Source organism: Brumicola pallidula DSM 14239 = ACAM 615 (assembly GCF_000428905.1).
In the GTDB taxonomy this organism is placed as follows: domain Bacteria; phylum Pseudomonadota; class Gammaproteobacteria; order Enterobacterales; family Alteromonadaceae; genus Glaciecola; species Glaciecola pallidula.
The window spans coordinates 57,672-115,342 of record NZ_AUAV01000012.1; the positions used below are offsets into that span (position 1 = coordinate 57,672).

Annotated in this window: 47 protein-coding genes and 1 pseudogene (2 of these 48 cut by a window edge); 24 read left to right on the forward strand and 24 right to left on the reverse strand. The window is 42.2% G+C overall.

What is annotated here, in order from left to right; genetic code table 11:
- Together G399_RS0104045 and G399_RS0104050 are read right to left on the reverse strand one after the other, a co-directional pair.
- Positions 1-1,904, reverse strand: the 5' portion of a protein-coding gene (locus G399_RS0104045) for a TonB-dependent receptor (RefSeq protein WP_006009033.1). It extends 193 nt beyond the left edge of the window; only the first 1,904 of its 2,097 coding nucleotides appear in the window; its start codon is at positions 1,902-1,904; its stop codon lies off the left edge, out of view.
- Between the two features lie 529 nt (positions 1,905-2,433).
- The gene (locus tag G399_RS0104050) at positions 2,434-3,729 is read right to left on the reverse strand and encodes a cystathionine gamma-synthase family protein (protein WP_006009035.1); all 1,296 of its coding nucleotides are present in this window, start codon (positions 3,727-3,729) and stop codon (positions 2,434-2,436) included.
- A 367-nt stretch (positions 3,730-4,096) separates the two neighbouring features.
- Here G399_RS0104050 and G399_RS0104055 point away from each other — a divergent pair, with 367 nt between their 5' ends.
- Positions 4,097-4,849: a hypothetical protein gene (locus G399_RS0104055; protein WP_006009039.1), complete on the forward strand. Its 753-nt coding sequence runs from the start codon at positions 4,097-4,099 to the stop codon at positions 4,847-4,849.
- 121 nt (positions 4,850-4,970) lie between these two features.
- On the opposite strand, the gene G399_RS0104060 is transcribed toward G399_RS0104055, so the two are convergent.
- Positions 4,971-5,300, reverse strand: coding sequence for a DMT family transporter (locus G399_RS0104060; RefSeq protein WP_006009041.1), 330 nt, complete (start codon positions 5,298-5,300; stop codon positions 4,971-4,973).
- Between the two features lie 364 nt (positions 5,301-5,664).
- Between G399_RS0104060 and G399_RS0104065 the strand changes: the two genes are divergently transcribed.
- From G399_RS0104065 to G399_RS0104075, 3 genes are all read left to right on the forward strand, one after another.
- On the forward strand, positions 5,665-6,759 hold the full coding sequence (locus G399_RS0104065) for a PTS sugar transporter subunit IIC (protein ID WP_006009044.1): 1,095 nt from the start codon (positions 5,665-5,667) through the stop codon (positions 6,757-6,759).
- Positions 6,760-6,922: 163 nt separating this feature from the next.
- The gene (locus G399_RS0104070) at positions 6,923-8,695 is read left to right on the forward strand and encodes a class I SAM-dependent methyltransferase (RefSeq protein WP_006009046.1); all 1,773 of its coding nucleotides are present in this window, start codon (positions 6,923-6,925) and stop codon (positions 8,693-8,695) included.
- Positions 8,696-9,384: 689 nt separating this feature from the next.
- Positions 9,385-12,678 (forward strand): S41 family peptidase, encoded by a 3,294-nt coding sequence (locus G399_RS0104075; protein ID WP_006009050.1) that lies wholly within the window; start codon positions 9,385-9,387, stop codon positions 12,676-12,678.
- Between the two features lie 166 nt (positions 12,679-12,844).
- Here G399_RS0104075 and G399_RS0104080 read toward each other — a convergent pair whose 3' ends face one another.
- The 6 genes from G399_RS0104080 to G399_RS0104105 all read right to left on the reverse strand — a co-directional run bounded on the left by G399_RS0104080 (position 12,845) and on the right by G399_RS0104105 (position 21,488).
- On the reverse strand, positions 12,845-13,780 hold the full coding sequence (locus G399_RS0104080) for an alpha/beta hydrolase (protein ID WP_006009052.1): 936 nt from the start codon (positions 13,778-13,780) through the stop codon (positions 12,845-12,847).
- A 63-nt stretch (positions 13,781-13,843) separates the two neighbouring features.
- A complete protein-coding gene (locus G399_RS0104085; RefSeq protein ID WP_006009054.1) occupies positions 13,844-14,866 on the reverse strand; it encodes an alpha/beta hydrolase in 1,023 nt (340 codons plus the stop codon).
- 112 nt (positions 14,867-14,978) lie between these two features.
- Positions 14,979-17,159: a TonB-dependent receptor gene (locus tag G399_RS0104090; protein WP_006009056.1), complete on the reverse strand. Its 2,181-nt coding sequence runs from the start codon at positions 17,157-17,159 to the stop codon at positions 14,979-14,981.
- 103 nt (positions 17,160-17,262) lie between these two features.
- Positions 17,263-17,691, reverse strand: coding sequence for a hypothetical protein (locus tag G399_RS0104095; RefSeq protein ID WP_006009058.1), 429 nt, complete (start codon positions 17,689-17,691; stop codon positions 17,263-17,265).
- A gap of 357 nt (positions 17,692-18,048) precedes the next feature.
- A complete protein-coding gene (locus tag G399_RS0104100) occupies positions 18,049-18,801 on the reverse strand; it encodes a hypothetical protein (protein ID WP_006009059.1) in 753 nt (250 codons plus the stop codon).
- 431 nt (positions 18,802-19,232) lie between these two features.
- A complete protein-coding gene (locus tag G399_RS0104105) occupies positions 19,233-21,488 on the reverse strand; it encodes a TonB-dependent hemoglobin/transferrin/lactoferrin family receptor (RefSeq protein ID WP_006009061.1) in 2,256 nt (751 codons plus the stop codon).
- 85 nt (positions 21,489-21,573) lie between these two features.
- Between G399_RS0104105 and G399_RS0104110 the strand changes: the two genes are divergently transcribed.
- The 5 genes from G399_RS0104110 (at position 21,574) to G399_RS0104130 (ending at position 25,674) form a co-directional block, all read left to right on the forward strand.
- Positions 21,574-22,437, forward strand: coding sequence for a heme/hemin ABC transporter substrate-binding protein (locus tag G399_RS0104110; RefSeq protein ID WP_006009063.1), 864 nt, complete (start codon positions 21,574-21,576; stop codon positions 22,435-22,437).
- Positions 22,438-22,542: 105 nt separating this feature from the next.
- On the forward strand, positions 22,543-23,604 hold the full coding sequence (locus tag G399_RS0104115; RefSeq protein WP_006009065.1) for a FecCD family ABC transporter permease: 1,062 nt from the start codon (positions 22,543-22,545) through the stop codon (positions 23,602-23,604).
- Entirely contained in the window at positions 23,597-24,376 is a 780-nt protein-coding gene (locus tag G399_RS0104120) for an ATP-binding cassette domain-containing protein (RefSeq protein WP_006009067.1), read from the forward strand. Before G399_RS0104115 ends, G399_RS0104120 begins: the two co-directional genes overlap by 8 nt.
- A gap of 74 nt (positions 24,377-24,450) precedes the next feature.
- The gene (locus G399_RS0104125) at positions 24,451-25,242 is read left to right on the forward strand and encodes a HugZ family pyridoxamine 5'-phosphate oxidase (RefSeq protein WP_006009069.1); all 792 of its coding nucleotides are present in this window, start codon (positions 24,451-24,453) and stop codon (positions 25,240-25,242) included.
- 36 nt (positions 25,243-25,278) lie between these two features.
- The gene (locus G399_RS0104130; protein ID WP_006009072.1) at positions 25,279-25,674 is read left to right on the forward strand and encodes a hypothetical protein; all 396 of its coding nucleotides are present in this window, start codon (positions 25,279-25,281) and stop codon (positions 25,672-25,674) included.
- A gap of 45 nt (positions 25,675-25,719) precedes the next feature.
- On the opposite strand, the gene G399_RS20155 is transcribed toward G399_RS0104130, so the two are convergent.
- From G399_RS20155 to azu, 3 genes are all read right to left on the reverse strand, one after another.
- Positions 25,720-25,974: a superoxide dismutase [Ni] gene (locus G399_RS20155; protein ID WP_006009074.1), complete on the reverse strand. Its 255-nt coding sequence runs from the start codon at positions 25,972-25,974 to the stop codon at positions 25,720-25,722.
- Between the two features lie 101 nt (positions 25,975-26,075).
- Positions 26,076-26,474 (reverse strand): hypothetical protein, encoded by a 399-nt coding sequence (locus G399_RS20160; RefSeq protein ID WP_006009075.1) that lies wholly within the window; start codon positions 26,472-26,474, stop codon positions 26,076-26,078.
- Between the two features lie 357 nt (positions 26,475-26,831).
- Positions 26,832-27,284, reverse strand: coding sequence for an azurin (gene azu, locus G399_RS0104145; protein WP_081585720.1), 453 nt, complete (start codon positions 27,282-27,284; stop codon positions 26,832-26,834).
- Between the two features lie 279 nt (positions 27,285-27,563).
- Between azu and G399_RS0104150 the strand changes: the two genes are divergently transcribed.
- From G399_RS0104150 to G399_RS0104165, 4 genes are all read left to right on the forward strand, one after another.
- Complete coding sequence (locus G399_RS0104150; protein ID WP_006009082.1) at positions 27,564-28,253, forward strand: RNA polymerase sigma factor; 690 nt, start codon at positions 27,564-27,566, stop codon at positions 28,251-28,253.
- Complete coding sequence (locus G399_RS0104155; RefSeq protein WP_026843443.1) at positions 28,250-29,329, forward strand: FecR family protein; 1,080 nt, start codon at positions 28,250-28,252, stop codon at positions 29,327-29,329. Before G399_RS0104150 ends, G399_RS0104155 begins: the two co-directional genes overlap by 4 nt.
- Positions 29,330-29,472: 143 nt before the next feature.
- Positions 29,473-31,959 carry a TonB-dependent receptor gene (locus G399_RS0104160; RefSeq protein WP_006009086.1) on the forward strand — a complete coding sequence of 829 codons (2,487 nt, stop codon included), beginning with the start codon at positions 29,473-29,475 and terminating at the stop codon, positions 31,957-31,959.
- Between the two features lie 143 nt (positions 31,960-32,102).
- On the forward strand, positions 32,103-33,596 hold the full coding sequence (locus G399_RS0104165) for a purple acid phosphatase family protein (protein WP_006009088.1): 1,494 nt from the start codon (positions 32,103-32,105) through the stop codon (positions 33,594-33,596).
- A gap of 108 nt (positions 33,597-33,704) precedes the next feature.
- Here the strand turns inward: G399_RS0104165 and G399_RS0104170 are convergent, their stop codons facing one another.
- Both G399_RS0104170 and G399_RS0104180 read right to left on the reverse strand, forming a co-directional pair.
- Positions 33,705-34,421, reverse strand: coding sequence for a hypothetical protein (locus G399_RS0104170; protein WP_006009091.1), 717 nt, complete (start codon positions 34,419-34,421; stop codon positions 33,705-33,707).
- 370 nt (positions 34,422-34,791) lie between these two features.
- Positions 34,792-35,145 carry a hypothetical protein gene (locus G399_RS0104180; protein ID WP_006009095.1) on the reverse strand — a complete coding sequence of 118 codons (354 nt, stop codon included), beginning with the start codon at positions 35,143-35,145 and terminating at the stop codon, positions 34,792-34,794.
- A gap of 203 nt (positions 35,146-35,348) precedes the next feature.
- Here G399_RS0104180 and G399_RS20165 point away from each other — a divergent pair, with 203 nt between their 5' ends.
- Complete coding sequence (locus G399_RS20165; protein WP_006009098.1) at positions 35,349-35,987, forward strand: 3'-5' exonuclease; 639 nt, start codon at positions 35,349-35,351, stop codon at positions 35,985-35,987.
- Between the two features lie 245 nt (positions 35,988-36,232).
- Here G399_RS20165 and G399_RS0104190 read toward each other — a convergent pair whose 3' ends face one another.
- Positions 36,233-36,961, reverse strand: a complete 729-nt coding sequence (locus G399_RS0104190) for a class II aldolase/adducin family protein (protein WP_006009100.1) — start codon at positions 36,959-36,961, stop codon at positions 36,233-36,235.
- Positions 36,962-36,990: 29 nt separating this feature from the next.
- Positions 36,991-38,139 carry a TauD/TfdA family dioxygenase gene (locus G399_RS0104195; RefSeq protein ID WP_051288478.1) on the reverse strand — a complete coding sequence of 383 codons (1,149 nt, stop codon included), beginning with the start codon at positions 38,137-38,139 and terminating at the stop codon, positions 36,991-36,993.
- 331 nt (positions 38,140-38,470) lie between these two features.
- Here G399_RS0104195 and G399_RS22250 point away from each other — a divergent pair, with 331 nt between their 5' ends.
- From G399_RS22250 to G399_RS0104230, 6 genes are all read left to right on the forward strand, one after another.
- Entirely contained in the window at positions 38,471-38,641 is a 171-nt protein-coding gene (locus G399_RS22250) for a hypothetical protein (protein WP_006009104.1), read from the forward strand.
- 219 nt (positions 38,642-38,860) lie between these two features.
- Positions 38,861-39,883 carry an adenosine deaminase gene (add, locus tag G399_RS0104205; protein WP_006009106.1) on the forward strand — a complete coding sequence of 341 codons (1,023 nt, stop codon included), beginning with the start codon at positions 38,861-38,863 and terminating at the stop codon, positions 39,881-39,883.
- Between the two features lie 95 nt (positions 39,884-39,978).
- Positions 39,979-40,989: a purine-nucleoside phosphorylase gene (locus G399_RS0104210; protein ID WP_006009108.1), complete on the forward strand. Its 1,011-nt coding sequence runs from the start codon at positions 39,979-39,981 to the stop codon at positions 40,987-40,989.
- Positions 40,990-41,239: 250 nt separating this feature from the next.
- On the forward strand, positions 41,240-41,713 hold the full coding sequence (locus G399_RS0104220; protein ID WP_226988914.1) for a DUF952 domain-containing protein: 474 nt from the start codon (positions 41,240-41,242) through the stop codon (positions 41,711-41,713).
- A gap of 35 nt (positions 41,714-41,748) precedes the next feature.
- Positions 41,749-41,961, forward strand: a complete 213-nt coding sequence (locus tag G399_RS20170) for a hypothetical protein (protein WP_006009113.1) — start codon at positions 41,749-41,751, stop codon at positions 41,959-41,961.
- The gene (locus G399_RS0104230) at positions 41,943-43,016 is read left to right on the forward strand and encodes an MBL fold metallo-hydrolase (protein ID WP_006009115.1); all 1,074 of its coding nucleotides are present in this window, start codon (positions 41,943-41,945) and stop codon (positions 43,014-43,016) included. Before G399_RS20170 ends, G399_RS0104230 begins: the two co-directional genes overlap by 19 nt.
- A 218-nt stretch (positions 43,017-43,234) precedes the next feature.
- On the opposite strand, the gene G399_RS0104235 is transcribed toward G399_RS0104230, so the two are convergent.
- Positions 43,235-44,251: an NADP-dependent oxidoreductase gene (locus tag G399_RS0104235; RefSeq protein ID WP_026843447.1), complete on the reverse strand. Its 1,017-nt coding sequence runs from the start codon at positions 44,249-44,251 to the stop codon at positions 43,235-43,237.
- Between the two features lie 274 nt (positions 44,252-44,525).
- Between G399_RS0104235 and G399_RS20175 the strand changes: the two genes are divergently transcribed.
- From G399_RS20175 to G399_RS0104255, 4 genes are all read left to right on the forward strand, one after another.
- The gene (locus tag G399_RS20175) at positions 44,526-44,861 is read left to right on the forward strand and encodes a nuclear transport factor 2 family protein (RefSeq protein WP_006009119.1); all 336 of its coding nucleotides are present in this window, start codon (positions 44,526-44,528) and stop codon (positions 44,859-44,861) included.
- 135 nt (positions 44,862-44,996) lie between these two features.
- Entirely contained in the window at positions 44,997-45,434 is a 438-nt protein-coding gene (locus G399_RS0104245; protein ID WP_006009121.1) for an SRPBCC family protein, read from the forward strand.
- Between the two features lie 75 nt (positions 45,435-45,509).
- Positions 45,510-45,824, forward strand: a complete 315-nt coding sequence (locus G399_RS0104250; RefSeq protein ID WP_006009124.1) for a putative quinol monooxygenase — start codon at positions 45,510-45,512, stop codon at positions 45,822-45,824.
- Between the two features lie 28 nt (positions 45,825-45,852).
- Positions 45,853-47,028, forward strand: a complete 1,176-nt coding sequence (locus G399_RS0104255) for an aromatic ring-hydroxylating oxygenase subunit alpha (RefSeq protein ID WP_006009126.1) — start codon at positions 45,853-45,855, stop codon at positions 47,026-47,028.
- 556 nt (positions 47,029-47,584) lie between these two features.
- Here the strand turns inward: G399_RS0104255 and G399_RS0104260 are convergent.
- From G399_RS0104260 to guaD, 7 genes and pseudogenes are all read right to left on the reverse strand, one after another.
- A complete protein-coding gene (locus G399_RS0104260; RefSeq protein WP_006009130.1) occupies positions 47,585-48,697 on the reverse strand; it encodes a nucleoside hydrolase in 1,113 nt (370 codons plus the stop codon).
- Between the two features lie 78 nt (positions 48,698-48,775).
- Positions 48,776-50,032 (reverse strand): annotated as a pseudogene (locus G399_RS0104265) (purine nucleoside permease); the annotation flags it as partial.
- A 69-nt stretch (positions 50,033-50,101) separates the two neighbouring features.
- Entirely contained in the window at positions 50,102-52,525 is a 2,424-nt protein-coding gene (locus G399_RS0104270) for a TonB-dependent siderophore receptor (RefSeq protein WP_006009133.1), read from the reverse strand.
- A gap of 399 nt (positions 52,526-52,924) precedes the next feature.
- A complete protein-coding gene (locus G399_RS0104280; protein ID WP_006009137.1) occupies positions 52,925-53,947 on the reverse strand; it encodes a 5'-methylthioadenosine/S-adenosylhomocysteine nucleosidase family protein in 1,023 nt (340 codons plus the stop codon).
- A gap of 287 nt (positions 53,948-54,234) precedes the next feature.
- The gene (locus G399_RS0104285) at positions 54,235-55,359 is read right to left on the reverse strand and encodes a hypothetical protein (RefSeq protein ID WP_006009139.1); all 1,125 of its coding nucleotides are present in this window, start codon (positions 55,357-55,359) and stop codon (positions 54,235-54,237) included.
- 1 nt (position 55,360) lies between these two features.
- Positions 55,361-56,587, reverse strand: coding sequence for a urate hydroxylase PuuD (locus G399_RS0104290; RefSeq protein WP_006009141.1), 1,227 nt, complete (start codon positions 56,585-56,587; stop codon positions 55,361-55,363).
- Positions 56,574-57,671: the 3' portion of a guanine deaminase gene (gene guaD / locus G399_RS0104295; protein WP_026843449.1), read on the reverse strand. Its footprint extends 216 nt past the window's final position; only the last 1,098 of its 1,314 coding nucleotides appear in the window; the start codon falls outside the window, past its right edge; its stop codon occupies positions 56,574-56,576. The genes G399_RS0104290 and guaD overlap by 14 nt, the downstream gene beginning before the upstream one ends.

A 57,671-nucleotide genomic window follows, 5' to 3' on the forward strand; every position in this document is an offset into this window, starting at 1 on the left:
GAATTGTCGATGAAACTCTCATCTTGATAAGTTGCGCCTAAGCCCAGACCCATAACATCATTAATTTGATAAGTATTCCAAATAGAGATATTACTCTCTGGTACTTCTCGAGGCGACCTTCCTGTGCCGCCGTTGCGGTCGACTATTTCTCCGTCTAGCGTACTGTAGTTAAACGAGACAGACCATGCATCGGTAACTTGCCCTGCGAGTTGCAGTTCAAAACCTGATATTTCAGAATCAATTATGTCTAAGGTTGCAGGGTCGTTATCTGCTACTTGAGGCGAGCTTTGTTCATTCTCAAATAACGCAGCCGTTAAACTGAGACCGTCGGCAAAGTCCCACTTTATTCCTATCTCTTGATTGGCGAAAGTGTCAGGATCAAGTTGATTATTATTACCATTAATATTTGCAAATTGCTCGCCACTGCGAGGTAAAAATGATTCGCTATAGCTAGCATAGATTGATACGTTTTCTTGAGGTTTATAAATAATACCTGCGCGCGGTGAAACTTGTTCATCTTTGCGTGAGCGTGTCTCAAGTGAGCTTGGAACGGCATTAAATACCTCTATGTCAAAGCTGTCGAAACGTGCGCCAATGATAATATCTAGGTGTTTAGAAATTTCAATTTCATCTTGAATATACAGTGAAAATACATCGAGGCCTACTCGGGTATCATCATTTAAGTCAGTAAAGTCGGTAGTGAAACTCTCACCACTGGCATTAACCCCAGCAAAACCTCTTAAAGAAATTGGCCTACTAGCAATAAAAAACTCACGATCATCAATTGTCGAGCTAAACACAGGGTTAAAGCGGTTTTGGTCTGAGTTTGTCTGAACGAAATCAGCACCCACGATCAATGTGTGTTCAAAATTCCCAGTTTGAAACTCGGCAATCATGTTGCTCGATAAAATTAGATTATCGCGCACAGTGTTATCAATATAGCCGTCTAACTCAACGATGTTAGTGTTTTGGTCATAGCCGCTAGCATAAAAATTCGCGTAAACCTTATCATAATCGCCATAAAACGCGCTGAAATTACCTTTGATGTTATCAGTAAACTGATGAGCTATATTGGCTCTAAAAATATGCGCCTCTAATTCATGATAGTTATTTTTAGGATCGGCAAATACGATATCTTTTAAGGCTTCTACAGGCATTCCATCGGTTCCTGTGGGAATTCCTCGATCTATAAATCGCTGATGATTAACATACTCATAAGATACATCCACCGTGGTATTGTCACTTAGTTCTAAGCGAGCAGTTGGATTAAACCCATATCGCTCGCCGTCAAAAAAATCACGGTTATTTTCTAGGCTCTCGTACATTGCGTTTATGCGGACTGAAGATGTGTTGCTCGTATCAATATTAGAGTCAAGTTCAAGGTTAAATCCGCCAAATGAGTTCAATGACGCTTTATAAGCATTAAAATTCTCGCCCACTTGTGCTTTTTTTGATACACGGTTTAGAATGCCGCCCGTGCCGCCGCGGCCAAACAACAGCGCATTTGGGCCGCGCAATATTTCAACTTGTTCTACGTTATAAAGCGCGCGATAGTATTGAACGTCATCTCGGTTGCCATCTATGTAAAAATCTGCTGTTGAACGGTTTCCACGAAAAACAATGGAATCACGATGGCCTTCACCTTGAGAATTATTTACGCCAGGTGTGTAGTCTATCATCTGCCCTATGCTGGTGATCCCGCGTTCACTTATTTGCTCTGCCGTAAAAATAGATAAGCTTTGCGGAACGTCAATAATTGGAGTGGGCGTCTTGATTGAGTTTGATTCGTTAATAGAAAGGTATTGTCCCTTTACGACGATCACTTCTATGTCTTTTTCACTCTGAGCATATGCAATATTGCTCATTAATACTGCCGTTGCAATAACTGTTAACTTCAATTTCAATTTTATTTCTCCAAGTCTTCTGACCAAACAATACGGATTATGTACATTATTTTGTGCATGATTGTACACAATAAATAATAAATAGAATACGACTCATTCGTATTCTGATTATTGTTTATTTAAAAAAGTGAATATCTGTCGCGAAAAGTTTACCTTCGTCAGAAAGTATTTTTTTAATTAGGCTATATATGGTTCGACAAGTTAAAGAAGGTAGGTATTTTCAGTTGTTACTCTAATGGCAGTTGACCTAAGAATGCAGGAGACATCACAAAAGTACTAATTTATCCTTTTTTTCGATGCAAAGCATGCTAATTGAGCTGAGAAAACCAGCATGTAAATATGGATTCAATTGTTGGCGACTCAGTTAATATTTTATTTACTATGGATGGGTGAACGATACAAATGGTCGGTATGCAGGAGTATTTAAGGCGCAACACGCTAGCTTACTGTCTTCTTCTTAGTAGTGCCATTGACTGACTTAATACTGTTATCAGTCGATGGCACTGTATCTTTATGTACGCGCCGCTTGTTAACCTTGAAATGTCATCTTAAATGCATTATCCAGATCGGCGATGAGATCGTCAGGATGCTCTAAGCCAATTGAGAGGCGAATAAGGCCGTCGGTCACACCGAATTTATCTCGTAATTCTGTAGATACGCCAGAATGAGTTGTACTACCTGGATGGCAAACGAGACTCTCGCTGCCACCGAGACTCACGGCAGATTTAAAAATAGATAGGTTGTTGATCAGTCGAAATGCGTCTGATTTAGACACATCCAGCACGAACGAGAATGTTGAACTAGGCCCTGAGCATTGTCGCATATAGACAGCTTGGTAAGTTTTATCTTGAATGAAGTCAGGATGCAGAATTTTTGCACTTATGTAGGCATTATCTGCGAGCCATTTTGCTACTTTCTGCCCGCTACTAGCGGCTCTTTCCATACGGATACTTAAGGTTTCAAGTGAGCGCGAAATCATCCAGCTTGTATGTGGGTCAAGGTTCAGACCAATAATACCGCGCGTAGCGCGAACCGGACGCAGCATTTCACGGCTTCCACACACGGCGCCTGCAACGAGATCGCTGTGACCGCCCACATACTTAGTTAGTGAGTACATCGCCATATCGAGCCCCTGGGGCACGACTTGCTGGAAAATCGGACCCATCAGCGTGTTGTCGCACACAGTGATAGGGCGATGATCTGTTTCTGTCTCTATGCTGTCTAACACGCGGTTTAGCGCTTCAAAATCAACCAGCGAATTCGTTGGGTTCGCTGGTGATTCAATGAAGACCATGGCAACACGGCCTTTTTTGCCAGCATCACGTAGGGCAGTGAGCATGCCTTCCTCATCTAGCCCATCATCGAACTCAGCCGTTTTTATGTTGAATTGAGGTAGAAATTTGCGGATAAGGGTTTCGGTGCCTCCGTATAGAGGCGCACTTTGAACAATCACATCGCCAGGGCGCAAGTAAGCAAGCATTATAGCGCTTATTGCACCCATGCCGCTGGAGCAGACTACAGAGCACTCTGAGCCTTCAAAAAGGGACAGTCGGTCTTCTATTATTTCGACGTTAGGGTGGTTGAAGCGGCTGTAGATTAGGCCGCCAACACTTCCCTCTGGAGCAGGCTTGCGGCCAGCCATAATGTGGAAAGATTCTTCGCCCTCTTCAGGTGTTTGGAACGTGAACGTAGAGGTCAAAAAAACAGGCGGTTTAACAGAGCCTTCAGAGAATTGTGGATCGTAACCGTAGGACATCATCATTGTCTCAGGTTTAAGCTGATGATCACCGATTTTGCTTTTCTTGTAGTTTCCGTCGTTAGCCATTGTGTGATTTCTCTCTTTGGTTTCGTTTTACGTATTGTTGAATATTACGCCAATATTTTCCTGCAATAAGCCAATTTCGCTTTTTAATCCTATGGTGCACCCTCAAAATTACACAGCCTTAAGATAATAAACCAGTTACTTAATCTATTGAACCGTCCGTTATTAAAAATTATAAATCTAGCGTCATTATTTTGAGCCATTTGATTGCATCTAAAAATGTCAGGTTTTTTTACAGCCCAATGATAAATATTAACGTCATATATTCAAGTGCCTGAATATGTTTAACTTAAAATTATGATGCGACTAATGCATGTCAAGTTAGGTGAGCTGTATATTGTTTAATTTAAAATTTTGAAAAGGAACCCTCATGACTACGTTTAAACTTTTTTCTGTAGTGATAAGCCTAATAGGTTTAGCCACTTTTTCTAACTTTGCTTCTGCTACAACGATTTCCGTCGGAAATTTTTCTTCCACCCTTACCGGAACATTGGTTAATGACGCAGGCCCCGGCTGTTCTACTGGCAACTCGTGCTTAAAGCAAACTTATGACACCACCAATAATTTAGCTTTTTTCGGTACGACCGGCATAGCAGCGATAGCAAGTAGTGTTTTAGGTAGTCATGATCCGTTCCATGACGAAACTAACATCAATGACGGCTCGTACGGGAATGGTTCATCATGGATTGGCAACACTATAAACTCTTGGGTTAAAATTGATTTAGGTTACTTTGCTAGAATTGATCAACTAGTGTTTGGTCGCTATCGCGTAGGTGCTTGTTGTAGTGATCGCCAAGCTGGGTTCTTTACAATAGAAACTGCGCTTACCGACGACATCTTTGCAAACGGCAACAGCGGAAATGACAATACGGAATATGCTGTCGTTGTAAACAATAACGCAGTGTTTTATACCGGCGGTCAGAGCGTTAAGGTTGATTTCAATACAGGCGCCTCACCACAAACAGTTACGGCTCGGTTTCTAAAGTTTACGTTCGCCAATCGTGACACAGCAATTGACGAAATCGAAGTGTATGGCACACGTGCTGTATCCAGTCCAACCACGCTTATGCTATTTTTCTTTGGTTTAGTCACAATGCTTTTTATTAGGCGCCGTGTGCGTTAAACGACTAAAAATAATGAAGGGGATAGGTCATTTATTGTTCGCTTTCATTTTGTTGACTAAAATGGTTAAGGACAAAAACAGCCAACTGTATTTTGTCCTGCCTTAACAGCTTGTTATATTTTTAATGACTCACGGTTTTTGAAAATACATTAATAACTACAACACCAGCTAAAATTAAGAACATACCTATAAATGCAGCTAAATCTGGTATTTGTTTATACATAACTGCACTAATTGAAGTAATTAAAAAAATGCCCATACCCGCCCAAATAGCATATGCGATACCGATCGGAACCGTTTTTAGTACTAAAGATAAAAAATAAAATGAGATTACATAACCAATGACGCAAATAGCACTAAAGGTTGCATTAGCAAAACCATCTGATGCTTTAAGTGCTAACGTTGCTATCACTTCAGCAGCAATCGCTATTGCCAAATACCAATAACCCATGCTCAACCCTCCGATAAAGATATGCCGGTATATTAACCCGAAGTCGGACTAGATGCATTGGATGCTGTCAAAATAGCTGAACGCTGAGGTAACTTTTACAGTATTTAGTAAACTTAACCGTTTGCGGAGGTACATCTGTACTTGATATTTTATGTTCAAGCGAAGCCATGTTGCGTGGAACAGGGTGGTGGTTTATTCTTCTTATACTGAATGCGGGAGCTGGCACAGCAAATGTACAAAGAACTCAGCCTGTGCGCACTGCAAAGTGCTGCTTGTGTCTTATTAATTATCAAATTTAAATGTCATAATACATAGGGAACTTTTTTTATATCTTTTTATCATCTTCTACCTCAAGAGCCTGCTCATGAGTGTATCTAGCACGGTGACAAAGCCGCCTAATAGGATTAAAGCATTCTTTCAAACGTATTTTATTGATGCTTTTACCGGTATGGCGTTAGGGCTGTTCGTTACATTGATCGCTGGGCTGATCATCTCGCAGATTGGCGGTTGGTTGCAGCTACCAGCCTTGGTATCAGTCGGCAAGTTGGCCTCTGTGCTGATGGGTGGGGGTATTGGTGTGGGTATTGCTTATTACCTAAAAGCGCCGACTTTGGTGGTCCTTAGCTGCTTGGTAGCAGGCATGCTTGGCGCGCATTCTGAAGCGCTGATGACGGGTACACTATTCATCCCACAACCAGCAGGCCCTGCGGCCTTTATTGCGCTGCCGGGTAATCCAATTGGGGCGTATTTAGCTGCTGTTTTTGCCTATCGCGCTGGGACTTGGGTGGCGGGCAAAACCAAACTTGATATCATACTCATTCCCTTAGTGGTATGCGTAGTCGCCTTAATAGTTTGTGCGCTGCTTAATCCGCCTGTCGTAGCCGCGGTAAATAGCATTGGTTTAGGTATTCAAGCAGCAACTGAGTTGCAACCCCTGTTGATGGGTATTGTCATCGCTGTAGTCGTCGGTATCCTGCTAACACTGCCAACGTCCAGCGCTGCTATATGTATTTCAATTGGACTTGGCGGTTTAGCGGGCGGGGCAGCAGTGGTCGGTTGCGCATCCCACATGATTGGCTTTGCGGTCGCTAGCTACAAGGATAATGGCATCAGCGGGGTGATATCCCAAGGGTTGGGCACTAGTATGTTGCAGATCCCAAATGTCCTAAAAAAGCCATTAATTTTATTACCTGCTGTAGTCGCCAGCGCTATCGTTGGTCCTATCGCTACTGTCGGTTTTCAGCTTGCCTGCACAGCAACGGGAGCTGGTATGGGTACCGCAGGTCTAGTCGGCGTATTTGGAGTCATTGAAGCCTCGCAAGATATAATGAGCAGTACGCAGTTATGGACAGCAATTATATTATTGATGTTCGTACTACCCGCTATTATCGCCTGGAGTGTCGCTTATATGATGCGCCGACTAGGTTGGATAGTAGCAGGTGATATGAAATTGCCTTAACCATCATCCCGTTCTATGTAACAGGAGTTGATTTTGCTTTAGTTTAAGAATGACTGCGTAAAGCGGCATAGTTAATTTGGCCACCTAACTAGAGGTATTATGAATATAGGAGTCTCTTAATCAACGGATTGCTTTTTGATGAAATAAGTTACGAGGTTTAAATTTGTCCGACAATTATTATAACGACAGAGTTGAAGAGTTAGCACAACAATATTTGTCGCTATCGTTCGATGATGTCCATCATAATTGGGCTCACCACTTACCCCCAATACTCAAAAAACCAAGTTCAACTATTTTGGATGTTGGGGCAGGTGCTGGAAGAGATGTGAGCCACATTGCAGAAATTTCTGCGCATTATGGCAACGAAGGTAATAATTGCAGAATCTATGCGGCAGAACCCGCCATCGAAATGATGAAAGTAGGGCAAGAAACCACGCGCAATCAAAACGTCCAATGGTTACAAGATCCCTTACCTGCTTTGGAGAAAACAACTCGGCTGGAAGTGAGTTTCGATTTAATTTTACTGAGTGCCGTTTGGATGCACGTTCCTCCAAGCCAGCGGGCTCGGTCTATGCGCAAACTCGCTAATTTGCTCAAGCCAGGTGGTAAGATCATTATTTCACTCAAATTTGGCACGACTGTTGAAGAGCAAAAAAAACGCCAGATGTATGATGTCAGTGTTGAAGAGCTTGAGCATATAGCGCAAAACCTTGGATTGTTCTCAAAGTTAGAGGCCCAGAACGAGAAAGACAAATTAGGTCGTGATGGCGTTCATTGGCAAACGCTGGTATTGCAAATGCCCGATGACGGCACTGGTGCGTTTCCATTTATACGCCATGTCGCCATCAACGATGGCAAAGCCGCAACTCACAAGCTTGCGTTGCTTAGAGTATTGTTGAGGATTGCTGACGGTCAACCCGGCGCAGTATTGAGACGGGAAACATCATTGCACGGCGACAGAGTCATTTTGCCGCTCGGATTAGTGGCTTTGTATTGGATACATCAATACAAAGATCTTATTGATCATTATAAGTTATTTCAAACGCCTAACAAAAGTCCAAATATGGGTTTTATGAAAGATGGCGGTTGGACCAAGTTAAACCATAGAACGAGCTCTGATTTTCGTATTGGTAATTTGTTTATAGGTGAAGATGCAAAGTCTTTGCACAAAACCTTATCGGCAAGTGCACAAAATATAAGAGACATGCCCAGTAAATACATCACACTTCCCAATAGTGATGCTCGTGTGTTTGAAGTTGCAGCAAAGACGGTAAGGCCGAAAGACAGTTTATTTCTTGATTTAGAAACGCTAGCGCAGTGGGGGGAGTTCTCGTTACCAGAATCAACATGGTTGGCGTTAAGTCGATATGCTTGTTGGATTGAGCCCGTATTGGTGAATGAATGGGTAAAAGCGATGGCTAGTTACAAAGGCAACCAAAATGATGTTGGGGCTGATAAACGAGCCTATATGCATAATGCACTTCAATGGTTAGAACCGAAGCGTACCACTGCCGAAGTGCGCAATAGATTTGAATCGTTAAAATTAAATCAAACAATGCAGTGCGTGTGGTCAGCCAAAACACTTAATCGCAAATATGATATAGATCACAGTATGCCATTTGCACGCTGGCCTAATAATGATTTGTGGAATTTAGTGCCTAGCAACTCGAAGATAAATAATGAAAAGCGAGATAGACTGCCAACAGAACGAAAACTAGTTGATGCTAGAGAGCGCATGTTGCAATGGTGGAATATGGCTTGGGCTGATGATATTGATTTAGGGAATGAATTAACCTGCAGGCGACGTTTCTTTGCTGAGGCTAATATTGCATTGCCAGGGCTGTCGATTGATAACATATCAATCGATGATTTGTTTGAAGCGTTGCTGTTACAACGGGCCCGTTTGAAAGAGATGCAGCAGTTGAACGAGTGGTAGCATAGCAGGAGCATGTAAGGTTTAGTTAGGTGGCCAAATTAACTATTCCACTTCATTTACCTCAGGACAAAAACAATATCTAGACTTTCACCGTGAATTCATTTTATTAGCGCATGACTGATACTATGAATTCAGATTAACAACGCAAACTCTTCATAGTTGAGTTTCATAAGCTTTATCTCATACTCGACAGTTTGTAACCGTAAATTATTCAATAATAAGAAATTTTTTCCTTGCTCTCGCGCGTCAGTAGTTTGGTTTGCGCCAACAAAAGTTCATTGCTGTCATGAATGTATATTCTGGCGAACATGACAGTACCGCCATTGCCAGTTATTCTTTCACGCACTGATGTAGTGAGTAAATAATTAGTTAACCGAATCCTGTTTAAGAAAATTCAACTAAGCGCCCGTTCCAAGATCTCATCTTTCGACATAGACACAACAAATCTACAAAAGAACAAGCTTCAACCACTGCTAATGCCAGCGAACTCATCGGCTAAATAAGGGGTCTCCTGCCTATAAACCGAACAACGTAGATGTCTATTGAATACACTAGTGACTTCGTTTATTCTTCTTCAGTCTAAAAATTTGTATTAAAAGCTCAAGTCAATGTTGCGCATTGCAGGCATTTAAATAATGCCTATTCGAATAATCGCTATTTAAAAACACGTAAATCAAAAGGATATTGAGATGAAGCTGCTAACGATCTTACTACTGGGAATGATTGCTCAATCTGTCCTCGCGCAATCCCTCATTTTACAAGCTAATATTAGTCCGGATGGCGACAAAATTGCCTTCTCGTATCAAGGAGATATTTGGACTGTTGCCACTTCTGGTGGACGTGCTGACAGATTAACTATCCATGAAGGTTATGAAAAAAATCCTGTTTGGAACGATAACAGTGAACTGATTGCGTTTAGCAGCGACAGGTTTGGCAACGACGATGTGTTTGTTATTCCTGCTTCTGGTGGTTCTGCTCAGCGCTTAACCTATCATTCGGCGAACGATAGTGTGATTGGGTTTACAGCTAATAATGAGGTGTTATTTAATAGCCGACGCTTGTATGCCCAAGTTGAGAGAGAACCTGAAGTGCTTAGTGTGAGCGTAGAAGGTAAGGGCACTGAATCGCGCTTTATGGATGCATTGGGGTTTGACGCGAGCATATCGCCAGACGGTAATAAAGTGGCTTTCGTGCGTGGAACTGCCCGCACTTCAAGAGAGGACTATCGTGGACCTGCCAATCGTAATATTTGGATTTACGACATAAAAGCCAATTCATATGAGCAGCTCACTGACCATGCTGGCGCTGATTTTATGCCGAAATGGATTGATAATGAAACGATTTATTTCGTTTCACCTCGCAGCGGCAAATACAATGTGCACAGCAGCACCCTAAAAGGGCGTACGCAGCAAATAACATCCGAAACTGAATTTGGTATAAACTCATTTAGCAGCACTGCAAAGGGTGACGTTATCGTTTATCAAGCCGGCGATAAGGTTGTTAGCTTAAATGTACAAACAGGCAACGCGAATACCATTAATATTGATGTAAAAAGCGATGTTCGATTTGATCCAATAGTCGCTAAAAAAGTCAGTAACGACATTGATCAATACGCGGTATCTCCTAACGCAAAATTATCCGCCTATGTGGTGCGCGGTGATATTTATGTAACTCGCAACGATAAAGAGGATAGTCGAAGTGTTCGCCTAACTCAGGGCGCTGCGCGCGATGAAGACGTAATTTGGTTAAACGACAACGCGTTGATATTTGTATCAGATCGCGCTGGCAACAAAGATCTGTATCTGCTTAGTTCAGACGATCCAGAGCAACCGAGCCTATTCGAAAGCTTAAAACATAACATCAGTCAAATTAGCCTGTCGACAGAAGATGAACTTAGTCCTAAAATTTCACACAACGGCAAACGCATTGTGTACCAACAAGGACGCGGAAAATTAATTAGCGCTGACATCGACAAGCAAGGCCAACTGAGCAATAGCAAGGTGCTGTTAGATGGCTGGGATTCGCCCTCCGGCGTCTCTTGGTCACCTGACGATCGTTGGTTAGCTTACTCGCTATCCGACCTTAACTTCAATGAAGAAATATACATCCACGCCGCTGACAATAGCCAAGCGCCGGTGAATGTCAGTATGCACCCGCGCGGCGATATTAACCCGGTATGGAGTCCTGATGGTAGTAAGTTGGGCTTTAGCTCAATGCGCAATAACGGTGACTACGATATTTGGTTTGCATGGTTAACTAAAAAGGATTGGCAGCGTTCAAAAGAAGAATGGCGACGCAGCGAAAAACGCGATAACAAGAAAGACACTCAAAAAGCGAAGGGTAAAAAGGACAACGACAAAGAAGAGTCTGACGACAACGACAACGACAACGACAACGACAACGACAACGAGAAGGAGGCCGAAACCGAAGTCGCTATTATGAAAATCGACTTTGAGGGCATGTATAAACGACTCCAACAAGTTACTCGATACACAGGCAACGAAGTTGGTCTGGTGTTTAATCAAGAAGGCGATCATGTTTATTACAGCATTGGTGGTTCGGGTAGGCAGAATTTTGAAATTGATCGCAATCTCTACAAAATAAAGTGGGACGGCGAGGACAAAGAAACGGTGCTTAAGGGTGACGTTGAGCCAAGCAATCTATTATTGGCTGATAAAGGTAAGTCTATTTTTGCGCTTACTAAAGGCGGCAAGATGGTAAGAATTTCTACTAAGGATGACAAATCGGAAAATTTAAGCGTGTCGTCACTCACTATTATCGATCATATTGGTGAACGCGAACAGATATTTGATGACGCTTGGCGGGCCCTTGGTGCTGGCTTTTACGATCCCAAATTTCATGGTAATGATTGGACTGCCTTACGTGAAAAATACAGACCTATAGCACTTAAGGCCTCAACCAAAGAAGATTTTCAATACATATTTAATTTGATGCTGGGTCAGCTTAATGCCAGTCACATGGGACTGTCGAGAGGGGAAGATCAGAAGCAAACACAATCTCAGCGCACCGGTTTACTTGGCGTTGAAGGAATTCACACGAAAAATGGTTTTGAAATAACCTCGGTCCTACAAGGCAGCCCTGCAAGCAGAGAAGAAAGCACACTCAATGTCGGAGACGTCATCACGCAGGTAAATCAGCAAGCGATTGGGGAGCAGAATTTTTATTCTCTTCTCATTGATCAAGCCGACAGTCCGGTGTTGTTAAGCGTGCACGCTTCTGCAGCAGGCAGTCAGGATAGCGGGTTGTCAACGTCAAGAGAAGTGGTCATATGGCCCACTTCAAGCCTCAGTGCTGAACTGTACGATGATTGGGTTGAAACACGACGTAGTCTAACGGATAAATACGCTAAAGGTCGCTTGGGGTATTTGCATATTCGCGGTATGAATTGGAGCAGTTTTGAACGCTTTGAGCGTGAGTTAATGGCCGCGGGTCATGGTAAAGAAGGCATTGTTATTGACGTTCGATACAACGGCGGTGGCTGGACAACGGACTATTTAATTGCCGTGCTTAGCGTCAAACAACATTCCTATACTATTCCGCGTGGTGCGGCAAATGATCTCGACAAAGAGCATAGTAAGTTCAAAAACAGCTACCCTTTTGCTGAACGTTTGCCCTTATCGGCATGGACAAAACCTTCTATTGCCATTAGTAACGAAAACAGTTACTCCAACGCAGAAATATTTTCCCATGCTTACAAGGCACTTAACTTAGGCAAATTGGTTGGTCGTCCAACGTTTGGTGCGGTTATTAGTACAGGCTCTTATCGTCTGGTGGACGGCTCAACAGTGCGCATGCCGTTTAGAGGTTGGTGGGAAAAAGAGTCGGGTGAAAACATGGAGTTGGTGCCGGCTAAACCCGACATCGAAGTATTCAATCCGCCTGCTTATAAAGCAAGCGGTATTGATCCCCAATTGAAAAGATCGGTGGAAGAATTGCTCAAGCAAGTTAAGCGGAGAGGGTAAATACTGACATGTAAATTGCCGCCTCTATCCGATGACGAATTTGGTTATGCAACTACACTTCATAGCCTACAAGGGCGTTATGCCTATCTTGACTTGCGTTACGACTTCTAGTTTTTAATTAACTGAGCAAAAGGGAGGGTTTCCTCCCTTTTCTAGTGGGTGCCCATTAACTCTTTCTACCAATAAACTCACCTATCAGTTGATACGTTTTTTCACATTCTTCTGTTATCAAGTTATGTAGCAACAAATAGGCGTGGATCATACCGTCAAATGAGTGCTGCTCTACTTTTACTCCAAACTTACTTAATGCTTGGCCATAGGCAAAACCTTCATCTCTTAGCGGATCACATCCTGCCGTAAATATAATGGTTTCTGGCATATTCGCATCCATTGGCATAAACAACGGTGAAACCAGTTGATAATGTTCATTATGTTGAAAGTAATTATCGAAATACCAAGCTATTTTCTCTTTTTCTAATAAAAAGCCACTGCCATTTTCTTCAATAGAATTACTGCTCATCGAATAATCAACGCTGGGATAAATAAGTACTTGTTTATCAATTTCGATATTGACGTTACTTATATTTTTACTTGCTAACGTAGCACAAATAGCACCGCCACAACTATCACCAGCAATAACCAGATGATCATTAAATTTTACTTCGGTTAATAATTCTTGGTAATGAGCTAGCACATACTGACAATCATCAATAGCGCTAGGGTAAGGAAATTCTGGTGCTAAACGATACTCCACCGCAATCACAATACAATGACCAGACTTGGCAATTCTGCGACTAACGGCGTCATATAAATGAATATTTCCACACATATGCCCACCACCATGGTAGAAAAGCACAACAGGTAATGCTTGCTCTGGATTTGGACTGTAAATTCTAAGCCCAATACGGTGAGTTAAGGTCTCAAAGGCACTATCTTTTACATAAGTGATTGGAGGCCCTTCACCAATAAAAACAGATAATTTTGCAATGTTTTTACGCACTAGTGATGGTGTCAATTGCACACCGTCGGTTTTCGCTAGTTGACCCGCTATATTTGCTTGCTTAATGAAGTCATGAAGTTTCTCTGAAATTATGCCTCGCATTTTTTCTCCATTTTCTTTAAATTATTTGCTGCGCTAATTCAGGTTAACAGAAACTACTAATAACTAGAGGCGTTGTTTAATTTCGCTACAAATTAGCTTCAAGCCTGTGTTCGCAATATCTAAACTGGCCGAAAACGACAAAAATCCATGTATTGTAGAGGTAAAGCGAAGAAGTAAGCTATTATTTCCAAAACTTAGCAGTCTATGATGGTACGCCCCAGCTTCATCTTGTAAGGGGTCAAAACCCGCTGCCACAATAATGCTTTCTGGTTGCTTTTGTAGATCGTTTGCTTTTATTGGAGAAACTAATAATTCCTCACAGAGGTTTGCATTGGCTAAATAGTTCTTACGTGACCAAGCTATATGCTCACGAGATATAAAAAACTCTCCGTTTCCGTATGTTTTTCTTGATACGTAGTCCGCATCTACGCTTAAATCTAATAGTGGATAAATTAAGCACTGTATTTTAATAGGCCAAGGTTCTAGTGATTTTTGATTCGATAGACACAATGCGGCGGCCAAATTCCCGCCAGCACTATCGCCAATAAGACCGATACGATTGGGGTCTACTTTTAGCATATCGTGTTCTTCATTTACCCAGTTTAGTGTGGCTATAATTTGTTCAAGTGCTTGTGGATATTTAGATTCCGGTGACAGTGCATAGTCTACAAAAATAATTTTTGCCTTGGTATAATAGCAGCAAGATTTTGCCAGTCCTTCATAGCTTGGATAGTCACCTAATATCCAACCGCCACCATGCAAAAATAATAGAGTCGGCCATCCATTGTCGGGCATATTCCCTACTGGAGTTAATTCAATTATTGGTATTGTACAGCCGTTAAACTTGACAGTTTTATGGTTTTCTTGGGCAACGTTTAAATGCGGTGCCGAGCTGGCCTCAAATATAGGATTAAAAATCGCTCTTGCTTCTTCAATACTAAAATCAAATATAGAGACGTCTTCTTCAGAGTTAAAGGCCATAAGCAAATCATGCGATTGTTTACCCATTCCTGCATACAAACTATGGCTCTTTTCAATGTTTACCGTTTTGTCTTCGGTGATATTTACTGTCGTATTGGTGTTCACATTAGTTTCCCATATCGATAAGTAAGACGGATGAACAGTACTCAATTACAGTAATATTTTTCAAACCGTCTTCTCATGCTGCCGATTTTAATTAATTTAGTAATACCGTTGATTAAAATGCGTAATTAGCGCTCAAAGATACGGTTCTAGGTGCACCGAAGTAGGCGAGTTGCGATAACCCTGAATCACTCAAGTCAAAACCGTGAGAAATATACTTTTTATCCGTTATGTTTTTTATTCCTAGGCGGACAATCCACTTTTCATTTGGACTAAAGTAGTTAATATTAAGATTTAATAAGGTACGTCCATCTTGAGCAAGAATTTCAGTGCTACTAACTGTCGGATAAGTTTTACTGCGGTAGCTTGCATCAGCAACAAATGTGAAACGCCCAACAGTCAGAGTGTCAATGTCGTATTGCATTGAAAGCTGAGCGCTTGTTTTAGGGGTGTTTACTAATTCTCTTTCGTTGGCAATGTTAAGCCCGCCAGCGCCAATATATTCCTCATATTTGGCATCCATTAAGCCCAAGTTTGCGGCAAGTATCAGATCCTCACTGGCTGCGAAAGTTAACTCAAACTCCAGCCCGTTTATTAGCGCTTTACCGGCGTTAGTAAATAACGCTGAAAATGAGCCTTGATCATCAGCAATAAAACTAGACAGTTGTAAATCTTCATAATCATTTCGAAAAATCGTGGCGTTTACACGAACTTGATCATCCATAAAATCAGATTTTAATCCCATTTCATAAGACCACATGTTTTCTGGTTTATATGACTCAGCTTCATTTAGCGTGTTTGAGCGGCCATTAAATCCGCCACTTTTAAAACCTTTACTCACAGAACCAAAAAACATCATTTTTTTATCAAATTGATAACTAACGGCAATTTTTGGTGATACTGACGACCAAGTATCCTGTGTAGTAAAATCAGTTACTGTTAAATCACCAGCACCTAATATTGGCTTATAGCTCATGTCAGTAAGATAAAATTGTTGTAGCCGAGAGAACTTTTTTTCTTCTTTGGTATAACGCAATCCAGCTGTTAATGTCAGCTTTTCATTAAAAAAATAGTCCACATTCGTATATGCTGCATAGCTGGTATTGTCTTGATCATTTTCTGAATTAGTCACTAAACTAATTACCGGACCAAAAAGTCCAGATTCTGTTACATCGTGTTCATTAAAATAGTACAAACCGGTAACAACAGAAAACGCATCGGATAGGTAATTAAACTGAAATTCTTGACTGAACTGATTTTGTTCTTGAAAAACGAAAACACCAAAAACATCATCAGGGCTTGCATCTAAATCTAGATTGGCATCGTAGTCCATGGCACGGTAAGCACTGATTGATTTCACTGTATAGTTATCTGATATATTCCATGTTGCCGTCAACGAAGTTCCTCGAGTAGACAAGTCATTGAGGTTATTAAAATTGGCACTTACTTTTTCAGGATCGATGGCGGTAATGACTTCACCCGTGAATAATGCTGTTTGTGCAACAGGCGTGACAGAATGTTCAGGATCGTTTTTTGAACTATCAACAGCGAATGTTAGTGAAAAATCATCATTAGCTTCGTAAAACCATGAACTACGCCAGGCAGTTAATTTTTTGTCACCGTCGTCATCTCCATTAAACGTGTTTTCTGTGTAGCCATCTCTAATGTTATGAACAGCTGTAAAACTGCCTGAAAGTTTATCAGTTAACGGTCCAGAAATTGACGCCTTAAGTTTTCTCTCAGCGTAAGTTCCAATACCTAATTCAAGATTGATTTCTAATTCATTGCTCGGTTTTGCAGTAACATATTTAATTGCTCCTCCCATAGTATTGCGGCCATATAGTGTTCCTTGTGGGCCACGTAAAACTTCTATTCTTTCCACATCAAAAACGTCTAAAAATGCGCCTTGAGCTCTGCCTAAATAAACATCATCTAAATAGATGCCAACACCAGGATCAGCAAATGCTAAAGAGTCAATTTGACCTACCCCGCGAATATAAACAACAGCATTTTGAGCATCCCCTTGATGCACTGTTAAATTTGGCACTGAAGATTGTAAGTCACCGATATCATTAACATGCATGTTTGCCAACTTGTCGCTAAAAAAAGCACTAACAGAAAGGGGTACTTCTTGAATACTTTGCTCTCGTTTTTGAGCAGTCACGGTAATAGTCTCTAGTCCTTTATTACCTTCGGGATCTTGCTCCATGCTAAATACGGAGGCACTGTATGCGAGTGAAGCAATCGCAAGTGCAAGAGGGCTGATGCCAATGAATTTATTTTTATTTTTACACATAGGGGTAAATCACTCTTGTTATTGAAATGTTAATAAGATTCATTTCAATATCACCTTTTAAGAAAATAAAAAAAAGAGCAATAATTAAGCGCAATAATTGCGCCTATTTTTGGGGTGGTAATGCTGACACATTTATTTCGGATAAAGCAATAATCGTGTTTTGTAGGGTTCTCAACAAATGCCCATGTATTTTTTGCTGTAACTTATTACTTGGTATCAAAAATGTCTCACGTCGATCGCAAGTGTGTTTATGTCTTTCCAATAAGCCATCTATTTCTGCTTTTTTTATCCGTTCGTCACGCGTTCGCTTCGAGCCTGCTTTCATCCTTTCACAAGCGTTACCAACGGTAAGTGGTTCACCGCGCCAATAGTGAATAGCGCAATCCACCAATAAATACCAAAACTCTTGAGTGTAATATGTGCCGCGGTAGTCGAACGTCTTATCCCAATCATGAGCATAAAAATCCAATGCATCATGCCATTTAGTTAAAGCAATTTTTTCATCAATAGAAAGCTCGAATGCGTCATTCATATTTAGCGGGTCTCATAATGTAGTTAATTAAGTCGCGAAAATCTGCAAACAGTTATAGGAATTTACGCTCTTTTATCCACCGTATTGGGCGCAGATCGTAATTATTATCGCTATAACTTCACAGAACCTGCACAAACAAGCGCTCTGCTGCTAATCATCTTTTTGCTCAAATAGCATGGTAGAAGCAATACCGGCCATCTTATTTGCTATCGCAATCACGGCTAAAGATTATCTCAATGCCATTCAATTTATTTAAAAATTAATAGCTTACTTACATATAAAATCATCGTTGGGCAAAGATTGGCATTGCGATGGAAAACCTGACCCAACACTAATACTAGAAAGCGTCGGCAAATTTCAATGCTGGGATCGACAACAAGGCAAATAATGCATGTCTGTGTCGGCATCAATTAATTGCGCCGTGATCCTGATCATATCACCTGGTTTACGTACGCTACCTTGTAGCACATTTCGTGCTTTTAATTTTTCGGCTATAAACGGTATACCCAGTGCGTCTTGACCTTTAAAAGCAAATGCAGATGTACGCGAGGCTACTTTTAGTCCATCAACCTTTGCCAACACATTTAACAATTCTTGGGCTATCCCATCGGAGAAATACCCTTGATCGCCGCTGGGAGAGAGGTCTGAAAATGGCAGCACAGCAATAGATGCGGGGTCTGTTCGTAGTTCAGGCTCGACCATGATCGCCGCCTGCTGAGGAGCGGTAAGTGCTGATTTAACGGTGCCTTCTTTGTCTTTATATACCACATCAGGCTTGGTCATTTGTTGCCACAAGCCAAGTGCTAACACGCCCAGCAGGCCGGCAACGATAACAATGTCTGTTTTGCGTCCTGAATGTGTAATCTCACCATCCGCGGTCTCTGCAGGTTTGATGCCGTCAGGGGTCATTTCGAAGGCCCATGTTAGCAATAATGCAATGGGAAAACACAATATCAGCGCAGCGGTTACGGTGCTGTCAAACCAAGCTGGCAAGTTCATGGTGTCTTCAAAAAGAACGGCAACCTGCATTATTAACCACGCTACGACAGCATAAAGGCCGGCAACTCGAAAAACATTTCTTCGTTTTAATTCAGCTAAAATAGTGATCACTACATTCCTTTCCATCCTAGACATGAGAGAATAAACCACAACCCTGATCTATTCAATAAGCACCTTTTTTGTTGCGTTCCAGAGTGACAGTGTAATAGTTGAAATTGGCTTAGTTAACGTAAAACGATATTTTTAGTTTCAAACATGACGAAATCTTGGATTTCTTTTTGCTTACAATAAAACGGATTTAGAGCCACATAGCCTTTCCATCGTAAATTCAAACGCACTCGTCTACACTAACTGTAATGTTCAGGTATAAAAGAATTGGAACTTGGCCTTAAAGTTGATGTAATACAGCGGCCATAATCCCGATGTGCGTCTGAAAAGAATCCGAAGTAGCGGACAGCAAGTGGTGCTCGTTCATCGCGTAAGTTACGAATACTTAAACACCAACGAATTCACATACACGAAGTCGCGCAGAGCTTATTACCCTAAAACTGCACCACCACATTAATCGAGTAATTACGCTCAGGCGAAGTAAAAGGCAGTAAATTACCCTCAGCAGATTGTCCTCTCACTTCAGACGCTAGCCAATATTGCTTGTTTGTGACATTGAATATACCTGCGTTAATTTTTATGTGAGGCGTTATCTTAAGGTGGCCAAGTATATCAATAGTGGTGTAACTGGGTGCTACAAAAAACGCGGTTTCACCAGTGCTGGCTAATGCTTGCGCTTCTTCTGTGTAGCTAGCAGCAACTTCGATGCGCCATGGGTCACTATAGTCTTTATATTGCACCCCAAATACGGCTTGATTTGGTGGAATAGATTCAAGCTCATTGCCGGTGGCTTTGTTTTCAGAACCTTGAATACTGTAACTGGCCCTTATTTGCCAATCTTGGGCGCCGCTAAAAGTGTCGCCTAGTGACCACACAACTTGTCCTTCAATACCTTTAATTTCAACATCGTCTACATTAGCAGATTGAAATTGAGTAAAGCCGTTATTCGGGTTAATTCCGACAAAAGTCAATGATTCAATAAAGTCCGTATATTTGTTTTGATAGGCACTTATGCTCCAAGTCAAGGCGTTGGTAAAGCCTCTAATGCCAAGTTCTAAACTGGTAACCGATTCAGGCTTTAAGTCGGGGTTTGAGAGCGAGGTGTAGCGTCCTGCAAAGTTGGTAAAGCCAACGTTAACATCGTCCATAGGCGGTATTCTAAAACCCTCAGCATATTGCAGCCAAATATTGTAGCTTTCGCTTAATGAATAAATGGCGCCTAGTTTCTTGGATAACTGACTGTCCTTAAAGCTCGATACTTCTACTCCAGGGTTAGCCGTCTCAAACAAGCGATCCGACTCAGGTGAAAGCTTAAAACGGTCGTAACGTAGCCCTGGGCTCAGTAATAAACGGCCATCTAAGAACTGGATCTCGTCTTGTATAAAGATGGATTGTTCAGACAATGTTGACAGTGGAAAATCACGTGCTGGGAATACGCTAAATTCAGGGATGGGGGAACTTGTCGCTTGGTCTTGAGTTTGACCTTCTCTTAATCCTTCTGATTCCGTGGTTTCGGTGCTGAGGCCATAGATTAAATAATGCTGACCTCCCCATTCAAACTGATGATCAAACTGAGCATGTAAACCAACCGTGCTTTGTTCAAACATGCTGTCGCGGGTTCTGAAAAACGGGGATGGCTCAGGTCCTAATGATTGCCTAACAAGTTCAGATGCTTGCTCAGTAGAAGAGTTTTGATAAAAAGCAAACATATTGACGCGCTTTAGATGATGAGCTCCAGAAGGTTGATACAAATACTCGGCTGAAAAACGTGAACGCTCCTGCTGGTCAAAGCCAAGACTCGATAAGGTGATTGTGCCGCGCACCTGCGTGCCAATCTCTGACAACAATTGCGTGTCATTGCTTTGCTCAAAGGTTTCGGCAATAAGCTTAAGCCGATGCGCCTCATTTTTTTGGTAAATAAGTTTAGTTAATACGCTTAAAGAATCGTTATTTTGAGGATCGGCACTAGTTCGCGTATTGCCTATGCTTGCATCATTATAAAACGATTGGGTCTCATTTCCATTGCGGTAGGTGCTGTTAACTAACCATTGCCAATCGCCGCCCACGCCGGCCAGCATGCCATTAACATACGACTCGCTCGACTGACTAACATAGCCTATTTTTGTTCTACCCGCGAATGACTCACCATCGGTCACGATGTCGATGGGATCTTTAGTGGTAAATGCCACAACGCCGCCAATAGCATCGCTGCCATACAGTGTTGAGGCTGGACCGCGCACAATATCCACAGACTTTATTAAATCAACATCAACGAAATCGCGACGTGCAGACAAATTCGGACCAAAACTAAACTCATCAGCTATAGGAATGTTGTCGACTAGAATTAATACCCGATCACCGGTAATGCCTCGAATATTAAAGCTTGATAATCCGTAACGCCCGCTGCCTTCGACAGATATACCGGGCTCGTAACGCAGCAAGTCGCGGATGTTCGTTGCCCCTAAAGCATCTATTTGTTGGCTATTAATAGTGGTTACAGTAGCTGCTATTTCATTGATTTTACGCGCGGTTTTAGTGCCGGTCACTGTAATTGTTTCTATCTCAGATTCGGTACCGGCTTCTATCGCGTTGGCGCTTACATTGCCTGCAAGCGCGACAGAAAAAGCGACACAAAAAGTGACTGAACAGACAGATGGAGTAAAAAAAGAAATACTGGCTTTATGTTTCATGAAAATTTTCTTATCTAATAGTTGACTGTAACGCTAATGATAATTATTATCATTAGCGTTAGCAATAGAGAAATGAGAAATTATAATGAAAAGTGTTAAATTAGTTTTTTTAAGGCGAGTTCTATTCGCAAGTTTACTAGTTTTAGTTAGCGCAATAGCGTCTGCACAAACTCCTTACAGTCACACTAGCGACCGCATAGTAAGTGTGGGTGGGAGTGTAACTGAAATCTTATATGCCTTGGGCGCGCAACAACAAATAGTCGCTGCCGATACCAGCAGTTTGTATCCGGAACAAGTAAGCGAATTACCAAAAGTGGGTTATTACCGTCAACTCAGCGTTGAGGGTATATTGGCGATGCAGCCCACTCATCTATTTGCTGCGATGGGGGGCGGGCCAACCGAAGTGCTTACGCAACTGAGTAATTCAGGCGTCCAGGTGCATGTATTTGAGCAGGCGCGGACCGTTGCCGGATTACTCAACATGATCCATGAAATAGGCCAGCGCTCCGGTTTGCAAGCACAAGCTGAACAACTCCAGAAGCACGTCAAGGATCAGCTTAGCGCGATCAAAAAGATAAATATTAAGCCTGAGCAAAGAGCGGTGTTTCTAATGTCGGCGGGCGAGCGGGGCATTATGGCGGCTGGCAAAAATACCGTGCCTAATCTGATTATGAAGATAGCGGGTTTGCGTAACCCTTACGACAATATTGAAGGTTTTAAGCCGGTGTCAATCGAGTCATTTTTGGCAATAGCGCCCACTCAGGTGCTAATAGCTGAGCATCGTACCGGTGGTTTGTCGGCGAGTGAACTATGCAAACAACCGGCCTTGGAAAAGTGGGCACAAGCGCAAGGCTGTAATTTACATATTGTTGACGCTCTACTGTTTTTAGGCTTAACACCCCGTTTGCCTGACGCAGTTGCGCAGTTTGCTCATATTCTTGAACAGTAATTAGATGCCTTGAGTACGTCGTTTTCGGTTTTTTTGCAAAACAATTGCCACTTATAAAGCATGACCTAAGTGCTAATTGATTAATAAGGACAGCAACACATATTTATGAAGACACCTACGACCATATTAAAAGTACAACAAGAGATTGCGCAAAGGAAGTATGGCTTTCAGCCCAAAATCACTGCATTAATTATGGCTTTGGTTGTTGTTGCTGTTATCGCCTTAAATGCAGGTGCGGTAGATGTAGATTTATGGCGGTGGTTAAGCGCAGACTCTAGCAATCCACTACAGCATACTATTTTATGGGATATTCGATTTCCGCGTATTGTGATGACCATGATCACCGGCGCAGGCTTAGCTTTATGCGGTACAGTATTGCAAGCTATATGTCGCAATCCGCTGGCCGACCCGGGCCTCATTGGGGTCTCGTCAAGCGCTGCTCTTTTTGCGGGTGCAGCTTTTGCGGTATTAAGTACGGTGCATCTTCCTCTTTTTTTAATGTCTTACTTTGTGCCGCTCAGTGCTTTTTTAGGTGCGACCCTGTCGTTAATTTTACTCCTTAAAATAGCTGACTCTAAACAAGGTATGAACACGCTGGTGCTTATTTTAGCAGGCGTTGCCATTAATGCTGGCGCAATGACGCTTTTAGGCCTTATTCAGTTCGTTGTTGATGATGCAACTTTGCGTCAAATTACGTTTTGGAGCATGGGCAGTTATGCCGGTATTAATTACACGAGCCTAAGCATTACCATTGTTCCAGTTATCCTTGGTACTTATTATTTTTGGCAGATACGTCATCAACTCATGTTAATGAGCTGTTCTGAAAACCAAGCAAAATATCAGGGCGTAGATACCCGCAAAATTAAATTAATCAGTTTGTGGACAGTTGCTGCGATAGTTGCTGTTTGCGTCAGTTTTACTGGCATAGTTGGCTTTGTTGGCTTAGTGGTTCCGCATCTATGTCGAATGATGTTTGGTGCACATTTAAACGTATTGCTGCCCACAAGTTTACTGTCCGGTGCGTTATTGGTGGCTCTAGCCGACACGCTTGCCCGCACTATTATTATTCCTGCCGAAATACCGATTGGTTTGATTACTTCTATGGTGGGTGTACCGTTCTTCTTGTATTTGATCGTGCGCGAAAAAAGGAAATTTGACTATGTTTAGTGTTGAAGAAATCACCATTGTAGCGGGCAGGCAGCAGTTACTTAGTGAGGTAACATTGCAGTTTGAAAGCAAAAGTATTACGGCTATTTTGGGCGCAAATGGCGCAGGTAAGTCAACCCTTTTTAAGAGTTTATTAGGTGAGTATCCATTGAAAAAGGGCCATGTTAGATTTAACGGTCAAGCGGTAAGCCAGTATTCGCTTAGTCAACTGAGTAAAATGCGTGCTTACATTGCACAGGTAAAAACGGGCTTTTTTAGTATGCTTGTACATGAGTATTTACAACTGGCTAGGCTACAGTACCCTGAGTCCGACAAATACTCAGAAAACTTGATATTGACCCTTGCTGAGCAATTTCAAATTGCGCATTTGTTGATGCGCGATGTAACATACTTGTCAGGGGGGGAACTCCAGCTAATTGAATTTGTTAGGGCTTACTTACAACTTTATCAAAGTGCTAACATGCAAGGTAAATGCTTATTGTTAGACGAACCTGCAAGCGCACTGGACATAAAACAAACGCGTTTGTTGTATGGTCATTTAAAAACGTTTCAGCAACAGGGTGGCACAGTTATTATTATTGACCATAATATAAATGCAGTCGCTAATATAGCCACAAATTTGGTATTGATCAAAGACGGTAAATTATTGGCAGAGGGCAGCAGAAAAGCCGTATTTAATAAAACAATATTAGATACGTGCTTTGAAACCAACGGTCAAATTATTTTAAATAAGGCCAATGATGCAGTGGAAAATAGTATTTATCAGGTATAAGCGTCAATACAAAACTATGTTGGGACTTGAACGTAATAAATGATGCATAAAAAGCATTATAAAAAGGAAATCACATGAGTAATAAAAGTAAGCATATTCATCAAGCCGCTGCACTGATGCGAAGCCAGCATACAGGGCTTTTGTCGACGCATAGTGTGTCTATGCAGGGCTATCCTTTTGGCTCGGTTATGCCATTCTTAATGACGGAAGAAGGCAACTTAGTTGTTTATGCGTCCGATATTGCGCAACACTCTCGTAATATGCAAGAACACAACAAAGTGAGTTTATGTGTTTATGATGGCAAGCAAAGTGATAGTCAAGCAAGCGCTCGGGTCACCGTTTTAGGTACAGCCCAAGCGGATGCTGTTGACGCTCAGTTGCAAGAGCAGTACATGGCGGTGTTTCCGCAAGCGAAATCATATGTACAAGCGCATGATTTTAGGTTTTACTTAATTAGTACCGTTCGCCTTCGTTATATTGGCGGGTTTGGTGAAATTTTTTGGTTTAGCCTAGACGATTGGCAAAGTCATATGTTTAACTTAGCTGCAAGTGCGCAGGGTGCCATAGAGCATATGCACGAAGATCATAGCGATGCTTTAGCGTTAATTGTTGCTCATCAGTTGCAGCGGCCCGTAATACAAGGTCAAGTAACGATGCTTTCATGCTATCAACATGGCTTTCATTATTCGTGCACAACAGATCCAGCCACTGACAAAGACGCTACACACATTGGATTTATTTGTTTTAAGCAGCCGATTACCAAGGATCACGGCTTACGCCAGGCAATGGTTGTGTTGACTCAAGAAGCGAAAAAAAACGCCGAGTGCAGCAACGGTAAAACCGAAACTATGAGCAGTACAATTTAACATTCGTAAACAACTGACCGTTATGAGGGAATTAGCATGCACAAATATCCACAGAATCGACAGAACTTACTAAGTCCTAAACGCTCACTAGATATTATTGAAACCCGTATCCGTGGTGGTATAGAGCATAATAATCCACCATTAGTTAATATTTATCTTTTACAAATTGCAGACTTAGCAGCAGCAAAAACAGCCTCAAGCGCTAGATTTGTTATCGCAAGCAGGGCGTTTCAACTTCTTTACGACACTATTGCGGATGAGTCGGTTGAAGTGCATTGGCGCGTGCTATGTCTCGATAAAATTAATTTACCCCTGCAGTTGATGAAAAAAAGCTGCCACGGCACTCGGCTTCAGCAGCAGTATCGTCATCTACAATACAAATTAACATTGCTCTACATCAAAAGTTACTTTCTACTGAATAACCCTGACTAACGCTAACCCGCTTTACCTGCGGGACCTGAAAATAGGCTATCAAAATCACCCAAATCTCTTTTTTAACATTAGTTGCAGAATATCTTTTTCTCGGGTTAACCGACTTAGCTGCGAATTGTCAGCGGCCGTAAGCTGCGGTTTATCATTTAGTTCTTTTATTAGATCTATAAAGCTCTGCAAACTTAAGCCGGCTACCTGCGCCACAATGGGATCATTATCTTTACACGGAATATCGCATTTGGCTGTAGGGGTGGTGATTGCAAATGTATTGTCGAATGCCTTGAGTAAGCCAGTAATCATAATTGTTCCTTATTGTCGTTAAATGAACTGTAAAGTCTTTGTAGTAGAGATTGATTCGACTGATTAGTGCTTGAACTGTTGAGCTGACACTGACTGTTTTGTCAGATGGTATTGTGGTGTAGTTGTCTAAATCTTAGTAAGGCAATCTTGGCTCTGCACTTACCCCATCTTAATGCCTCTTCTTGCGCGTCAGATTGCTCGTTGAGCAATAACGCATTAATAATATTGTGCGCTTTAGCTAACTCGTTTTCACTTAAGTTATGTTCGTCTTGTTGGGCATATAATTCAGCTAAATTATGAAAACTAGCGAGCAGTGCAGCAACAGCTGCTCTTCCTGAATTGACCATATTGATAAGTGTAATCGCTTCGCAAATCGCGATTTCATAATGTTCAATAGAACGCGTAATTTGTTTTTTGTCGAAATATAAATTACCCGCTAAGGTATGACGCTTCCAAGGGGTAAAACGCGGATCTTGATTAATATTTTTATCCTGTTCCATGTAATCTCTCCAATAACTGTATAGCAAAAATGAGCTACCAACATAGTAACGTAAAACCACATAAATGCAAATGATAATCATTTGTATTTATGTGGTTTTACCATAGTCTATTATTGTGGTTATTTATTGAATTACGGGCACTGTGAAAATAACGTAAATTATTTTGCCTGTACGCACGCGCCTACATATAAAAATAGAGACTGTCACTGCAGAGCCCGCAAGTGTCAGTCAAAGGTTTGGTTTAGAGATTTTTTCCAGCGCCGATAGATATCAACTTAAGTCAGATTTAGGTGGATGTGTAGCAGTAATATTATGATACTCGATTGGCAGAACTTGACGTTCTGCCGTCTCATCTGCCTACTCAATTATTGTGAATTTCCCCTTCATCATTGCAAAATGACCCACAAAGGAACAGAAAAAAGTATAGTCGCCTCCTACGTTCAGATCACTAAGATTGAATGAAACACTGTCACTTTCGCCTCCGCCAATAATTTTTGTACTAGCAATTACTCTGGGGTCACCTGATTTTAAATATTGATTTTCAAGTCCAGCACTCCAGCCATCTTGTGCTGTTGCTTGCGCATTTTCGGTAGTAGAAAGCACCCAGTTATGGCCCATCGCATTGCGAGGAAATGAGCCGGTGTGCGTTAAATTAATCGTAACCGTCTTGCAGGCCGTTGCAGACACTTCAAGTGCTGTAGGAACAAAATTCATATTGTCACCTACTTTAACTTCAATGTTGCAGGAGTCTGCATATACGTTTGAGGGAATGAGTATTAGCAGCAAACAACTACAGTATAAAAATTTCATTAGTCTAACCCTTATTAAAAAAACGACTATGACATTAAAATCACCCAAATACAAATAGTAACAATTATCATTACGGTTAATTTAGTAACCTAGTCATACTTAGACTTTAAAAAATCGACCCAATATTAAGATGGTTTTAAAATATAATATAAGAATATTTTGAGCGGGAAATATGAATTTTTTATTATGTTTGTAATTGATGGCATAACCGTCATATTTCTGATTAGAAAGAGTAGTAACGTTAAGAATTGAGTTTCAATTTTCGCCGAGTCAATATTGATGAATAAACCGTTGCACCAAGATCAGCTATCTTTTGTTACGCCTTACATTAAGAAAAGTGCTACTAAGTCATTTCACACACAAGCAAGCAAAAATCAACTTTCCGATAGTCAATCGATTGATACCTTATTCCGTGACCATTGGCTTGATGTGTGTCGTTTGCTACATAAAAGTTATGGCTCGGGTCCTCCAGAGCCTGAAGATGTGGCTCAAGAAGCCTTTAGTCAATTTGCCCAAATGAAAAACATAACAGAGGTTAAAAATCCCAAAGCATACATAATAAAAATAGCCATAAATATCACCCTAAAGTCCATCGGCAAACTGTGTAAAGTTCGAGAATTTATTATAGAACAAGTAGACCTCGAAGATGTTCAATTAAACGAGATATGCCCCGAAACCATCTTACAAGGCGAGCAACGTGTTACCGCCATGCAAAAAGCAATTGACAAACTTAGCAGCAAACAACGTGATGTTTTGATGTACGTCCGAATTAAAGGACAAACTTACGCGCAAATATCTGCTCAAACAGGATGGAGTATTGCTGATATATGCCGTCAACTGAATGAAGCAATGGCGATTTTAGAAAGCATCGACCAACAAGTCCAAGGCACCAGCGTCAGCGCTGAAGACTCGGTCAACGAACCTGACTTTTCACTCCCTGATAACAACACAAATGAGTGGAAATTATGACCCACAAAACGAATGAATTTATGATCGATGAAGCTAGTAAAAATAAAAAGAGTCAAGACGCTCAAGACACTCCTCAGGCTCAGGCAAGAAAATGGCTAACTGAGTTATATGCCGGCAACAGCGACGCTAAAAAGCGCGAAAAATTTATTTTATGGCTCAATAGCAATGAGGCGAATGGTCATGCATTTAGGCATAGCCTGCAGGTTTGGAAAACGATCGGCATGACGGACTCTGCGGTGGACTGGTTAGAACAACATGTGGATCGAGATCCGGTCATTGTGCTCCCTCCCAAGCCTAAACCCAAATTCAAACACCGCCTAGCAAAATCGCCAATGTGGTTAAGCAGTATCGCGGCTAGTATTATTTTAATAGTCCTCATCGCTGTATATCACAGCCCAAGGACCCTTGAAATAACGCCTCCGGCAATCGCGTTTAATTCACCCATTGGCCAAAATCGTAGTATTACCTTGAGTGACGGCTCGGATGTAATACTAGCAGGAAATTCAAGTATTTTAGTTGATATAAGTAAAGATACTCGGCGCATTATCCTGCAAAAAGGTGGTGCCTATTTTGACGTTAGTCATGACCCTAGTCGCCTATTTTCAGTTACCGCGGAACATTTGCAAGTGCGTGTGCGCGGCACCGCGTTTGCAGTGAAGCATAGCGCAGACGATGCAATCAAAGTGTCGGTGCAACGAGGTTTAGTTGAGGTAGTAGATTTACCTGAACAGGGCACAACAGATGAACAGATGTTGCAGTTGCGTGCCAACGAACAAGTGCGTGCGGCCTTTAACGGAACGTTTATCACGAAGGTCACTCAATTTAACAATGAAACAGAGTTCTCTTGGCTCAGTGGCCGCCTCATTTACGATGACATCCCCTTAAAGACCGTAGTCATTGATATAAACCGTTACGCCAAAAAACCGGTTGTAATATTAGATGAGAGCATTAATGACTTAGCGGTTACTGCTTCTTTTACCTTTTACCAAATAGATCAAGCACTCGATGGATTGGCTGCAGCCTATCCGATTATCTTGATCGAAGAGAACGAGCGCAAGGTGCTGGCTAAAAAGTGAGCCCTAATGTTGATGGGAATAACTTCACCGAATAGAAAAGGGCTGTTGTGTGAAGGTTTTGTGAAACCGTCACACACACTGAAAAAATTGACGCCAATATGACTCTTATAACGAACCCACATTAATCTATTGGAATATACATCGTGAAAAAATTGAGTCGTTCAATCAAATTAGCCCTATTTGCAGGGGTATTTACCTGCCTTACGCCGCTACATGTTTTCGCACAGCAAGCCGAGGTTAATATTGCTATTCAACCGCTTGGGCAAGCTTTGAATGAACTTTCTGAGCAAACGGGTATTGTGATCATTGCTCCTAGCCGCCTTGTTGAAGGTAAAATAGCCGTAGCTACTACCGGTAAATTGTCGGCTATTGAAGCGGTGGAGCAATTAATTGAAGGCAGCGGATTGAAAGCGCACAAACAGCCTAGTGGCGCCATTATTATTAAAAAAGCTGATGTTATTTCGTCAAGCATTAAACGAGCATCAGATTATCAAGCGCCTATGGATGAGGTTCTTGTGACTGGATTAAAGCGAGAAAGCAGCTTGCAAGATACGCCTGTCGCAATATCTGTCTTAGGCGGCGATGAATTAAAGGCCCTCGGAGTCAGCGATTTCACAGACTTAATTGGTAGCTTATCGGGCGTTTCAATTAACTCGGCCTTTGGTGGCCCTGAAAATAGTTTTATTACTATTCGTGGTATTGGTGGTGCGGATGACTACAAACCCAATGGTAATCCTTCGGTGGCGCTGCATGTAGATGGTGTTTACCAGACCTCTAATGCTTACTTGAGCATGCCGCTTTTTGATTTAGAGCGTATCGAGGTACTCAAAGGCCCTCAGGGTACCCTATATGGCCGCAACACAACTGCCGGCACAATTAATGCCATTACACGTGGCCCCGGTGACAGTTTAAACGGCTATGCAGATATTGAATATGGGTCTTACGATTTTGTTTCTGGCAGCGCTGCGGTTGGCGGTCCTGTCTCAGATAGCCTCGGTATTCGCGTTGCAGTATTGATAAAGCAAGGTGGCGGCTTTATGGATGGTGCCGGAGCAGGTAGTTTTGCCGGATTTGTACCCGAAGGTGGCGAAGGTATCGTGCCAGCTGTAGCCGACCCAGGTAAACGCGGTGGTTTTGGTGACGCAAACTTATTTGCTTTTCGTGGCACTGGCGTTTACGACTTTACTGATGTGACGTCACTGACATTACGTTATTTCGTCAGCCAAGATAGGGGGGACACCCGCCAATATGATCGCGTGGCTTTTGCAGATGACAAGCCCTCACGTAACGCAGGTGAGAACAGCGACCCTTATGAATTTTATGCGAGTGAATATTACTCCCATGAAATTGATGTAAGTGGATTTTCAGGCGATTTTAGCCATCAGGTAAATCTCAACTTGAACTTAGATATTCTGTTCGCATTACAAAATAGTGAGCGCAATGTTAGCGGTAATGGCGACGGTACTTCATTCCCACGTTTTCAATACAACTTTGACGATAAGCTTGATCAAACCTCATTAGAAATTCGCTTAAGTGATTCAACGGGTGGAGAGTTTGACTGGATTGCGGGGGCGTTTTTTATTAACGACTCAGTAGATTTTACTAGCAACTGGACGAGCTATGCCGTGTTGTCTCAATACAGTTCGCCTTATAACCAACGCCGAACCAGTGTTGCCACCTTCGGTAACCTTGATTGGAATATCTCAAACGATTTGGTCGTCACGGGTGGCCTGCGTTACACCAAAGATAGCGCTAAGTTTCGTGGTCAAAACATCGATTCCGATCCGTGGGGATTATCTGTATTTGAAACAACCTTTAATACCAAGGCAAATTTTTCGTGGGATCGTGAATTTGATGACAGTAATTTATCAGGAAAGTTAGCTCTTCAATATTTTGTGAACGATAACTTCAACGTATTTACGTCGGTGAGCAATGCTTATCGTGGCGGTGGTTTTGACGGTACTTCGATCTTTTCAGAAGAAGAAACATTTCCGTTTGAATCAGAACAAGTGCTTGCTTATGAAGCCGGCGCACGTTTTGTCACCGACCGTCTTAACCTAACGTTTGACGTCTTTTCTTATGATTTTGAAGAGCTTCAGGCCACGGCTAGGCTATCAAATGACACTAACGGGAGAACCAACGTGGGGGAGGCAACAGTGCGCGGAGCTGAGGCATCTATCGCACTGACCTTATATGAAACAAGCGGTCATAAAGTGACTTTTAATACAGCGGGCACCTATTTGGATACTGAAATCACCGAATTCTCTTCAAATCGGGTAAATGACGTTATCAATACGATTGGCGACCCACTGCCGGGCTCACCAGAGTGGAGCCAAACCGCGGCGATAAACTATCAAGCATCACTAAAAAACAACATCATGGTAAATGCGCGTATTAATTACAGTTATCACGGTGAGGAATCGAATCGCCTCAACGCTGGTGAAGGCAACACCGCACCATCTTACGAATTACTGGGTGTAAGAGTAGATTTAACCTTGGCTAACGGCTTAAACCTATACGCCTATGGACGCAATATTACCGACGAAGTTTACTTCCTTGAACTGAACGGCGGCTCGCGTTTAGTGGGCGCACCTGCAACTTACGGAGCTGGTGTTAGTTATGCGTTCTAAGCAATAATATTTACTTATACAGGAATAAAAAAGTGGGCTGAATAAACTTATGCAAAACGTCATAGGTATGCTTTGACGTTTTGCTATTAAGCCTTTTATTAAACCTTTTATTAAGCCTTTTATTAAACCTTTTAGGAATACTCATGAAGCTAATCTGGACCACCTTATTTTGTTTTACGCTGATACTATGGACTGTGCCCACTCATGCTCAGTCAACCCAGGAAAAAATCAGTAAAGCTAAATCACCCTACATAGCTGCTTCTTCTTGGCCGGATCGTATAATAGTGACACCTACTGAAGACCCATCAACCAGCTTTTCGATTACTTGGCGCACTGACCAAACTATTGAAGTTGCGCAGGCACAAATTGTTAAAGCCAGTCCAGATGCACGTTTTGACATACAGGCTACCTCGCTGACGGCTACCACAGATGGCGTGTCGTTGAGTCATGGCGAAAGTCAACAAGGTAAATTTAGCTATCCTGTAAATGTCGATCTTGCTGGTGTCAATTACCACTGGGTAACCTTGACGGATTTACAGCCTGACACTCTATATAACTACCGCGTACGTGGCGGGCAGGGTAACTGGGCATCGTGGCGGCAAATAAAAACGGCGCCGCAACAGCGAGATCGCGACGTCGAATTTCTGTATTTTGGCGACGCACAAAGCGGTATTTATTCACATTGGCCAATGATATTGCGCAGAGCTTGGCAACACGCTCCTAAAGCCGAGTTTGCTATATACGCAGGAGACTTAGTTAACGAAGGGGCTAGTGATCGCCAGTGGTCAAATTGGCTCAACGCAGATCCTTTTATTTTAAGTATGATCCCAGCAGTACTGGTGGTGGGTAATCACGAATACGACTGGAAAATGCAGGCTAATAATCAAAAAGATTGGGCGCTTTCAACACTTTGGCAAGACCAGTTTACTCTGCCTCTTTCTCCCACGTTACCAGTTGAACTTCAAGAGACAGTATACGTGACTCGTTACCCCGACTTAGATGTTTTTGTGCTAAATTCTGGCGCATTAGGTGATGTAGCGTTGTTAGAGGCGCAAGCTCAGTGGCTGGACAAAAAACTGCAGAGCAGCTCAGCAAAATGGCGCATTGTGACCATGCATCATCCTGTGTTTTCTTCATGCGGTATGCCACTCAATACGGTAGGTCAGGACGAGCCTGATGTTCGCGCCGCTTTTTTACCTGTATTTTTAAAGCATAATGTCGACTTAGTGCTGCAGGGGCACGATCATACTTACTCTCGCGGCAGCATAGGAACGCCAGAAGACATAGGCAAAATAGCCAGTCCAATGGAGCCTAAAAAGGTTAAGTCAGTATTTTTAACCACAGTAGCCAGTCCTAAAACATATCCTCAAAAGCCTAATCGTTGGCAAGAGTACAGTCATTATGGTGCGGTTCTAGAGCGCATAGGCGAAAATACACCCACCTACCAAATCATTAAAAAAACAGATAATCAATTAAAGTATCAGTCATTTACCACAGATGGAAAATTATACGATGGCTTTATTTTAGAAAAAAATATGAAGGGCCAAAACACCTTAAGAATTGATGCTGACCTGCCTTTACAGCGGACTTTTGCCAACACCGGTCCCTACAGAAGTCATCATGATTTAGCGGAGTAAACAACTAAGATAACAAATAAAAAATAGCAAAATACATAACATTACACTAGTGTCTATATCTTTTTTGAATCTGCTCTTGCCAGCGCATGCTAAACAAAAGCAAGTTCTTCACTCGCTATGGGTTATATTCAGTTCCTTATCTAGCAGCTTATGGAGTTCCACACGCTTGATTTGCTGCTCAAGTATGACGACACGGGAATAAGTTAAATATCTGAGCATGTTATCGTAAAACTCATTCAGAAAACCTCTGTGCTTTGCCATCCTCTCAAAATTGCATTCCGTTTTATCCCATCCAAATCCCATTGAAATAAGCTCAGAGTGGCGCCTTGATAAGACAATTCTATCCTGCTGAATATCATCTCGTAACTGTTTATAAGCCTCAATCGAGCTGTCAAAATTGACAATGCTCGCCCTTAAAGCATCCTTGCTAATCAACATTATCCGGCCGGTCACCAGTAATTCTTTAATAACTGCTGGGCTCTCAATAGCATCTGCAAATATATGGGATCTAGCAATCGCGAAACAATGTTCTGGTGTCATAGCCAAGGTATCACTACTTTGACTAAAATAAAGACCAGCCTCTTCTAACAACTTTATTGCTTTATTTGAACGCTTAACAACCGTTTTATCTCGAATAATCATTAATGAAAGCTCATCATGTAGGTGAGTGATATATTGATTCTCAAAGCGTTTATTTTCATGAGCTGTTCTCCAATCATCAACCTGCAAACCAATGAAAATACCGACGACCACGACCATGACCTCAATCATGATCACAAGCCAGTCTTGTTTTATAATCGCTTTTGCTATGCGCTCTATTATCATTATTAACTGCCGTTTTGGTTAATGTAAGGTAAGGTAAGGTAATGTAAGGCGATAGGAATGCAATTTTGAAATATGTGACCGGCATCTCCTCTGCGCTTTTCATTGTTATGCCACTAGTATCAATTAAGAATGATATTGAGAGTAACTCTTTTGGTTTTTACTCAATACTTTAAAAATCACTTTAATGAAAACATAAACGACGACTATAAAACTAATGACCGCTAAATCAAACAAAATATAATATAAAAATGGGTCAATCGAATTGGGGTTTGCTGTTGTTTCATTCACCTTAAACATCCTTTATTGAAGGTTAATTCATTAACTGGTTTTTCTAAGACTGACATTAAGTGTTGTCTTCGAGCGTGATAATTTATCTCTGTTGTTGTGCACGTTTTGTGGGTAGAAAGTACTCAGCAAGCGAACTTATTTTAGTAATGAGCTCACCGTATTCGTTCTCATTAAGCATTTCAAAAATAAGCGGTGTCAGTCTTTTTATAACGCGAAAGCAATGTTGTCGCCAATGCGTAGAGAGTAAATGATCACACATAGCTTCTTCAAGAGTCGAAATCACTCTAAAATAAACACGCCTAGTGTCAGCTCCTGTTTGACATTGTTGTGCTCTTTGTAATCCTAAATTCACATAACAATCGATAATATCTACGTTCTGACCGCAATTTTGCGCTCGAACAGCTCTTTCATAACAATCAAGTTGGTATTGGTACATAAAGCAGTAACCTATTAATCTAAATAGTAATCATTCGTATTTATATTAGTGTGCAATGTAGCATACGTCAAGCTTATTTTAGAAGCCGGACTGAGCTTAAAAATGTACAAACAGCTGAAGTTGTTTATACTCCTGTTAAGCTAGATATTTCAGCTTGTTTTACAATAATTCAAGCCCGCAGAAATACATAAAAGGAATATGGATTGAGGCGTTTAAGTAAACAGGAAATCTCGACATTACCATTATTTGAAGGACTGCCAACAGAAGCAACTTATGTAGTAAGCGATATACACAAGGCAAAATTGGCAATCGAGCATATTTCAGAATACGCGGTACTTGGATTTGATACGGAATCAAAGCCATGCTTTTCTAAAGGCGAAATATCCACTGGCCCGCACCTTATTCAGATAAGTACACTTGAAAAAGTATTTTTATTTCCAGCTGAAGTCACAGAAGCTGTGAATTTATTACTGCCGATATTAGAAAATGTGCATATAAAGAAAGTCGGATTTGGATTAAAGGCAGATAGCGTTTTATTATCTCGGAAATTTGGTATAGACATAGCCGGCACTATTGATCTGGCCAATTCAATACAACGCAGATTAAAATTAGAAAATACTATCGGCGCGCGCAACAGTGTCGCAATGATCCTTCGTAAAAAGCTGTCCAAGATAGTTCAAATGTCTAATTGGTCGGCAAGGCCGCTAAATCCGAAACAAATCCAATATGCCAGTAATGACGCTTATAGTGCGTTAGTCACGTACATGCGGTTTATGGATTTAAGATCCGATGATATCAGGACGCGAATATTGAAGCGTGACTCTTTGGCGTTTGATACATAGTTTAACATTTGTATGTCATTATAAGCTAAGCTTTACTTAGCATATTTTGTCTTCTAAGCGGTACTCAATTAATTGCTTGTTGGCCCTTACCGAAGGGCCTGTTCAGCGGCCTTGAAAAAACATCTCGCAGTAATGTGTCACATGCTTATGGTATGCGGAAATTACTCGATAAAGGCAAGACTTGAATGGATAGCGATACCTTCAAAAAAACCTCATCTCCCCAGTAAGCAGCAACAATTCAATCTTTACTCCCGAAAAGATGACCCTTTTTTATCCAGCATACCTTTTAACTGCTCAAAGTGAGCGTAAGACTGGCCTCGAAACTCATCCCAACTTGCTGCCGTTTGCAGGGCTAGCTCATGCGATAGAACATTAAGAGCTTGGCCTGTTGAATAAGCTAACACCATCGTTTTGCATGCTTTTTCTAGATAATACAGATCCTCAAAAGCCTCGGCGATCGTCTCCCCAACAACGGTAATGCCGTGGTTGCCCATCATCAAGGCTTTTTTGCCGGACAGAGAATCCGTTATGCGCATGCCTTCTTCATCACTAGAGGCTATACCAGCGAAGTTTTTATCATAGGCGATCCGCTCATAGAAACGCGCGGTATTGTTGTCGATCGGCAATATACGCGAGTCTTTCAAGGTTGAAAGTACGGTCGCATAAGTGCAATGCGCGTGCAAGATAACACGGGCTTGCGGCAATGACCTATGCACGCTGCGATGAATACTCCAAGCCGAAGCATCAGGGGCTTGGTTCGTCTGCATAATGGTGTCGTTTTCACTATCAAGCAACTGCAGACTGCTGGCTGTAACATTTGCAAAGTGCATCCAACGACGGTTCATTAGAAATTGCTTACCGTCGGGAGAGACCGCTGCGCTGAGATGGTTGGCAACCGACTCATGCATATCCATTTCATAAATCAGCCGGAAAACTGCGGCCAAATCGATCCGTAATTCTTGTTCTGTTTGCATTTTACTTATCCTTAGTGGGCTTGTATTGATTACATCTCTAAGGATGGCTGAAGCGGGGCAGTCACTTTTGCTTTTGAGTATCGAGCACGTAAAACACGGTAGACACTGCGAAGGTCGCCACGGTCAACATAACAACCGCGCAGGTGCCTTGCGCCGCTGCCCTTTTCAAAGGACTCTCGGCCGTGGGCAATACGGTGGTTATCGAACACGATACATTCTCCAGCATTAAGGCGGAAGGTCATTAGATACTGTGAGTACTGCAGCATCTGTCCAAACTTACGAAAAGCTGGATAAAAAGTATCCATCTCACGCTGAGAGAAATCAAACACATCAGCTAGGTGCTGACTGAAATTAATCCCGCTGACCTCTCCATTATTTGGGTCTAGCTCGATTATTCGCTGCTTGGTACGCACATCCTGATAGTCAGTCGTGTAGCGATAAGGCACCTCGTATTCAGTGAGTATTTTGAAGTACTTCGGATGCTGCTGTTTTAATGCATTAGCGACGGCAGTGGCATCGACAAACAAACTGTTGCCACCTTGTGCATCATTCACCCTGCAGTGTAAGAATTGAATACCTGGAGCAAGCTCTTCTGCAGGTAAATCAGTGTGCAACTCAAGCGCCTTACTAGTGTAAGCAAGGTTTTCAGGATTGGCTTTGGATTTGACATCAAAGGTGTAACCAGAAAAAGATGGACGCACTGTTCCAAACAGTTCGCATAAAGTCTTCAGCCCTTCGTCAGAATTTGGCATATGCTGAATTAAGGCGACTCCTTCATCCAACATTGCTTCCGCCCAATCGGCGACACTGGCTGGGTTAAGCATGACATCATCGTAGTTAAAACGCGCCATGTCCGAATAGTGATCACCATACCAAGTCTTACGGACGCGAACGGCCAAATCACCATGATTCTCGCCCTTGTGCCAACGCTCAAGCCAATGTAGGTCGTAACGGCTTTCAAATCCATCGCTCCAAATAATATCCAATGACTCGTTATCCAACCAGGCGCTGGTGGCGTGCAGATCATCAGATTCATCAAGAATGTCAAAGGTACGTTCCTGCGTGCTGCTATCCCATGAGGTGACGCAATTATCGCGTAACCAAAAGTAATTGAAATACACCATCTCTCCGTTCATAGGTAGTTGTATACCCGTTTTCAATAGTACAATATCAGACATTCAGAGGTTCTTATTGGTGTTTATTTCAAAACAAAGATTGTATCATTTTCGCTATAGTAATGTCGGAGCGGATATGGATTAATTATGATGAGAGGCCTTTAATACACTACCGTTATTTTTTGCGAATAGTTGCGAATAGTTGTGAATTGAGTCGGTATTCATGTTTGTTATTAAAGTCGAAGAAAAACGAGCACTCCTTATCCGTTATGCTATTGCCCAATAAATGCACTTGTTGCTAAATCCATCATATTATTTCTGCGTAGTGTTGCCAATGGCGTTGTTATTTTAAGCTATAATCGCCGTCGTTAAATATCAAATAATTAGAGAATAAATGTCTGAAAAGAAAGTTAAATTTGAGTTCGAAAAGCAAAATAAAAATAGTGTTCGGTATAAAGAGGTACCGGATGACGGAATGCCACCGGTGATTGGTAGCATTTATGTGCAAAAGTGGTTTGCTGGTGAAAGTAAGAAAATAGAATTGGTAATTACGAAGAAAGACTAAATTCACAGCCAGTCTCTTGTGCATATCAATCCCGTTCTTTTGTGGTGCAAATTCGACTCAATTTGGTGATTTTTTTGATTAGTGTCAGCACATATACAACAGTATTATTTTGCTAAATCGTGTCATTCTTAGCGTTCTATTAGCGCTTTGCAATAAAGTTTTACTTAGGTATTAAATTTGCATGTCGGAAAGTTCCTGACTATAGCAAGCTGAAATAATATGCAGACCTTTATTGAAAAAATGCCCAAAGCTGAATTACATGTCCACCTTGAAGGAACATTGGAACCTGAATTGAGTTTTGCACTAGCGGCGAAAAATGGAGTTGAATTAGCCTATAAAACCCCTGAGGCCTTAATAGCAGCATACGATTTCCATGATCTCCCATCATTTTTGTCCATCTATTATGCAGCTATGCATGTACTAGTCGATGAGGATGATTTCTATCAACTTACCTACCAATACTTAACTAAAGCGAGCAGTCAAAATACATTATATGCTGAGTTATTCTTCGATCCTCAAGCACATACTAGCCGCGGAGTGAGTTTTGATACAGTCATCACTGGCATTCGCAAAGCTCAGATAGATGCAGAAGAAAAACTAGGTATCAAGAGTCAGTTGATTTTATGTTTTTTACGTGACATGAGCGCTGAATCTGCTATGGGGCATTTAATGCTGGCGATCCCCTATCTTAAATGGCTAGTGGGTGTTGGCCTAGATTCAGATGAACGAAACAATCCTCCCATCAAGTTTGCTGAAGTGTTTGCTAAAGCTAAACAGCTTGGGTTAAAGCTTACTATGCACTGCGATGTTAACCAGTCAAATACCTTAACCCATATTGAACAATGTATTAATGATATTGAAGTAGATCGTATTGACCACGGTGTTAATTCCTTAGAAAGTGATATGTTATGTAAGCTTATTAAAGACAAGAAATTAGGTCTAACCGTATGCCCGGTATCGAATCAATTTGTAGTGCAGTCGTTAACGTCAGATGAAATCCACAGCATGCTTAAAAAAGACATGTTAGTGACGATTAATTCTGACGATCCAGCATATTTTAGAGCTTACTTAAATGAGAATTTGGTTGCCTTGCAACAAGAAGGTAAGTTTACTCAAGATCAAATGGTCACCTTAGTTGGAAATTCGTTCACAGCTGCATGGCTAGATGAACAAACTAAACAGCGTTACTTGCAAAAATTAAAAGATTATACGCTTGGGTTGACTGCAAACTTCTCGAGTTAAGTTTAATCTATTATTACCGCGCTTTATCCTGAGTGAGGGTACTTTAAATTACGCGATATGTATGAAACATAAAACTAAATAAGGTGATGTTATATATGAAAGTAGTCCATCTTCTGAGCGCACTTTTTATCATGGTCTTTGTTACGCCAAGTTTGGCAAATACAAACGCACGCGAGACCGTGATAGAAATGAAAGTCTTTATTGGTGCGATGTTTGAAATTGGTGAAAACGCGGGTGACAAGGCTGGCGAATTTCAGTTTTGGTATTCACGCTACTTCAGTGATAGTGAACCAATCTTTGTGAAAGGTGCGGCAAATCCTGTTTACTGCAACAAAGACGGCGTATGTGGTTCTGTGTTGGGTATGGGTAAAGTAGGTTCCTCATCCTCAGTTCAAGCAATTATTTTGAGCCAACAGTTTGATGTATCGCATACCTATTTCATTATCAGCGGAGTCGCTGGGACGCCGCCATCAAAAGGTACAATAGGCGATGTAAGTTGGGGTAGCTGGTTGATAGACTATGATCTTGGTCATCGCTGGAGTCCAGAAGAAGGTCAATTAGGCGCACCAGCTTTTACACCCCGTACGGGTTATGAATCTATTCGGCGCTATCAACTCAACCCAAGCTTACTTGAGTGGACATTAGATCTGAGTAGGGAGGTAAGCCTAAAAGATTCAGCTAGTGCACAGCGCTATCGACAACGCTATCCCAATAAGGAGGCACGCAGGGATCCAAAAGTGAACTACGGTACGCATATGACCGGCGATACATTTTTTCATGGGCCAGGTTTATCTAACGAAGCTCAGTATATTGCGCAATTATATGAGGCTGATGATTATGTCATTACTGAAATGGAAGCAACGGCTATTGCTCAAGTGTTAGACCGAACCGTAGGCACAAAGCGCTTGATGAGCTTGCGCGGCGCAGTAAACTTTGACCAAGGCCACCCAAAAGAAAGCACCTTAGATCATTTAGACCCAGCGCCAGGAGAAACTGCAGGCGGTTTCGAGGAGACGGTCGAAAACATTATGTTAGTGGGCAGCAAAGTGACTGATCATATTGTTAAAAACTGGCAGATCTGGCAGCACGGCATACCTGAATTATAATTTCAATAAATGATACTAGATCATCGTATTGTTACCAAAACAACTTGCATCATAAAGGTTCAAAAAGACTTTTTTTTGGTGCAAAACCGTGATTTTACTGATGTTTCGCACCAAAAAATAGCGTCCATAAATATTTTTAAACTAAGCTTTGACATTGTGTTTTTGTGCATATAGTTTAATCATATATATAAATAAACAGCATACTAACAGCATGAAAAAAATCACATTACATTATACATTAGCTATTATTATGAGCGTAATTTTTAACTTTCAAGTGAGTGCAGACACCAACGATAATGTCAGTGAGTACACTCAAAAGTACCCGTATGTTTTTCATTTAGTGCAAAAAGAGTCGTGGGAAAAAGCGGTGGCAGAAAACACCACATATTACCCGCCAACTTACACTCAAGATGAGTTTACTCATGCCACTGCAAACCCGGATTTTTTGTTAATTATCGGTAATCACTTTTATAAGCAGGTATCAGGTGACTGGCTATGTTTAAGAATGTCAGTGGATACACTCCAAGCGACGGGTGTAAAAACTATATTCGAAGGGACTGCGCCGGTCGGTGACAAGCAGCCAAATTTCCCCGGCACTGACAGCGAACTTTTTCCACATATATTGGGTGGTATTAATCCAAAAGCAGTATTGCAGGCCCATACAGTTTCAAGAGCTTCTGACGGTACATTTTTAGCCGTGTCTGAAATTATTCAAGGGGAATAAGGTGAAGCATAAAGCACGCTATTTATTTTTCTAAATTGAGTCTTATTCCATTTTATGCTGAAGCGCTTTACAAAGATAAGGAGATTGATACTTTGTTTTTACTTAAAGTAACCTTCAGTGACGATGACGCTAATCTCAGATGGATCGGTGATAATCCCGATTACTATGTGGGATTGGATCTATCCATGGTAGAAGAAAAAATCCAATTTACACTAGATGAAAATAATCAATGGGTATTGCCAGAATAAAGCTAATCAGTATAAAAATCGTTACTAGAGCCTGGCGCCTGCCCGCAAGCAGATTTCACGTTTACTATGCGGTTGTGCTAGTCATTTTCTTTAATTGCATAGCTACTAATGCTTGGTCGAAAGCGGGAGGAGGCTTCGACATAATTGCCTTAGGTACTGAGGGCGGCCTTAGAAGCGGCAATTTATCTGCATATCTGATTGGTCCGCACGGTCAGTCTTTGAGCGTTGCATGCGATGCAGGTAACTTGATTGATGGAATTGAGGCAGCAGTAGATGCTGGTAATTTTTCAGCCACTATTAGGCCAAAAGATTATCCATTATCTTTGACTGGATATATCTTACGAGAACATATAAAGGGTTACTTGATCACGCATGGTCATTTAGACCATATAGCGGGGCTTATAATAGCCTCGCCGGATGACTCCGCTAAACCTATTTATGCCCTTGATCCCGTTTTGCAAACAATCAGCCAAAGCTATTTTAACTGGCAATCTTGGCCAAACTTTGCTGCTTCAGGCCTTAGTCCGCAATTGGGCAAATACACCTATGTTAGTTTGGCTGGATCGAGTCAACAGGAATTGCTGAATACGCCAATGTTGGTAACTGCACTGCCGCTGAACCACAATGGCATTGTTTCTACCGCATTTATTATCGAGTATAAGCAAGATATCGTAGTGTGTCTGGGTGATACGGGTGCTGATTCAATTCAGAAATCAGATAATCTCAAAAATGTCTGGCAGTTTATTAAGTCCAAAGTGAGAGAAGGGCGTCTCAAAGCGATTATTATCGAAAGTTCATTTACCAATGAAAAGCCAAACGATTCATTATTTGGTCATTTAACGCCCAAGTTAGTCAACCAAGAATTATTAGCCTTAGCAGCGATAGTCGGCGAGCCCAAATTGCTTAAAGATTTGCCTGTAATTATTAGCCATATCAAACCCTCACTAGCGCAAGGCCAACGGGTACAGGATATTATGTTGCAACAACTTGAATTAGGAAATACCTTAGACGTTGACTTTATTATTCCCAAACAAGGTGAGCGTTGGCACTTTTAGTCCGTTTGTGTCTTAGCAGATTAGGGCTAAGACATCTGCAAACAGTTGATTAGCGGCTAAATTCTAAAATAAGTCGTTTATCAATAGTAATAAACCACATACCTGATCTATTCAACAGTTTTTTATCAAGGTTGGTTAGTATTGTTGGCAGGCTTATAGCTGCTCACTTTAGTCACAAGCCTCGAGTGAGATCCCGGCAAAAGGGACTTCCTTTTTTACTAAAGCTTGATCAAACACTTGCCTAAATTATGGCCAGCCAACATATCAATAAAAGCCTGCCCTGAAGACTCAATACCCTCAGACCAATTGACCGGACTGACCAACGAGCCTGATTTCAACAAACCCGTTATATAGCCTATGGCTTCAGGATAGCGATCCTCGTAGTCGGAAAACATAAAGCCCTCCGCTCGAGCCCGCTTAGTAATCAGTTCCCACATATTGGCAACCGGTTCATGACCGCCTTCTCTTTCATATTGCGAGACCGCACCACAAAGAATGACCCGCGCATTTTCTGCCAACTGCCCCAACATAGTTCCCAGCATAGGACCACCGACGTTGTCATAAACAATGTCCATTCCTGCAGGGGCAACTTTTTTTAACTGTAACTCAAGCGGTTCAGCTGATTTATAATCAATCACCTGATCGTAACCCAGAGTATCCTTTAGCCAGCTGCATTTAGCGGCTCCGCCTGCAATACCGACCGTGCTGCAACCCTCAGCCTTGGCAATCTGGCCTGCAATGCAGCCAATACCCCCAGCCGCAGCGTTGACCACAAATAGTTCACCCTTTTTAGGCTGACCTATATCCATAATACCGAAATAAGCTGTCATACCGGATGGCCCGAGGCTACACAGGTATTCATGGAGCTCGACCTCGGAGTCTGGCTCAATAATCCTCATCAAATCAGAACCGTCGGCAATACTATATTGCTCCCAAGCAGTTCGACCCATCACCAAGCTGCCCACAGGAAAACTCTCATTGAGCGACTCAACTACCTTACCCATAATAATGCTTTGGACTGGTTCGCCTAACGGCATTGGCTCCAAATAGTTATCACCTGAGCCCTCATTCATCCACTGCCTAAATCCCACATCCAAAGACAAATAAAGATTCTTAAGCATGAACTCGCCGTCCTTTAATGCCCGAAGCGGTTGCGGATCTATGCTGAAATCAGCCGCTACCAAATGCTCCGCAGGCCTGCGAGCCAGCAATACACGTGTGTTCATCTGTGTCATACGCTTATACCCATTCCTATTATTTACTCTGGTAGCCCAACAGCCATCAATTTTAAAACCTGATATTACCTCAGCGAATAACTCAGGTAAATAAAAAACATGCATGATTGTTTTTATTAACTAGCCAAAGGACCGCAAGTAATATATGTTGTAGTATTAGCTTTAAAAAAAAGCTTTAAAAAAAAGCTTTAAAAAAACAGCTCTTTTATACTTTGAGCTTATTTTTGATCACTCTCAGACTTAGATCGAACTCTGTCTGCAATGGAGGCCCTAGATGGCAACTAATGAACCGCAAAATTTTGCTGATCACTTAGAAATCCAACAGGTTGTTAACCTCTACGCTTCATCGATCGATAAAAGTCGCTGGTCGGCTCTAGAAGGCGTATTTACTGACGATGCTATAGCCAATTTTATCGGCCTAGTTGTATTCGAGGGTCGTCAGGCCATTACTGACCTAATTTCCAGCGTGCTGGTGCAATGTTCCGTCACCCAGCACTTACTGGGCAATATTAATATCGAGGTCAATGGCGACAAGGCGACATCGACCTGTTACCTAGCGGCATTGCATGTCGGGGTAGGCGATTATGCTGCCGAAATGTTCACCGTTTAAGGTGAGTACAGTGACCAGTTAGTCCGTACGGCTGATGGCTGGATAATCGTGCATCGTGCACTGACACCGCAGCATGCACGGGTGATACTGGCCCAAACGGTTAAAACTTAAACCCTTAATAGCGAGCACCATAACATGGTAAATTTACATTCTCATCACGACATTAGCGCGCCCAGAGAAACTATTTGGGGGCTGCTTGTAGATTTTGGCAATATTGAGGCTTGGTGGCCAAAAGATTCGCCCATCGATATTGATCGTGTCGAACTAGAGGGCAGCGGTGTCGGTATGACGCGACATATTTACAACGTCGGCTTCGAAAGCCCCGTCAGCGAAAGACTTGATGCTCTTGATACAGAAAACTTTACCCTGAAACTGGCTATTGTCGGTGAGCGGCCCGCGGGCCTGCTACATTATCAAGCGACCGGCACGTTAACTGAGCTTGACGATGGCGGTTGCCGGCTAACCTATGATTCAGAGTTTCTCGCTGAAGAAGGTCGTGAAGACGAAGCCAGAACATTTTTGCTGGGTGTATATCAGCTCATGTATGTCGGCTTCGATGGCATAGCAGATTGAACTCGTTTTGCTATCCGTTGGCACCGACAATAATAATCACTCACCATAAACCCTCTACCTACACGGAATTCGATTATGTTAGTTATTTCCGCAAGAATTGAACTGGCCCCCAAAGACGTCGATGCCTACATCGCTGCCGCGCAAAAAATCATTACCGCTACTCACGCCGAGACTGGATGTTACCTCTATGCCATTGCTGTCGATATTAACCTCGCCAATGTGATCTGGATAACAGAACAGTGGGAGAGTGAAAGTGATCTTATGGCGCATTTGAACATGCCCCATATTGTTGAGTTTTTAGCGTTCTGTGGCACCGTTGAAGTGATCGACATGAATATTATTAAATACGACGTATCAGCTGCCGGGCCTCTTGTACTGCCGGAGAGCTAAACGCTGAAATAGGTGAGGAATATTAAACATGACTATCGCAGACAATTATAATGGCATTATTGCCCGCATCATTGATGACGTTGACAACAACACCACCGATCAAGCTGACAGCACCCTAGCAGTTTCTTCTAAGGTTTATACTGACCCCGATCGCTGGCAGCAAGAAATGGACATTATTTTTAGGAAGGTGCCGATTTTTGTCGCACTGACCCAAGAATTACCCGATGCCGGTGACTACAAGACTTTCCAGTTTCTCGACAAGCCACTACTGATCACTCGCCTTAAAGATGGCACTGCTCGGGTGATGCTTAATGCCTGTTCGCATCGGGCCATGACGGTAGCGACTGAGCCCTGCGGTAATAAGTCTCGTTTCACCTGCCCCTACCATGGCTGGATGTACACCAATGACGGCGTGCTGAGAGGGGTTGCCGATCAGCATAAGTTTGGTGATTTTGATAAGCAGGCCAACGGCTTAACACAGTTGCCTGTCTATGAGCGCGGCGGGATGATTTTTACCGTCCTCGAGCCGGGTGATGACGAGGTAGATTTTGATGGTTTTCTCGGCGGCATGATGGAAGACATTGGTCGACTTGGCATGGAAAACTGGCATTACTGCGGACAACGTAAAATCTATGGTGCCAATTGGAAAGTGGCCTATGACGGCTTTCTTGAAGGCTATCATTTTGCTGCTGCACATCCACAAACTATTGCACAGCGCACCTATTCAAACGTGATGGAGTTTGATTCCTATGGGCCGCATACATTAATCTGCTTCCCTCATTTAGCCATTAAAGAGAACCTTGCTGATGTGGCTGCAGAGGATTACCACCAATATGAGAATAATGGCTACGACTGGATCCGCACCTTGTTTCCAAACATCTCGGTCTTTGTGGCTCCCGAGATCACCCTGATTAGCCAGATTATTCCCGGCCCCAAACCCAATGAGAACACTACCTACCTAAACTTTATTCACCCTAGCAAACCGGCCGGAGAAGATCAGGAGCTGGAAGGGATGATGGATTTCCTCCAAGAGGTGGTCGACACCGAAGACTATCATGTCGGCCTAGCTATCCAAAAAGGCTTAGAATCAAACGCCCATGCTAATGTTACTTTCGGCCGCAATGAACCGGGTAACCAGCTGTTTCATAAGTGGGTTGAGTGGTATCTCGCTAAAGACCCGACGGCGCCGAAGCCCAAGCTATAGAATGAGAGCTGTGAGTTTATTAGTAGTAATAAATCACATACAAGGTAACCATATCGTCGTGGGTCGGTGCCTTGATGGGCGTAAACGTGGTGCCGCCCCAAGAATTTTTGTTAATAGCGCCTTCTAAAAAAAGCATGTGGAAGTGGATGAGTCCCCATACAAAGAGGGCATAGTCACTCTAGGCAAAGCCAGTCGTCAATCGCATCATGTGAAGGGTTAATCATCCTGCTCCAAAATAATTATGCAAAAAATGCAGCGTCCGCAGCCACCGTAGCATCAAGCAAAAGCATTAAAGGCAAAATCATTTCTAGGCCTACCTTTGCCCCTTTTTTTTAAGACCCGCATATCTATGAATCAAATAGAAGGCGGTGGCGATCCGCCCGAGCCTTATCCTACTCAGCAAGAAGGGAGGATACGCGGTTGACGTCCCATGGGACTGAATAAACCGTCAATTGACTAGCTCAAAAGTTCTTGGATAAAAGGGGTCGGAGAAAAATATCCGCTGTCCAAAGGCAAGTGCAACATGCCCATTCCCCATTTTATTCGACCTCGTTGACTATCGGCTGAGCAAATCAACAAACATTTCAGCAACTTTTTCTCGGTCAACTTGAAACACCACATTCACCTGCTGTTCTCCTAGGCCAGGGTTACGACCTTCAGGCCAGGTGATGATAGTGCCGTAGTTCGGGCCTTGATTGATATCGATGCTGATGTACATGGTGGCCGCCACAGTAATGATGTTGGGTTGCAGAAAGATAGCAGACTCGACTTCATCCCATAATTGGAAACCTGACTGGGCAAAGCGGCCAACATAATCTGCCACAGGTGTGTCTGAATCACTGATCTCTTGCAGCATTTCCGGCGAGCTAAATAATCCGACGGACGTGTCATCGCTGACGAGTGTCAGTTTCTGCCAAGGGCTGTGATGAACTATCCAAGCCGCTTCTGGATCCCAAGCTTGATTGAAAGTTGTGCGTGGCGCGTAGGCTACTTGGCTGGTGAAAGTGCCATGTTTGGCGGAAAGATCAAGATTGAAATAACCCCCTAACATGATGAGTTCTTTTACCCGCGAAGCAAAGCCCGGGTCTAAGCGCTGCGCCAGCGCAAGATTCGTCAACGGACCCATGCTAATGATCGTGATTTCACCCGGATAAAGCCGGGTCTGCTCAATAAGGAACTGCGCCGCGTGATCACCATAAGGCTTCAGCGTGGGGGCGCCTTCGGGGAAATCTGGGATTACCTCCGCCGCGTGAAAATTAGCTCTAACCATATGGTCGTTGGCAGGCCATTCCTTGGTCCAAGCGCCCTTGTAGCCGGGTTTGCCATACAAGGCATCGCGACGCTCAGCCATGTTCTTGTTGTTGATCAGCGGATAGGTTGCGCCTGCCGCCACGGGAATTTCTGTGCGCCCTACCAGTTCAAGCATACGGAGGGTCCGCGAGGTTTGCTCTGCTTGCCAGCCGTCACCACTGACGATAGTTATTCCCAACAAGTCTACTTCAGGCGAATTCATCAGCATCAGAATTGGTTGGAAACCCGGCCCTTCAAACGCATCTTGATCAACGATGACCCGTGGTTTATCGGCCAGAGCAAAGTTGCTAGTAGCAAGGACGCCCAGTAATACAAGTACTGCTGTGATTGAATGTTTGTTGTTAGATTTAGAAAACATGATTTTCTCTTCCTTTCTGCTTACTGATGAGTGCGACAAAATTTATGTCGAGATTAATCATTTGCATTTGATGTCCTTGGGCCTATGATCTGCGCTAAATGTCTGACGAAAACAGCCACCTTCTAAATGTTCTTCTAAATTCAGTGCACTAATAAGTTGCTCTGCTGTGTTATCGCTTGAAGGTATCTTAGCTTCGTCAATAATCTTAGGGTTAGCTACATCATATGGCATTGTTGTTTTAAACTGCGACCAATTAGTTACGATACTATCTACAACTTGACTCCCCACTAAGTAGGCTGACTCTAAAGATGAACGCATACCAGCATAACCATTTTCACCACTCTCTAACTGCAGGTTTTCCAAGGGGCTAAGTCCGGGTGGCTGCATCGAGTAATTGCTGCCTGTTCTAAGTACCATAAAGCGAGATTTATCGACTTTCTTTGCATTATGCAAGTACACCAGTGATTGGTAACTACCGGTGTCTTCCATACCAGAGCTAACAAAGTTTCCTTCACCTCCTGTCCAGTAATGAGTCCAGTTATTAGCCCACTGATTTAGCAAGTCACCATGCCAAAATGTAGACGCTGCTAATTGATCACCTTTTAGAACAAACGGTGGCCTTTGAGCATTTGGATAGCCTATATATTTGGCTCTTAAGCTTTGCATGGCGGGGTAGTCGTTCAATTTTGTATCTTTAGTTAATGCAAATGCCCAGTCAGTTAATTGCGCATTCAGCTTATAAACTTCTCCGTTTGTGGATTGACCGTGTCTATTAAGCTTACTTAGGTCAAGGGTCTGATTAGGTTCTAGTGGCGCAGTGTTAAACAAAGGGAAGTAACCGCTTGACCAGCTTTCAGGTATTTCTCTGGCATCAATTTGATGAGCAAGATCACCATCTACTAGCCACGTGGCCCAAGCAGCAGAGCCTATTGATGCATCGGCGGGGTCAAAACCAGCGATGCCTGCAACGAGCCAGTAGGCGTGAGTTAAATCAAATCTGGGGTCAAGGCCTAACGCCATAATCGCAGCTGCAGCTTTAGCCGTGCCCATTCCAGTTACAATTCCCATTACGCCCGTTTTGGGATTGATACAAATATCGTGATGTGAAACGGCAAAGGGTAAACAAGTGTCTAGTTTTTGGCCCGCTTTCCATAGTTGAAATTCGCCTGGTTTGTCGCCTTCATCAGCGCCAATTTCAAACATCGTGACTACGACGACCTTTATTTCGATAGGGTCATCGCTATTTTGAGTAGAAGAAATATTCTGTGGTGTGCAGCTAAATAAAAAATTGCATAAAACCAAGATACTGACTAATTTGAATGACTTAATAAACATTAATTTCTCCTTATAAAAAAGGGTAAATATACAATTATACTTACCCTTTTTTGACTACTAATAAAAACCTTAAAACTTGTAACTGAACTTAGCTTGATAATGCCTAGGTAGCTCAGGTAAGACTATTTGTGCACCAAATATATCAGGGAAGTTAGCTCTAAAATATCGTTCATCAGTTAAATTCTTAACTGTGAAACTAGCAGTCCAATTATCTGCATCATAAAATAATCCCGCGTTTACTAGCGTGTAAGCTGGCAATTTGACTACCTGTGAGAAACTTGAAAAAGTTTCATCAGCTTTAACAATACTAGCATTTAGCGCATAACCATTTTGAAAGTCGTATGTTGCATTTAGTGTATAAATGTTTTCTGGAATACCTGCTTTGCGCGCACTTTCTTTGTCACCAACTAAGTTAAGACCAATAACAGCACCACCGTACAATAAAGATGCATCCGTTACTGAAGGTAAATCCTCGACTCCAAAGAAACCAAACTGATTACCCACTTCAATTGCTGTCAGGTTGTATACTTTTATGTTTGTATAACCAGCACCAACAACCAAGTTGTCGTTAACCACCCAGCGTAATTCAAATTCGGTTCCTTCGTTTTCAGTCGTGGAGTTAGTCACGATAGCTTGCGCATTGAAGTCTGTGCGCTCTTGCTCATATATAGACAGCGCAAAGTATAAGCTATCATCCAAGAATGAGCCCTTCACCCCATACTCAAATAGCTCTGAGGTATCGAAAGCACCATTTGCTACTTGACCAACACCGATTTCAGCACCTTGACCAGCCACTAATGTCGCTTGTTCAGCTGCAGTAATATAGGGAATAAGACCAAAGTCAGTTTTAAATGAAATACTGGTATTCCAAGAAACCCCATCAAATGTTTCTTTGACCGACCTGATATCAGTCTGGGTCAATAATAAATCACCTCGGCTAGTGGTGTCGACATCGATGGTGTCATAGCGCACGCCTAAAACGATATTCAAACCCATAGCCCATGTAATGTCAGTCAAGGCCGCGATACCAAGGTCGGTATAGCTACCATCATCATAGTTGTCAAAATCTTTATTAATACGAGTCGATAATAAACGTCGGTCTAACGCGTTAGAAGGCCCGGTCAAATCTCTACGGTTAAAGTACTCATTTGTAAAGTCATCACCATGCAAAAAGTCTGTATGGCGAATAGAAGGTGAGATTTGGACTTGAGCTACCACTCCATCAGTTTCGTATTCAGTCGCAAATATTAGTTTATTTTCGAACACCCAACTGTCATGGAATTGTGAAAATCCATAGGCATTTTCATTCAAGTTATCATAACCCTCATAAAACATTTGATTTTTAATTTCCCAGCCATTGTCTGTGTAATAAAAAACATCAAAATAAAGCGTGGTAACTGTGTTTAGCAGCAAATCATCCGAGGCTACCATGACTTGGTCGCCGTTTAAGGTTGCAAGGCCAGGGTTATCTAGCGCTAATATAGGGTCAAAGTCTGCATTTGTAATTCTATCAGGAAACAGACCGAAGCCTGCGTTATTGAATATAAATGGGTTAATACCGGCTCTAACTACATTGTATTCTTGATGAGAAATTGAACCATCACCATCGGTATCTAAGGGTTTAGCACTGCCGGTAACGTAAGTACCGTTATCTATAAGGTCTTGACTTAATCGGTTCCAACCAGCCACTTGGTTGCCATCATAGTCGTGATACATGCCGCCAAATTCAATCCGTAAATCATCGGTGATATCAACGTTAAATGAGGCTTGTAATACAGTTTGGTCAGTTCCTGAATTTTGATAGTAATTGCCAGAGTTTTCTACTTCCGCGTATAGATAAAATCCCATCTCTTTACCGGCAACAGAAGCGGGACCACCCACTTCAGCGGTTAAAACATTTTTGTCCCATGTGCCCGTAGTATATGAAAATGCCCCCGTATTCTCTTCTAAATATTGACCGCCGCTTGCGCGCGCGGATTTAGGGTTAAAATTTAAGTAGCCCCCAATTTTTGAAGGACCGTATATAGGCGATGCTGGGCCTCGAACAATATCAATGCTGCTAGATGCTCCGATTGGAGTTGGGTAGTTGCCTGGGTTGTCTAAGCGTTTTACGCCTCTAAAATAGGTTTCACCGGGTGTGCCACGCACATCTAAAGAGCCCGCGACACCAAAGAAAGATTGAGTGAAGGTACCCGGTGCAAAAGCAACCAGTTCGTCAATATCACTGACACCGAAGCGTTCTAATTGTTCTTGGCTGATACTTGAGACAGACCGTGGAGTTTCGAGTATGGATTTACCAAAACCAAATACCGACTCAACATCTTGACCTGGAAGGCTTCCCAAAGAACCCTTAACTTCAATTCGTTCAACGCTACCTTCTGTTGCGTCCTCCTCGGCGACTTCTTGAGCGATAGCATATCCAGACAAGATCATTGCAAAGCCAACTGCTACTGCATGTGCGAGAGGTTTCGATTTAAAGACTTTCTTACTCATTATATTTTTCCTAAATTAAATTTGAACGATGTTTGCAACTGGCATTTTCTAGCTTTTCGGCAATTGGCTTATTGTCTGTGTAGGTATGGTCACTATTGACACCCTGCTTTGCTGATTGAAAACTATTTTGCAGGAACAATGCCAATTTCTTGACCACTTGGACAATATTCCGTGTTGTTGATTAATTATCTGAAAAACATATGTTTTTTCGAAATTTACTGATAAATAAAAGTCGTTTAGGGATATATCAGGTTGGCTCATGAAACGTATTTTGCGCTTCAACTGTGCATTGAAAAGTAATACTGCACAATTGGGGCGCGTTTCAAATTTAAATGTGGTTATTTAATTGCGTTAGTGCTGTGGCAGCGCAATATGTTTACGCTGGGCTTTGTTTGGACTTTAATCTGTGTTGGTTTTACTTGCGCTATCGGAAATAACAATCTGGTCGAGCAAACCAATCATTAGCTTAGTGCCTGTGCCTGATGCAATAGCATCAAATACATTTTCTTCGTTCTTTCCATGTTGACCACCGGCCAAATCGCTGACAGACCGAATAATGATCCATTCAATGTCATTAACGAAACATACTTGACCAACGGCAGCTGATTCCATTTCAGTAACTTGGGCTGAATAAACATCCCGTAGCCACTTTCTATATTCGCCATTGTCAGTAAAAACAGAGCCTGTTACGCCATTGCCACCGATACTTACTGTAATAGGTTTCCCTGACGGCATTTTTATTGCCTCAATGCTGGCTAAGGCTTTCTTTGCTAAGTCTAAAAGTAAAGGCGACACGCTGAAATAAGGCATTTGTTTGGGGGCGTCCCAGCCATCCTTTATTACCGACATTTCTTCCGGATGGATAAACCCGAAGTTTTTGTATTTAGGAGCATTAGGATCTGTTTTTTCTCTCTCCTTATATACTTTAAGCGCATTCTCGTAATAATCGGGTAATAAATATGCTCCTTGTTTATTAGTATCAGGGTTTACGTATACCGATTCGTCATGAAAATACCACCTTTCGGGTATTGCAATATCTCCGGGCGCAAAGCTTGGATTAACGGCGCCTGCTATTCCCATCATCACAACTTTGTCTATGGGGAAGTAATCTAAGGCCATCTGCATCGTCATGGCAGCATTGGGGACGCTAATACCGGTAGTGAAAACAACAATAGGTTCGCCCTTGTATATCCCTATTTGATATTTGACTCCTTTTATGGTCATTACCTTATTTATTTGAGCGTCATCTATTTGTGCAAAAGCACGATCGATAGCCTCTATCTCCGGAGTGTAAGCAGAGACTACCGCTGTCCATTTATCCACAAGGTCGAATTTTCGCGGGCCATATTCAGTATCATTAGTTTGGCTGAATGCATTGCTATGTGAAAGGGTAATAAGTAGTGCGAAAATTAATTTATTCATATGTGGGTTCTCTTTAAGCTTAATATAAACCCTAAGTGGGCCCTGAGTGGGCCCTCTCTGGGCGTGTCAACTTATCGAATGTGCATTAAAGATGCCAAGGGTAATGAACTATTTAAAATCGAATTAAATTCTTTAAGGTGCTGATTAAATTCAATAAAAATTTAACAGCTGATTTTTTATTTCTGAAGTAATGCATAAAGTGATTATAAATAAATAAAAACCGCACCAATTTAGGGAGCTCTAGAAAGCATTTGTATTTTTAAGAAAGCACCCAGTCCCCGTTATTGCTAAATTTCTTGTTGGGCCAAAAAGTGTAGTTCTTTTAAAGAAGGAAGAGGTCGGTCTTGATGATAAAAAAGTCGATTGAGTCGCCCTAAAAGGTTAACGCTCCTTGTTTCATCATGCGTTTTTTTACGCATGGGACTGAGTGTTTCTAAAAACTCCCATGGCTTCAAGTTTAAATCTATTATTTGTTCGTTAGTCACGCCTGCTTGCGCAATAGCACTTAATATTCTCTCAGTTTTACTTTCATTTGTTGGCAAAATATAAGCGCTGAATGCTTCTTCAAGTGGTCCTGAAATAGCATGTAATGTTTTGTTTATAGCAGCCCAAATTTGGTCATGCTCAATCTTCGTCGACTTAGGTGAATAGTAACCCATGACTTCCCATTCGATTTCTGCGCCACCTTTTGCTAGTGAACTGCCAACCAATGGTGAAAACGATAGGTCGGGATTAGCACCAATATTATAAGCGTCTAGTGACAGTGCGACACTAATGGCAATATCACCAAAAGCGGCCTTATTGTGATAGATACCCTCAAATGCGCAACGTTTTACACCCATCCAGCCATGCACTAAAGGCGCTTGTGCTGCAAATGCCCTTACTTTATCAGGTAAATCTTCTGCGTATTTGTCAATAAATAAAGGGGAAGGGTCAAGTTTTACATCTTGCTCAGGGATCCATACCTCATACTCTTCACGGTTATCGCTTTTGCCTCTACTCTTAATGCCATAAGACAAGTTTAAAGGCCTGCAAATATCTCTATTCTCATCAATGGTATGAAAATACTCAGAACGAAAACGCTTTATAAAAGGGGCATCTAATCCTGCCAATGCGGCGGTAGGATAACGAAATCCAATATCGCTATTGTTGACTAAATGAAAACCGGGTAAGTGCCTTGCGAGTATTGTTTTGACACCCGCTGCCGCTTGGTAGTTTTGGAGTACTATGCTGCGTTCAGGCTCAATAGATAAACGTTGCCCCTCAGGGGTAATGTATTTTGGTGTTTTATGAAACTCGTCACAAGGTAAGCCTAAGTGTCCGACAAACTGATTCCTAATCTTTGCCAACTCGGCGAATAATGCCGAGTGGTTTCTAATATGCCTGAACAAGGGGCGTTGGTTTTTACGCATACTATTTCTCTGTTTTTTGAGCAAACCAGTCAGCGATCTGTTGTCTCTCTGGTTGCGTCATATTTGTTTTATTTAATAGAGGCATATCTTTTGTGACGGTTGTGCGATTTACAATTTGAGGCGCGTATCGCTGTATGTCTGACCATTTGTCGTAAACTACCCCTAAAGGAGCAATTTTAAATATATCATCGGAAGGCATACTAGAATGACAACTAACGCAATGGGTTTGAATAAGGCCAAATACCTCTCTTTCAGTCGAGCTTAGGGCTGCTAAGGTTCGTTCTTCAGACTGGCTGGCCATTTCCACGCTTATTGCTGTCTCAGTCTGTTTTGGCCACGATATCCAAAGTGTTAACAACGCCATCATGACCGTCCCAGAAACTAAAATAGATGGCTTTACTACACCCGTATGCCGTAAATTAAAAAAGTGTCTAATCCATGCTGAAATAGCAATAAAACAAACTAAAACCAACCAATTATGTTCATGTTGATAAGTGATTGGGTAGTGGTTACTGATCATAATAAACAGTAAAGGTAAAGTTAAGTAGTTGTTGTGCAATGAACGAAGTTTTGCGCCAAGTCCCCAAGCAGGATCTATTGCTTGTTTGTTAGTCACTGCAGCTACCATTTTGCGCTGGGCAGGCATAATATTGAGTAGTACGTTGCCAGCCATCAATGTGCCAATTAATGCACCGACATGAATAAATGCGCCTCGGCCACTAAACAATGAGGTTGCTAGCCAGCAAGCAAACATAATATAGAAGACTAAAAACACGGCAAATAATTTAGGCTTCTTACCCAACCTGCTTCTACATGCTACTTCATAAATAATCAAACCACCGAAAATATAACCAATACCCAAAGTAATTGCCGCAGTAGGGCTTAAATCCATTACACGTGGATCAATCAAGAAGGCAGATGCACCAAAGTAATAAACCAACACCAGCAGCGCAAAGCCGCTAATCCAGGTGGTATATGCTTCCCATTTAAACCAATGTAACGTGGTTGGCATGGTTTCTGGACCGTAGTTATATTTAGCTACTTCATAAAAGCCGCCACCATGTATTGCCCATAAGTCTCCTTTGATACCTTTGTCTTGTTTCCACTTAGGAGGCGTGCGCAGATTATTATCTAACCAAATAAAGTAGAACGATGCCCCAATCCAAGCAACGCCGGCTACTACGTGAAACCATCTAATAAAAAGTGACATCCAATCAAGCCAAAACATGAGACTTCTCCATCGATATTTTTTGTTGGTTACCCGCAATATAAGTCGCTTCTATTGCCCGATCATCGCCTATTAGGCTTAACGCAAACAAGATGTCACTCGCATTATTAAGTTGCTTAATCCGCAATTGGCTAAGCGAGTTGAAATGAGGATCCAGGATAATGAAGTCGGCATAAGTTCCAGGGTTTAAATTACCAATACTGTCTGCTAAATCATAGGCTTGTGCAGGTCCTTGTGTCATCATGTATAATCCTTCTAGCGGGCTTATTGGTGCGTGTTTTAATTGGCTTACTTTATACGCTTCACCATAGGTACGTAACATATTAAAAGTTGTTCCCGCACCAACGTCAGTTGCTAATGCAATATTGACCTGATGGCGCTTTGCGGCTTGTATATCGAACAATCCGCTGCCTAAGAATAAATTTGAGGTAGGACAAAATGCAGCGGTAGCGCCAGACTCGGCTAGTTGCGACCACTCATCCTCTGATAAGTGCAAACAGTGTCCAAATACGGCCCTTTTTCTAACCATATTAAAGTTGGCATACACATCTAAATACGATGAATGTTCAGGATAAAGGCTTCTTACCCATTCAACTTCATGCGCGTTTTCGGATAGGTGTGTTTGCACAAATACATCAGGGTATTGTTGCGCTAATTCACTCAATGCAGCGAGTTGGGCCGAGCTACTAGTGGGCGCGAATCTTGGTGTAAGTGCGTATAAATTGCGGCCTTTGCCATGCCATCGGGCAATTAGCTCATCACTATCAGATTGAGCTGATGCGGGGGTATCTTGTAAATATTCAGGGCAGTGCCTGTCCATGCATACCTTACCCGTGACAAATGACATATTTAGTGAAGACGCTGCGGTAAACAAAGCATCGACTGATTGCTTATGAACAGTTGAAAATGCGAGGGCAGTTGTGGTGCCATTATCAATTAGTTGGCGAATAAAAATATTTGCAATATGTTCGCAATACTCGACTGACTCAAACTTATTCTCAGTTGGAAACGTGTAGTTTTGTAACCATGCTAATAGTTGCTTGCCGTATTGGGCAATCATTTCAGTTTGCGGATAATGTAAGTG

Excerpts from the sequence above, each read along its gene's own strand:
- G399_RS0104050 (WP_006009035.1), bottom strand. The coding sequence starts at position 3,729 with ATGGCTAACGACGGAAACTACAAGAAAAGCAAAATCGGTGATCATCAG.
- G399_RS0104055 (WP_006009039.1), top strand. The coding sequence starts at position 4,097 with ATGACTACGTTTAAACTTTTTTCTGTAGTGATAAGCCTAATAGGTTTA.
- G399_RS0104060 (WP_006009041.1), bottom strand. The coding sequence starts at position 5,300 with ATGGGTTATTGGTATTTGGCAATAGCGATTGCTGCTGAAGTGATAGCA.
- G399_RS0104065 (WP_006009044.1), top strand. The coding sequence starts at position 5,665 with ATGAGTGTATCTAGCACGGTGACAAAGCCGCCTAATAGGATTAAAGCA.
- G399_RS0104075 (WP_006009050.1), top strand. The coding sequence starts at position 9,385 with ATGAAGCTGCTAACGATCTTACTACTGGGAATGATTGCTCAATCTGTC.
- G399_RS0104080 (WP_006009052.1), bottom strand. The coding sequence starts at position 13,780 with ATGCGAGGCATAATTTCAGAGAAACTTCATGACTTCATTAAGCAAGCA.
- G399_RS0104090 (WP_006009056.1), bottom strand. The coding sequence starts at position 17,159 with ATGTGTAAAAATAAAAATAAATTCATTGGCATCAGCCCTCTTGCACTT.
- G399_RS0104095 (WP_006009058.1), bottom strand. The coding sequence starts at position 17,691 with ATGAATGACGCATTCGAGCTTTCTATTGATGAAAAAATTGCTTTAACT.
- G399_RS0104105 (WP_006009061.1), bottom strand. The coding sequence starts at position 21,488 with ATGAAACATAAAGCCAGTATTTCTTTTTTTACTCCATCTGTCTGTTCA.
- G399_RS0104110 (WP_006009063.1), top strand. The coding sequence starts at position 21,574 with ATGAAAAGTGTTAAATTAGTTTTTTTAAGGCGAGTTCTATTCGCAAGT.
- G399_RS0104115 (WP_006009065.1), top strand. The coding sequence starts at position 22,543 with ATGAAGACACCTACGACCATATTAAAAGTACAACAAGAGATTGCGCAA.
- G399_RS0104120 (WP_006009067.1), top strand. The coding sequence starts at position 23,597 with ATGTTTAGTGTTGAAGAAATCACCATTGTAGCGGGCAGGCAGCAGTTA.
- G399_RS0104125 (WP_006009069.1), top strand. The coding sequence starts at position 24,451 with ATGAGTAATAAAAGTAAGCATATTCATCAAGCCGCTGCACTGATGCGA.
- G399_RS0104130 (WP_006009072.1), top strand. The coding sequence starts at position 25,279 with ATGCACAAATATCCACAGAATCGACAGAACTTACTAAGTCCTAAACGC.
- G399_RS20155 (WP_006009074.1), bottom strand. The coding sequence starts at position 25,974 with ATGATTACTGGCTTACTCAAGGCATTCGACAATACATTTGCAATCACC.
- G399_RS20160 (WP_006009075.1), bottom strand. The coding sequence starts at position 26,474 with ATGGAACAGGATAAAAATATTAATCAAGATCCGCGTTTTACCCCTTGG.
- azu (WP_081585720.1), bottom strand. The coding sequence starts at position 27,284 with ATGAAATTTTTATACTGTAGTTGTTTGCTGCTAATACTCATTCCCTCA.
- G399_RS0104150 (WP_006009082.1), top strand. The coding sequence starts at position 27,564 with ATGAATAAACCGTTGCACCAAGATCAGCTATCTTTTGTTACGCCTTAC.
- G399_RS0104155 (WP_026843443.1), top strand. The coding sequence starts at position 28,250 with ATGACCCACAAAACGAATGAATTTATGATCGATGAAGCTAGTAAAAAT.
- G399_RS0104165 (WP_006009088.1), top strand. The coding sequence starts at position 32,103 with ATGAAGCTAATCTGGACCACCTTATTTTGTTTTACGCTGATACTATGG.
- G399_RS0104170 (WP_006009091.1), bottom strand. The coding sequence starts at position 34,421 with ATGATAATAGAGCGCATAGCAAAAGCGATTATAAAACAAGACTGGCTT.
- G399_RS0104180 (WP_006009095.1), bottom strand. The coding sequence starts at position 35,145 with ATGTACCAATACCAACTTGATTGTTATGAAAGAGCTGTTCGAGCGCAA.
- G399_RS0104190 (WP_006009100.1), bottom strand. The coding sequence starts at position 36,961 with ATGCAAACAGAACAAGAATTACGGATCGATTTGGCCGCAGTTTTCCGG.
- G399_RS0104195 (WP_051288478.1), bottom strand. The coding sequence starts at position 38,139 with ATGTCTGATATTGTACTATTGAAAACGGGTATACAACTACCTATGAAC.
- G399_RS22250 (WP_006009104.1), top strand. The coding sequence starts at position 38,471 with ATGTCTGAAAAGAAAGTTAAATTTGAGTTCGAAAAGCAAAATAAAAAT.
- add (WP_006009106.1), top strand. The coding sequence starts at position 38,861 with ATGCAGACCTTTATTGAAAAAATGCCCAAAGCTGAATTACATGTCCAC.
- G399_RS0104210 (WP_006009108.1), top strand. The coding sequence starts at position 39,979 with ATGAAAGTAGTCCATCTTCTGAGCGCACTTTTTATCATGGTCTTTGTT.
- G399_RS0104220 (WP_226988914.1), top strand. The coding sequence starts at position 41,240 with ATGAGCGTAATTTTTAACTTTCAAGTGAGTGCAGACACCAACGATAAT.
- G399_RS0104230 (WP_006009115.1), top strand. The coding sequence starts at position 41,943 with ATGGGTATTGCCAGAATAAAGCTAATCAGTATAAAAATCGTTACTAGA.
- G399_RS0104235 (WP_026843447.1), bottom strand. The coding sequence starts at position 44,251 with ATGACACAGATGAACACACGTGTATTGCTGGCTCGCAGGCCTGCGGAG.
- G399_RS20175 (WP_006009119.1), top strand. The coding sequence starts at position 44,526 with ATGGCAACTAATGAACCGCAAAATTTTGCTGATCACTTAGAAATCCAA.
- G399_RS0104245 (WP_006009121.1), top strand. The coding sequence starts at position 44,997 with ATGGTAAATTTACATTCTCATCACGACATTAGCGCGCCCAGAGAAACT.
- G399_RS0104250 (WP_006009124.1), top strand. The coding sequence starts at position 45,510 with ATGTTAGTTATTTCCGCAAGAATTGAACTGGCCCCCAAAGACGTCGAT.
- G399_RS0104255 (WP_006009126.1), top strand. The coding sequence starts at position 45,853 with ATGACTATCGCAGACAATTATAATGGCATTATTGCCCGCATCATTGAT.
- G399_RS0104260 (WP_006009130.1), bottom strand. The coding sequence starts at position 48,697 with ATGTTTTCTAAATCTAACAACAAACATTCAATCACAGCAGTACTTGTA.
- G399_RS0104270 (WP_006009133.1), bottom strand. The coding sequence starts at position 52,525 with ATGAGTAAGAAAGTCTTTAAATCGAAACCTCTCGCACATGCAGTAGCA.
- G399_RS0104280 (WP_006009137.1), bottom strand. The coding sequence starts at position 53,947 with ATGAATAAATTAATTTTCGCACTACTTATTACCCTTTCACATAGCAAT.
- G399_RS0104285 (WP_006009139.1), bottom strand. The coding sequence starts at position 55,359 with ATGCGTAAAAACCAACGCCCCTTGTTCAGGCATATTAGAAACCACTCG.
- G399_RS0104290 (WP_006009141.1), bottom strand. The coding sequence starts at position 56,587 with ATGTTTTGGCTTGATTGGATGTCACTTTTTATTAGATGGTTTCACGTA.